Genomic DNA, 57,671 nt, shown 5'->3' on the forward strand with positions numbered 1-57,671 from the left:
GGGCTTTGTTCTTTCCAGAGATCCATTACTTTTTCGCCGTTTACCCATAGACGATAACCATCGTCGCCTTGTACGGTAAATTTATAATCGGTCGTTTTGGTTGGTTTAATAATCCCTGTATAACGAGCGGAGAAATTATCCTGTCCGATTCCTTCGATTCCGGGAGTCTGCACCCATTCGTTATCGATTATTTTTTCGATTCTTACGCCATTTGGTTTTCCTTCGAGATTTCTGTTATTGAAATATTCTGCAGTTAAACCAACTGTGTTTAGATCTGAATTGGTGTAAAAAACAGATTTTGAAGCAAGAGAATTTAAACTTGGAATTCCCATTGTATAATTTACCTCAACACCTTTGGCTAGTTTTTTTAATCCTTCTAAAGTACTTACCGAATGAAAAGGTGTTGTTCTAGAACTTCCTCCACCTGTATTGTAGGTATCTCCATTTGGTCCTATTATGGCAATTTTCTTTGTTTTTGAAAGTTGCAAAGGCAATATATTACCCTGATTTTTTAATAATACGATACCGCCTCTTGCTAAATCTAATGCGACTGCAGCACTTGCAGGATCATCATTTGGGATTGATTCTATTAATTGCGGACGATCGAAAAAGCCATACGTAAAGCAAACTCTTAAAATTCTGGTTACTTTCTCGTTGATCATGGCTTCGGTAATTTCTCCTCTTTTAAAAGCCGGAAGAAGAACCTCTGGTTTCATAAAAGCGTTTCCTGGCATTTCTAAATCTGTTCCTCCTTTAAAAGCTGCTAAACCGTCATGAACGCCGCCCCAATCTGACATTAGAATTCCTTTGAAACCCCATTGTTCTTTTAAGATGACATTGTTCAAATAATTATTGTGTGATGCCTGAACTCCGTTTACTAAATTATAACTGTTCATTACGGCACCAACATTTGCTTTTTGTACGGCTGCCTTAAACGCTGGAAGATAGATTTCTCTTAAGGTACGTTCGTCAATATCAGAACTTATATTGTTTCTGTCGTATTCTTCATTATTGGCAGCAAAATGTTTTACTGTTGCTACTACGCCTTTGCTTTGTACACCGGTTATGTAACTTACTACGAGACTGGAAGAAAGATAAGGGTCTTCGCCCAAATATTCGAAGTTTCTTCCTGCCATTGGCGCACGTGCGATATTGACTCCGGGAGCTAATAAAAAGTTTACATTTCTGGATCTGCAATCGTTTCCTAGTGCAGCGCCTAAACGATAATTTAGTGCATTATCCCAAGTGGCGGCATTTAAAATACTTGCCGGATAAGCGGTACTTTTTCCGTGAGTGTTTGTTCCTGTTGGGCCATCGGTCATTTTAAAGGATGGAACTCCAAGCCTTGCAATGGGCTTGGTGTACATCCAGTCTTTACCGTTTATAAAATCAACTTTTTCTTCTAAAGTCATTTTGGATACTAAATCTGAAACCCTTGATTCAACAGGCGCTTTTGGATCTTTGTAAACTTGGGCTTTCGTATTTTGTGTGCTTGCAGCTACCAGAAGGAAGGCTATGCAAATTTTTTGTATTCTTTTCATCAATTTTAATTTAAATCAATTTCATAATTAAATGACGTTGCTTTTGCATATACTCTATATTGTTCTAATGGTCTAGGGCCACAGCCGTTAGAACCTACGCCTAATGTTTGATGGCTGACACATAAAACAGTTCCTTTACTTTTTGGCAGGTCTATTTTGTATTCAACCGGATCCATTTCTTCATCGCTGTACGGAAGTGCAGAAACCTGCAGTAAAGAATCTACTTGTTTGATGCCTAATTTTGTTCCTAGATTGGAGCTTAGATTTACCCAGCGAACATCTTCATGGTTACCACATTCCATTGGTTTTTCGTAGGGTGTCATTTGGTCTTTTACAGAACTGGAATAATATCCAACGTCAAAACCGCTTTTACGATCTGCATAGTTTTCTACTGGTCCGCGTCCTAAATAATCCATTTTGTCTAAATCATTATTTAAGAACATTCTAACGCCAATTCTTGCCAAAACGAAGTCCGGTTTAGCACCAGGAAAACTTACATCATTGCTCACTTTTATAATTCCGTTTCCGTTAATGGTATAAATTGCATGATGCACAACTGTAAAGTTTTCTTTTCCAGTTCCGGTTAAGTTTACCGTTATTTCGATTACATCAGGAGAAACTTGTTTGGTTTTTACTTCATTCGTTACCCATGAAATATTTCTTAAACCATATTTAACCCAGTCGCGGTATGCCCACATATCGTCTGTCTGGTGTGGCGCACGCCATAAATGAAGCATTGGACCACCATTTTCCTGCAACATATTTTCGCCGCCTTTTTCAAATTTTGTAAAAGTGCCTTTTGTTTTATCAAAATCAAGACTAAAATCTGCACCTTTTACACTAACAATACTTTTTGTATCGTTTAAAGTCAATTTACCTCCCGAAGTTGTATTTTTTGCAGCTGGCACTGGCACTTTTAATTCAAACTGCTGCCATGCAACTTCAAAACCTTTCTCTGCCCATTTCTCCTCTTTTGCAAGTTGAAATGAAACTCTTAAAAAGTATTCTGCACCCGGTTTAGGACTTATTGTAAATGGTATTTTGATATCTTTTTCTGCACCGGGATTGATTGTTCCTACTGCTAAATCGCCAGAAGATATAGGCAGTCCATTTTCTGTTAATTCCCATTTGGCAGTTAACCCTTCAAGGTTAAGAAACTGATAGCGGTTCTTTATAGTCACTACGCCATTTTTAACGTCTTTATTTAGAACGCTAATCCATTGATATGCGTGTTTTAATTCCGGGAAATGTGGTTTAGGAGTTCTGTTGGAAAACACAACGCCTTTATGAATAAAATATCTGTCATTTGGAAATTCGCCAAAACCACCGCCAAAAGCTGTAATTGGATGTTTAGGATCACGATTGTTGTAAATTCCCTGATCCTGCCATTCCCAAATAGCACCTCCAAGCAATTCCGGATATTTGTCAAACGCTTCATTGTATAAATCAACAGATCCCATTGAGTTGAACATGGCATGGGCATATTCGCACAAGTAAAAAGGCTTAGTAAGTGTATTGTCTTTTGCGTGTTCTATCATCGGCGCTATTTGCGTATACATCTGACTGTCTATATCAGCTGGATTTTTTGCACCAATACCAAAACCTTCGTAATGTGTAGGACGGTCTGGATCTATTTTTTTAATTTCTGCTAAAGCCGCTCTAAAATTGCTTCCGCCATTTCCATTTTCATTACCCAAAGACCAAATTAGGACTGAAGGATGGTTTTTAAAATTTTGCACGTTAGCCACATTACGGTCAATAATAGCTGCTTTTATAGTTGGCACTTCATTAAACTGATTCTGTTCTTCGTGACATTCAACGTTTGCTTCTGCAACAAGATAAATTCCGTATTCGTCACAAAGCTCGTACCATCTTGGATTATCAGAATAATGACTTGTACGTACGTGATTACTGTTGGTTTGTTTGATTAATATGATGTCCTGAATCATTTGTTCATCTGTTACAGCATGACCTTTATCAGGAAAATTTTCATGACGATTGACGCCTTTTAGTTTTATTGGTGTGCCGTTTACTAAAAATAAACGTCCTTTTATTTCTATTTCTCTAAAACCTGTGCGCGAAGACAGGGTTTCTACTGTTTTTTTGCCATCAGTTAAAGTAAGTACTGTCGTGTATAAGTTTGGAGTTTCTGCAGTCCACTTCTTTGGATTGCTTACATTAAAAGTAATATCAATTGCTACTTCTTCACCGGGTTTTAAAGCGGGAATCATTTTTTTACCAGTTGATGTGCTTACAGGTGTTTCGCCATCAAACAAAGAAGCTGTAAGTTCTTGCGGCTTCGTTTTTTTACTTCCATAATTTTTTACTTTAGCAGTAACCGTAACCTCAGCATTACGATATTGGGCATCCAGATTCGTTTTAATAAAATAATCTCGAATGTGCTCTTGCGGAGCGCTCCAAAGTGTTACACTTCTAAAAATGCCGCTTAGTCGCCACATGTCCTGATTTTCAAGATAACTTCCGCTTGTAAATCGATACACCTCAACTGCTACTGTATTTTTGCCAGGCTTAACATATTTAGTAAGGTCAAATTCTGCAGCATTTCTACTGTTCACACTGTATCCCACTTTCTTTCCGTTTACCCAAATAAAGAAACCAGCATCTACCCCGTCAAATGTTATAAATATTCGACGGTCTTTCCAGTTTTCAGGAAGATCAAAATCACGTCGGTAACTGCCCACAGGATTTCTTTCTGTAAAATTGGTGTATTTTTCAGATGGAGTTCCCATTACATGTGGAAAGTCTTTTTTGAAAATATAGGTGAAATTACTATAGTTTGGTGTTCCATAACCTTCAACCTGCCAGTTAGAAGGGACGTTTATTTCTTTCCAGCCCGATACATCGTAATCTGTTTTATAAAAATTAGACGGACGTTTTTGAGGCCAGTCCACCCAATTAAATTTCCACATACCATTCAAACTTTTGCTGTAAGTTGATGCGTGTCTGTCTGCCTTTAACGCTTCCTGAAGGGAACCGTATGGCATTAGTGTTGCGTGTGCAGGTTCTTTGTTAATTCCTATGTTTTCTGGATCTTCGATTTCTTTAGGAACTTTTGCAGTATCCTGAGCGGATAATTTTACTTCTGTCTTCTGAAAAGCAAAACCGGAATTTTGACTCAGTACCAGCATTAGAAGGAATAAAATTTTGGTGTTTTGACTTTTTAATATTTGCTGAAACATAAATATAGTTTTAATAATTTGTGAAAGTTAGCGACAGGGTTTTAGGCAAAAAAATATTTTCATTTAATGATAATTCATGCCTGTTGTTTCTTTTTTGGTTCTAAAAACAAATTTTCTCCATTCCTTAAAGCCCAGTCGGGAATACTTCGTACTATGTATAAATTGCCCGAGGTTCTTTTGCAGGAAGGATTGGAAAAGTTAAATAGTTTGCGCATGAATTTTATTATTTGAAAAATCATTTTTATGAAGATTTATAATGGATAAAAAACGAAACAGATTTATAGCCTGTTCCTAAAGTCAAACTTTCATCGATTCTTAAAAGTACTGTCCATAAAAACACAAAATACTTGATAGATCCTGCATTTTTATGAACGATACTTTTATTTGATACTAATCCGTTAAACTATTAGTTTGTTGGACCAGCATTTGCTTTTAATGGCCAATACGGATTTTGATAAATTGGAGATCCTGCTGCATCTTTATTTGGTGATGTAATCAGGAAATGCTGCATTGCTATTGGATTAAGGTAATGTGCCATTGTCCAACGATATCCATCATAAACTAATGACGTAGGCGTTTTTTCATACAAGCGTAAATAATTACTTCTCGCAGGATCAGAAACAGTGCTTCTGTCTCCAATACCATAGGTCAGTTTGCTTGCATCGTACCAGTCTTTCATTGGTCCCCATAATTTAAAACCTTCTACGTGATAAGGTGTATTAATCATTTGATCCAACGATCTCCATCGTTTCAAATCATTAAGTCGGAAACCTTCACCAAGCATTTCTATGCGTCTTTCTCTTCGAATGTTGTATAACACAGGATCAATCAAAGCATTAGCAGAGTAAGCGCCCCAGTCATTTTTAGCTTCTGTACTCATATTAGTTGCTGCAATGGTTTTTTGAAAATCTGAATCTACTCCGGCTCTTTCTCTGATTTTTTTCCAATAACCTGAAGCTGTTCCGTCAACATTTCCATTTTTTTCATAGCTCGCTTCAATATAATTAAGATAAGCTTCTACACCTCTAAAGGCAATACTTCCCATAGAACTTCCCGTAAACTGACCGTAATTTGCTCCGTCATAATTGTTTCCTTTGGTATGATGATATCCTGTAGGCTGATCATGGTTTCCTAACAAATTCATGATATCCGGAATAATTGCTACAGTTGTTCCGTGTGTGTTCAAAGCAGAAGGATAAAGAATATTAATCTGCCCTGGTTCTGCTAAAGAAAGATTTAAACGCATATCTCTCCCTTTTCTAACGTCTGTAAGAAAATCATCTCCGTGGTAGCCTGATCCCGCAGCATAAATTGGTAAACCATTAGCCATTAAACAATTGTCTATAAAGCCTCTGGTATATCCAGATCCGCCGCTTTGTACAGAGATACCAAAAGTATTAGCTACTCCGAGTCCTACATCAAAAGCACGCCACAACAATACTTCATTGTATTTGCTTAAGTCTACATCACTAAACATTTTTAAATAAGGATTGGCATCGCTTGCTTTGGCAAAATCCTGAAACGACTGTCCTGCAACTTCTGTTTTTTGTGAATTTGGAGTTAAAGTAACTTGATCTGCAACTGTTCTTGACGATTCCATTGCCTGAGTCAAAAAGTACTCGATCTCTCCGTCAATACTTCCTGAAGGAAATTGATACCCCTGATTGTATGTTTTTTCTACTCCCGGCCAGCCTGGACCATTTGGAACAAACGCAGTACCTTTAAAATATTTTTCCCAGGTTCCTTCATAAAGTGCTACTCTTGATTTCATCAATTGCGCAACTTGTTTAGACAATCTGTTTCCTTTACCGCTCGTTCCAAAATTTTGCATTAAAGTTGCGGCCGAGTCCAGATCTGAAATAATAAAACGGGCAACTTCATTTCTTGGAGCTCTTTTACTTAATTCTGTCAAGCCTGCAAGATCTACAGCTGGAACTTTTCTAACGATAGGAAAATCACCTAAAGCTACCAATTTTTGAAAATAAATGTAAGCTCTCATAAAGTACATTTCGCCAATGTAATGGCTAACATTTATAGGATTACCTGCAATTTCATTCTTTTTCCATTTTGGAAGTACCTGATTCATGAAATAATTACATTGATAAATATTACCAAAATCCCAATCTCCGCCATTTTCTCCTACAAGCCATCTTCCCGGCACATAACGGTTATCAAAATTACGGTCGGCCTCTGTATCGGTATCACTATCTCTTTGATACGATTCCATTAAAGGAAAAACACCGTAAAGGTTAATCGCGTACGACGCTAATTGTGCTTCATTCTGTAAATAATTTTCTGGTGTAACCTGAGATTGGGGAGGTCGCTCTAAAAAGTCATCTTCGCAGGAACCGAAGACAGTAATTAAGCTAAGTATTAATATTATTCGTATTGATCTCATTATATATATTTTTAAAGTGTATATCGTTTTTTAAAGTGTAATGTTTACGCCAAAAGAATAGGTAACCGACAATGGATAGACAGCACCGCGGACTCCGCCGTCTAATGTCTCTGGATCATACATTTTTGGTACGCTTGTGATCGTCCAAATATTTTCTGCTGAGAAATAAAATCGAATTTTATCGATCCCTACTTTCTCCACAACATCAGAAGATAAAGTGTAGCCTAGCTGTAAGTTTTTCAGTCTCGCATAAGCACCATTTAAAAGATATCTGGTCTGCACTTTGTGGTTTTTATCACCTCCACCTCCAACAATAGGACGAGGATAATAAGAATCAAGATTTAATCCCATAGGATGATTTGGATCGTTTCTGAAATAATCCATATGCTGCTCTAGAGCCGTAGCGTCCCAAACACTTGATGTCATACCCCAAAAACTATACGTATCATTGAAATAATCTCTTTTTCCTACTCCTTGAAAAAAGGCTCTGAAATCAAGTCCTTTCCAATTTGCACCCAAATCTAGTCCGAACGTGTAACGTGGTTTGTTGTTTCCAATTATTTTTAAATCGCCATGATCTGCCAATGTATTAGCACCGTTATTTACAGCTCCATCGCCATTTGTATCTTTATACATGATATCTCCAGCATCCCAATTGGCTCCAAAAGCGTTTTGTGCACCATTTGGTAATGAGGCTAAATGAGCATCCATTTCCTGTTTTGTTTTTGCAATTCCAATGGTTTCATAACCCCAGATATTTCCATCTAATTGTCCTGCATTGTAATTACTCAAACTACCTGTTTCATTAGGATATTTTGTAATTCTTGTACGGTTATCAGAAAGCAATGCGGTAATATTATAAGACAAGTTGTTTTTTAATTTCTGTTTCCAGGTGATTGTCATATCAAATCCGTACGTTTCTAAATCGGTATTGTTTGATTTTGGAACCGCAGTACCCAATATAGCAGGCATTGACTGAGCAGGCCCGATCATATTTTTTGTCTCGCGGTTAAAGTAATCGAATGATCCTGATAGTTTATTGTTGAATAAAGCGAAATCAACTCCAGCATCCCAGCTTGTTACTGTTTCCCATGTAAGTGCCTGGTCTTTTAAAGTTGGCGCGCTTGATGTATTTGGTCGCGTACCATCAATAAGCCATGATCCGCTAGCAATTCCAATTGGCATTGACACATAAGTTGGATACCAGTCTTTTGTTTCCTGATTACCTAAAGATCCGTATGAAGCTCTAAACTTCAGCATTCCTACTATATTTTGTATTGGTTTCCAGAACTCTTCTTTAGCAATATTCCAACCTACAGATACAGAAGGGGATAAAACCCATCTATTATCAGAACGGAAACGTGAAGAAGCATCATAACGTAGATTTCCTTCAAATAAATAACGCCCGTCGTAATCATAATTAAGACGCCCAAAATATCCATTTGTAGCCCAGTCTTTATAATTTCCTCCTACACTCGGAGGAACGATTTTTCCGTAGTAATCTGTTCCTGAAGTTGCATCAATTACTGCAATGTCCGGAACTATAATTCCTTGTCTGGATGCTGATAAACTTCTTTCGTTGGTTTCTTCAACCTGCATCCCTAACAATGCTTTAAAATTATGTTTACCAATACTTTTTGTGTAATCTGTATAAACATTAGAGTTAAAATAATCTTGTTTATTGCCGCTTTCGTAAACCTGAGACTGGTTTCCATAAATTATTGGATTTCCTGCAACATCATGATTGTAGGTATATTGTAAATCCCAGTGTTGAAATCTGTTGAATGTTTTGTAGGTAAAGTCCCATTTGACATTCCAATCTGAAGTTAACTTAAATATTAAGTTTAATTGTTGTGTAAAAGTATCTTCTACTTTAATATCTCTTCCGCCGTCTCTTAAACCTAGAGCTGCTGAAGGACTACTATATAAATACCCGTTTGGATCGTACAATGGTATCATTGGCCAGCCCTGACGTACCAGATTCTGAAAAGTATTATCGGTCATATTACTTGGTCTCTCGTAATTTTCGCGAACAAATCTGTTGGTATACGTTAAGCTTAACCATTTAAATATATCGGCATTTATTCTTAACGTTGTATTATGTCTTTTGAATTTATCGCCTCCAAAGTTCATAAAACCCGGCTGATCAAGTAATGCAGCTGAAGCATAATAGGTTAAACCTTCTTTACCCCCGCTTAAACTTACGTTCTGTTCGGTAGAAACTACTGAAGGCTTAAATAAAGCTTTATACCAATCTACATTATCATTTCCCTGATCGTATCCATCTGCCCAAATAGTTGGATTACCAGCTTTGGGCGGAATTGTTGTAGTTATTTTACCATCCATAAAATCCTTAATACGCTGCATGCGGTCGGCAGTAAAAAACGGAGTAAATCCTGCATTTGTAAAACTATCATTAAAATAAGTTCCAAATCGGTACGAATCAACAATGTCTGGAATTAAAATTGGCTTGCTAATTCTGGTACTTGAGCTGATATTTACGATAGTTTTTCCTGATTTCCCTTTTTTTGTAGTGACCAAAATCACTCCAAAAGCGGCACGGGAACCATAAATAGATGCCGAAGATGCATCTTTTAAAACAGAGATATTATCAATATCATTTGGGTTAATAGTATTAAGATCTCCTTCGGCTCCGTCAATAAGGATTAAAGGATTAGCATTCGATCCATCCCCAATAGTACCGGTACCGCGTATATTGATGCTTGGCCGGTTTTCTAAACTTCCTCCCTGTGAGCCAGATTGCGTGATGTTTAAACCAGCTACCAATCCCTGTAGTGCTTGTGTAGAGTTTACTACCGGACGGTTCTCCAGTACATCGCCTTTTACTTCTGCTACTGCGCCGGTTGTTTTGGCTTTCTTTTGAACTCCGTAACCAACCACAATAACCTCATCTAAAGTGCTGGTGTCCTCTTTTAAAGAAATGTTTAATTTAGATTTTTCTCCAACAGGTACTTCCTGGGTTTTAAATCCAATATAAGAAAATACTAATATGGATTCTTTACCGGCGACTTCTATAACGTATTTACCATCAAAATCTGTGGCAATACTGTTTTTTGTTCCTTTTTCTAAAATAGTAACTCCGGGAATAGGAATACCTTTATCATCGGTAATAATTCCCGAAACCGTAATTTTTTCTATTTTATAATTGGATACTTCTTCTCTATTTACTTTTGTTTTTAACTTAACGAGATTCAGTTTTTTAGTTGCTGCGTAAGTATTACTGTAAATAGAAAGGTTGGAGACCATGAACAATGCGAGGATTAATTTCATGGTCCGACGTAACTTTAGGGCATAGGGCAAACTGCCTACTATCCTAGTGGTTTTTTTCATAAGTGGTTTTGTGTTAATTAGTGATTGTAAGTCAAATCGAAAATTTTTCGAGTTTTTCGATTTTTACTGTTGCGGTTTTTTAATCTATAGGCGACAATTTTTGGTTAATAAATGATAATTTTTTTATTTAAAATTCTATAATTAAATAAAGTATTTTAATGAATTAAAATAAAGATTTTTCAGCCCTCTTTTTCAGTAGTAGAGTAATGCTAATGAAATCGTATCTTTTTTGTATTCAATTCTTTATACTATTTTATCAGTCAAGCATTTTAGTCAAATTCTTACTTTTACCTTTAACAAACATACTAAAACGTTTTAGCAATACCAACTAAATTAATCTGTTTTTTTCATATATATAATATAAACACGGTAAAAAAACGAATAGTACATTAAAATCATTAATTCAGTAAAAAGTCAACAAAAAAACTGTAATTATTCTTGCAAATTTTATTATAATTTAATGAATTTAAACACCTTAAAACATTAAAAACAAGCGTTTAAGAGCTAATTTTTGTTTTTTATAATTTTAAATCTCTTTTTTGTTACATTTTATGTTACACAAATTCCAGACAGCATCGTAATATGGATTATTCATGTATTTTTTAGGAAAAGTATTTTAGTTTTTCGGCATATCTATTTTAGCTAATTTTTATCTTTTGCATTATATAACTTATTCAACATCAGAAAAAAAACTTCTATTTCTACTGAACTTTACTGGTCATTTTATTTTAAAAATCTGCCAATGTTCCTTTTATTTTTTCCCAAAATGAATCGTTAAACATATAGCTGGCTCCAATTATACTTGACTTGTCTGTATTCTCTAAAATTACAATTTCTATTTTGCTGTTTTTATCTTTCCAGACCTCCAATACTTTTGGTAAAAACTGATCGCTGCATTTTGCAATATTTCCGCCTATAACCAATGTATTTGTTTCAAAAACATCTAAAAAAGGAAATAAAAAATCACTAAAATTAGAAGCAAAATCTTCAAAAACTTTTTTAGAGAACTCGTCATTTTTATTGGCGATTTCCTTTACTCCGTCTGTAATCTGAATCTTGCTGTATTCTTCATATTTTTTTATAAACCATCTGGTCGAAAAATATTCATCTGCAATTCCGTTTTCAAATATTTTATCCCAAAGACAGCCATTGTCTGGTATGTTTTCACCGCTTGTTAATGGTAAAACATTGTCTAAAAAAGAAGCTCCAAAACCTGTTCCCAGCGTTATTGCTACAACTTTCTGTTCGTATTTATCCAATCCGTTCATAAGTATGCTTCCAATACCAAAAGAAGAGGCATCATTTAGAAAACGAAATTTTACATTTTGAGAAGTTATGTATTTTGAAAATTCCTCTGGAATTGAAACATTGTATAATGCTTCAAACTTATCATTTCCTTCAAACATTGCCCGCCCGGTTTCATACTCAAACGGCCCGGGCATAGAAAACGCTATTTCGATATTTTCATTATAATCACATTTTTCAATTGTTTTATTAATGACTTCTGCCCATTTTGAAAAAATAATTTCTTTAGGGGATTTATTGTCAACTAACCCGCTAAAATAAGTTCCTTTAACGATCTTAAAACTCTCATTGTTGACTGCGGCGCTGCTTACATGACTGCCTCCAACATCTACACCTATTGTTAATGCCATTCTCTCCTTTTTTATTTTTTTGTTTTAAGTTCTATTTTTCCACCATTTTTTAAAAGGTCATGCGAAATAAAATAACCTTTGCTCACATTACCATTTACTTTAATTTCTTTCAGGTTTCTTCCTCCGTCGGGATTCGTGATCGTTAGTTTTTTTCCTGAAGGCATTGTCCAGTTTACTTCGCTAAAAATGGGAACCGTAACTATATATTCAGGATCAGCCGGAGATAAGGGATAAAGTCCTAAGGCTCCAAATACATACCAGGAAGACATTTCTCCTGCATCATCCATTCCTGACATGGCTAATTTTTCTGGACCAATACCGTACATGGTTGCAAGAATTTCATCAATTCTTTGTTGTGATTTTTCTGGTTTGTTTACAAAATAATACGAAAATGGTGCTTCGTGATCGGGCTGGTTTCCGTGGCAGTATTGTCCGATAAAACCAGAAATATTCCAGGCAATGTAATCTGGATTCCACGGTTTTGTAAAAAACTCATCCAGCTTTGCTTCAAATGGTTTTGCTCCCCCGTATAATGCTACAAGTCCTTTCATATCATGAGGAACAAAAAAAGAAACCTGCCACGCGTTGGCTTCTCTGTACATATATTCATAATACGGAAACTCAGGGTTAAATGGCGTTACCCACGAACCGTCTGCTAATTTTCCTCTCATAAAAGTGGTTTGTTTGTCAAATACGTTCGCGTAGTTTTTAGAGCGTTTTGTCAAATCATTATAATGTTCGGTGTCGTTCATTTCTTTAGCTAATAATGAAAGCGCATGATCATCATAAGCATATTCTAGTGTTTTGGTAACACCTGCATTTGCTTTTGTTTCTATTACAGGATTCTTAACGTCTTGTTCCGGAACATATCCTTTAGCAATGTATTCTGCAATATGAGGTCTGGTTCCGCCCTCTTTGTAAGCATTATTTAATAATAACTGATAGGCTTTTTTTACATCATAATTTCTAATTCCTCTCCTATAAGAACCCGCAATAAAAGACGCTGCGTGATCCCCATGAAAAAATGTTGGAATAAATCCTTTTATTTCTCCTTGGTTAATAATGGAACTAATTACGTCACTGGTAACATCTGGCGAAAATATACTTAGAAGTACCAGTTTATTTCTATAATCGTCCCATAAAGATGGTAAGGTATAATATTGGTAATTTTCTTTTCTTACTTTACCGGCTTCGTCTATAAACTGACCGTTTACGTCACTTCTTAATGCAGGCCAAAGAAACGATCTGTACAACATGCTGTAAAACATTACCTCTTGCTGCTTGTCTCCGCCTTTAACCTGAATCTTCGATAATAGATTTTCCCAGGTTGTGCTTCCTTCTTCAAAAACTTTTGTAAAGGTTTTATCATTTACTTCAGTCTTTAGATTTTCTTTTGCATTTTCAATGCTTACAAAAGATAAAGCGATTTTTACAGTTACCGGATTGGTATCTCCATCTTTTATATTTATTAATGCATACCCGTCACTTTTTGCCATATCCTTAACATCAATCTTATCTATCGCACTGCTGCATGTGGCATAGAAATAGATTTTTTCTCCACCAGTTCTTTGAAAACCTGTTACGGCATTTGTTCCTTCTTGTTTAATGTTCCAATCGTTTACACGGTTGTTGGCGTGTCCTAAATCAAAAAGCACGCTTCTTTTATTGTTGTTTTTAAAAGTATATTCATGTACACCGCAATGTAAGGTTGAAGTTAGCTTTACCTGAACATTATAATCTTTTAAATATACTTCATAATAAGCAGGGCTTGCTTTTTCCTGATCATGGCTAAAAGATGATTTGTACGGAAATGAGGCACCCTCAGAAACTGGCAATAACGGAATATGACACAAATTCCAATGTCCTTTGTTAGTGTGAGTAAATCCTAAGATCTCTTTGTCTTCATATTCGTATCCTGCTCCGGATCTGTATTTTGTCATCGGACTTAATTGTACCATTGCATTCGGCACAGATGAACCCGGAAATACTAATCCTGCCCAGACACGCATATCTGGCGGTGGCGTATAGCCAATTATTTTGATATCTAATAATGGCGCTGTGCCAATAAAAGGATTTACTAAAGCGGTATATTTTCCTTTTGAAAGTCCTCCGCCTGATTCCTGCGCATTAATAGTAAAGCCAAAAATTGTTATAGAAAGGACTGCAAGAACGATATTCTTGTTAACTTTTGTCATTTTAAAAAATATTAAATTTTATTAAACAGTTACAATTCCAGTAATTTTGGATTTTTTTGATAGGTATCCCACAATAATTCTCCAAACAAAGTATTGGTCCAGGCAAACCAAGATCTGGTAAAGTTTTTCGGATCGTCTTTATGAAAAGATTCGTGCATAAAACCAGTGTCGCCATGAGAAGCTTTAAGCATTTTTATGCAATTTTTTATTTCATTTTGGTCTGATGTTGTGTACGCCCGCATCACCAAAGACATCGGCCAGATCATATCCATTCCAACATGCGGTCCTCCAACTCCTTCTGCTGCTTTTCCTTTGAAGAAAAACGGATTATCTTCTGAAAGCACAAATTTTCGAGTGTTTTGATACGTTGGATCATTTACATCAATGGCATCTAAGTATGGAAGGCTTAATAGACTTGGCACATTAGAATCGTCCATTAATAAATGACCGCCAAAACCATCAACTTCAAAAGCAAAAATATTTCCGTATTTAGGATGCTTTACAACTCCATGATCTTTAATCGCCTGGTTTACTTCTCCTGCCAGAGCATTTAGTTCTTTAGCTGTTGCCGTATCTTTTTTGATCGTTTCCAGCATTTCTGCCGCTTGTTTCATACTTGCTGCGAGAAAAAAGTTTGAAGGAATGAGAAAAGAAAAAACGGTTGCATCGTCACTTGGTCTAAATGCAGAACAAACTAAACCAACAGGTTTTACAGGATATCCATAGCCTTTTAAAGGTCTTGTATCAGTTGCAAATTGTGTGGTTCTCTGAAAAGTATATGGATTTTTGCCGTCTTTCTGTTGCTGGTCTTTAAAAACTTTTAAGGTTGTTTTGATTGCTTTTACCCAATTTTCATCAAATGGCGAAGTATCTCCGGTATTTTTCCAGTAATTGTATGCTAATCTAATTGGGTAACAAAGTGAATCTATCTCGTATTTCCTTTCGTGAACACCGGGTTTCATATCTGTATGATCGGTTGTCCATTCGCCTTTTTTGTTAGGATCATTGTAGAAAGCATTTGCATACGGATCTTTCAAAATATATTCTGTCTGTCTGTTTATAACTCCGGCAATCAGGTTTTTTAGTTTTACATCTTTTCCGGCAAAAGCCATATACGGCCATACCTGCGCAGAACTATCTCTAAGCCACATGGCATCAATATCTCCCGTAATTACGTAAGTATCTGGTCTTCCGTTTTTTTGTGAATAGGTTACAGTCGTATCCAATGTGTTTGGAAAACAGTTATTGAATAGCCAGCCTAGTTCTTTGTCTTTTACGTTTTTTTGGAATTCGGCGATTGTTTTTTCAATAAATTCACTTTGAAAATTTCTTTTGTCTTTTGAAACTCTTACAATAGGGAAATCTTTGCCCAACTTTGTTCCGGCAATTATTTCCATAGGATTGATTAGGGCTAAACTGCCAAATAAAGCAGTATTCTGAATAAATTTTCTTCTTTGCATCTTGTATATTTTAATTTAAAGCCAAAAGCCTCATTATTTATTTCTTATTTGATTTAAAGCATAACGATTTAATGAAATTTTAAAATCGTATGCGGAACATTCTCCTAAATGTGGAGTTTAGTATACAATGCGGCGTAGAAGATTTAAAAATCTTTTAAGTGCAGTTGTATAGCTGCTGCAATAGTTTATGGATAAATTGAAATTGCGTAGTTTTCTAACTTTTATAGACCTGCTATAAAGGTTGAATACATACGTTTAGATGCCGCGTTATTACTTCTCGAAAAGCAATATGCACGGTGATACAAGATTTATGTTAGATCGATGATGGTAAACATCTCAATCTTTCTTGTTTGAATGTAAATAAAATGGTCTAGTACGAAACCTTTTAAATACTGTGTAAAAGTCACTAATTCACAACAAACATACTAAAACGTTTTACTATAAAAAAATATTTTTTTTGTTAAATGTAATTTTATTGTTAATTTACAGATAGATACATACTTTATATAGTCAATTAGAAAACTATTATCTGAAGTAATTGCAAAAAAAAAGAGAATCAATAACGGCTTATTGATTCTCTTTTTTTTATAAGTTTTGCTAAATAATTATGATTTTAAAAGTATTATTTAGCCATCGAAGATTCGCGTATTAAAAGTTCTGTTTTTAAAACTGCTTGCTGGTGAATTATACTGCCCTCTTTTCTTTTTAAAAGTGGCAGCATCAATTCCATTAGTTTGATACTGATTTCTACAAGAGGCTGAGAAACAGATGTAATAGTTGGGTCGTATATTTTGAACATGTCATTGTCATCAAAAGCAATGATCCCTAAATCTCTAATTAATCTTGCATCTTTTTCTTTTAGAACTTCCAGCCCGCTTTGCGCAAGGTAATTTGTGGCAAAAAATACAGCATCTAAATCTGGATGTGTGTCTAGAAAATTATGAATATAAGCCTTCCCTCTTCCTTTTATAATTTCATTAAAAGGTATTTGCAGTGTATTAGATTTTAATCCATTTGTTTTTACAGCATTCTCATAACCAGACAATCTCCCTCCCATCTGACTTTGATCTGTAGCGGTGGAAATAAAGCCGATATTTTTAAACTTATTGTCTATTAAATGCTGCGTGGCATCAAATGCAGCTTGGGCATTATCAATAACTACACTGCAACAATCCAGTTCTTCAAAAAATCTGTCTAGCAGCACTACAGGTATATTATCCTTTACTAAATTTTCTATTGTATCTTTTATTCCGGGCGACGGTACAATAATAAAACCATCAACTTGCCTAAAATTAAACAAAGTGATAAGTTCGTTTGATTTTTCATCGTTATTCTCGTTACTGCAGAAAATAACTTTATACCCTTTTTCGTATGCAATATCTTCAAAAATCCGCGCTAGTTTAGAAAAGAAACTATTTGAAATATCTTCTACCATAAAAACCAAAATTTTTGATTTTCCGGTACGAAGACTTTGTGCGATCTGGTTAGGTCTGTAGTTTACTAATTTGGCATAGTCTAAAACCTTTTTTGTAAGTTCTTTAGAAATATGTTTTTCTTTTGCCTTACCATTTAATACAAATGATACTGTAGTTACAGATACTTTAAGCTCGTTTGCAATATGGGTTATGGAAATAGGTTTTTTTTTCATTTCAAATTATTTAATATCCAAAACCGTTATTTATGTTTCAAATATAGTAAAGTTATAATTGTGTTAATCTGCGCTTTAATATAATTACAAAGCTATTTTCAATGTATTGATTTGTCAATACATTTAGATAATATTCAAACCTAAAAAGAAACAATAAGAGGATTTGATGCTTTATTATCAAAAAGCAATACTATTTACTACTAATAACAAACCTAAGATTAAGACAAATTTACTAATACGTTTTAGTACACAAAATATTTTCTTGATTATTATTTGAAATATTTATAAGTAACTATTTCTTGCAATGTTCTCCAATAGCATCTGTCATAGAAAGGAATAATTCAGCTGGTATTTCATGCCCCATGCCTTCTATGAGCATATATTTGGCATCAGCAACTGAATCTGCAGTATCTTTACCGCATTCTGGCAGGAAAACAGGGTCTTCTGATCCATGTATTACTAAGGTTGGTACTTTAATTTTTTCTAAGCGTTCCTTTTTATATCCCGTTGTAATTATGGCAATCAACTGTCTTAATAATCCATTTTGACCTTTTGATCGTACTATTTCTTCTTCAATAATTGCAATTTGATCATCTTCGTTAAAACTAAATCTGCTTCCAGAAATTCGCTTTAAGAACGTAATTGCCTGCTCTATAAACACTGTCTTATTAAAGTTAGGATCAGGCTTGGGCGAAAGCATCATTTGCATTACATCTTCATGAGCTGCAGGCAGATTTGGATTTAAAGAAGTAGACATGATAGAAGTTAATGTCATTACTCTTTCAGGGTATTTTCCTGCAGCTAATTGTGCAATAATTCCTCCCATTGACCTGCCAATAAAATGTGCTTTATCTATTGATAAAAAATCCATAAGTCCGATCAAATCATCGACCATATCAAAAAGCGTATAAGGTGCATTTATGGATTTTCCGGATTGAAGTAAATCTTGCAATTCTTTTAAATCGGGCACTTTTTGGTTTGAGAAAAAAGTAGAACAGCCGGAATCTCTATTATCGAATCTAATAACTCTGAAACCTTTTTGCGCCAATAATTCACAAAAAGGTATGCTCCATCTAATCATTTGCGTTCCCAGTCCCGAAATTAAAACTATAGTATTATTATTTTCTTCACCGATAATATCATAGCATAATTCTATCTTATTAATATGAGCAATTTCCATTATAATTTGTTTTATTGAATATCTCCTCCAAGTTCAAATAGTATGTCTGATAAGACTTTTAAATTCTTAGCTTTTCCAGCAGGCAAAAGTTCAGACGCTATAAGCTCTGCTGTATGTTTGGCTTCTTCGTAAATCCTTTTTCCGGCTTCTGTAACCACCACATAACTTACACGACCATCTCTCTCGTTAGATTCCCGTTTTATCAACCCTGTTTTTTCCATAGGTAAAAGAAGACGCGTAACTCCAGATGCAGTTAGTCCGATTTTTTCGGCCAAATCAATCCGTCTCATTTTTTCATCTGGATTTTTTTCTAAGAGATTAAGAATTACAAAATCGCTGAATCCAAGTCCATGTACACTTAGTTTATCAAAACGTCGGGCAATTATTGACTGGACTTTAGCGATATTCATTAGTAGGAGTAAAGAACTGTTTATTGTTGACATATACTTGAGTAATCAATTATATTGCAAATATATTTAATAATTATTATAACTAATGCCAATTGGATTTTTTTTTTTACAATCTTATTATTCTACGTGTAGAAATAAAAAAAACAATAAAGGTTCCAGTGCATTATATCTTCACAAAAAAAAGCCCTAATCATTAGATTAAGGCTTTAAATTTTAATGGAGAAAATTAATCCTGACTTGGAACTGCAAACAGTAAAAACATCATCATATTATAATTGTCTTTTAGCTTTTCTTTCAATATTTTAAAAGCTTTACTTATTTGTGCTTCTACAGTTTTTATCGAAACATCCAGATGTTCTGCAATTTCAATATTAGTAAGTCCTTCTTTTTTACTCATAATAAAAACCTGCTGGCATTTTGGTGGCAGGTTTTGTATTTCTCTGTTGATGATCGCCAGCATTCTTTCAATAGAAGCTTCATCTGTAGTTTCTACAATATGATGCATAGATTCCACATACTTCTGCTGTAAAAGCATCATCGCTTTGTTTTGCTGATAGCTGTTTATAAATTCATTATAAACAGATTTATATAAAAAACTCTGGATTGAAAATTCTGGATTAAGTTTATTTCTGCTCTTCCATGTCTTTAAAAATACATTTTGAACTATATCCTGCGCCATTGAATGATCATTAACTAAAGTAAGTGCATAGGCATTTAATTTTCTGTGAAATTTATTCAATAGAAACTTATAAGCCTTCTCTTCCCCATTTATCAGGCTTTCCATTAAAACTACATTATCATCAAAATCCATAAAAAGTATTTATTCAGCAAAATAAAGAAAAAAAATATATGGATATGAAAAAAATTTTAATAAAAAATTAGGGTATTGTAATTCTGTCTTGTATTATATAAAAACACACCCCAAAAAAAGAGTACAAATGGATTTCAAAGATGTTGAAATTATTATCGTAAAATATTTTTCTCAGTCCGCCAATATGGAGGAACTGGATATATTAAATACATGGATAGAAGTTCCGGAAAATCAATTGATTTTTCACGAATATGTTAAAACGCATTTTGCAATTACTTTAGCGATGAATGAACCGGATATTAAAACGGTTAAAAAAGCGCTTTTAAAAGAAATTAAAAAAGAAAAGCAAAGAATTAAAATCAAGAAACGAAGAGCTTTAATGAAATATGCAGCCGTTGCTATTTTATTTTTAGGAATTGGTTTCGTATTACAACGAGATATTTTTAACGATCAAAATAATAAAGAAATAATTGTTCCGAGAAAAGACGAGATTACGCTTAAATTAGGAAATGGAAACGTTAAAATAATTTCAGCAGATGGTACTTCTAAAGTTTACGATACAAACGGAAAAGTAATTGGGGAACAAAATGGTAAAGACCTGGTTTATTCAGGAAACGGAACAGCAGCAAAATTGGTTTATAATACTTTAAGTATTCCAAATGGTAAACGATTTAACATTACACTTTCAGACGGTACATTGGTACATTTGAATGCCGGAAGTTCTATTACTTTTCCTGTTGAATTTCTTAAAAACAAAATTCGTAAAGTTTTCCTATCCGGTGAAGCTTATTTTGAAGTCGCTCATGATAAAAAGAATGCTTTTATTGTAAATGCAAACAGACTTGATGTTCAGGTTTATGGAACAAAATTTAATGTTACCAATTATCAGGAAGATGAAGCCACAGATGTGGTTTTGGTTGAAGGTTCTGTTGGTTTGGCAGAAACGGGACAGTCTGCAAAAACTAAGAATGAAACTTTCTTAACTCCCGGTTATAAAGGGACTTTTAATAAAGAAGATAAGAAAATTTCTAATGAAAAAGTAAATACCTCTTTATATACCTCATGGATGACAGGGAACTTGGTTTTTAGACAGGAATCTTTCCAGAATATTATTCAAAAATTACAACGTCACTATAATGTGATTATCATTAATAACAATCAAAAATTAGCTCAGGAAACTTTTAATGCTACGATAGAAACCGATCACGAAAGTATTGAACAAGTATTCAATTACTTTAAAAAAGTGTATCAAATTGATTACAGCATTGTCGAAAATAAAATAATAATCCACTAAAATTAAATATTGCCTATGACTTGAAGTTCCACTTAAACTTAGTACTAACTATCACTTTTTATCCTCTCCAAATCATCTGGAAAAGAAAAATCGGAAAATGCTCGAACATTTCCCGATTAGGTAAAGTGATCAAACCAAAAGATCAATCACTAATTAACATTCCAAAATTATGAAAAAACCACCAAAGTCCAATGGATTATTTCCTGCGTGCTTAAAATTTGATTTAAAAATGAAGTTATCACTGTTATTTTTTGTCACCGCAAGTTTTGTTATGCATGCCAGCGTAACATATTCTCAAAAAACAAAAATCTCTTTAAACAGGGAAAGTGTTACTGTTAAAGAGGTTATCGATGAGATCGAAACTACTACGGAATTCAAATTTCTTTTTAATACTAAGGCCGTTGATTTAAATCGTAAAGTTTCTGTAAAAGTAAGAAAAGTGCCCGTGAATATAATTTTGGATTTACTTTTTAAAGACTCCGAAACCACGTATGAAATTGATGACCGCAAAATTTTACTAACCAAAACTGCTCCAAATAAAACCGTTGCAATAACCAGTCAGCCAACTGCCGCTGATCTGCCGGTTGTACAGATAAAAGGAACAATAACAGACTCTAATGGACAGCCGCTTCCGAGCGCCAACATTGTTGAAAAAGGGACTAAAACTGGCGTAACTACTGATTTTGACGGAAAATTTTCTCTTTCTGTTTCAAATGAAAATGCGATACTGGTAATCTCTTACATAGGATTTGACACTCAGGAAGTAGCGCTAAAAGGACAAACTACTATTAAAGTAGCTTTGAAAGAAAGCGCTGCAGGTCTTAATGAGGTTGTAGTTGTAGGATACGGAACTCAGAAAAAACATGACATTACCGGTTCTATATCTTCTATTAATAAAAATGCTATCAAAGATTTAGTGTTAACTTCTACAGAGCAGGCTTTAAAAGGTCAGGCTGCAGGGGTTCAAATGACACAATCTTCATCAGCTCCTGGTGGAAATGCATCAGTTAGAATTCGTGGAGGTAACTCTATCAGTGCAGGAAATGAGCCTCTTTATGTAATCGATGGCTTTCCGATATACAATGATACTGCGTCAAACTCTACAGGAGTTTTAGGCAACGGACAACCTGCAAATGTATTGGCATCTATTAACCCAAGCGATATCGAATCGATGGAGATTTTAAAAGATGCTTCTGCTACTGCTATTTATGGTTCAAGAGGTGCGAATGGTGTAATTATTATTACTACTAAACGTGGTAAAACAGGACAATCAAGCGTTACTTTTGAAACGTATTATGGTTTCCAACAGCTTAGTAAAAAAATTGATTTATTAGATGCTTATGATTATGCTAGATCTGTAAATGCAGATAATATTAGAAGAGGCCGTCAGCCTTATGTTGCTAATCCTGAACTTTACAATCCGGCAGTACCTGGGGCATTACAAGGAACAGACTGGCAGGATGAAGCTTTTAGAGTTGCAGCAACGCAAAACTATCAATTAGGTTTTTCTGGAGGAGATGATAAAACGAAATATTCTATTTCAGGAAATTATTTCACTCAGGATGGTATTTTACTTGGTTCAGACTTTACACGTGGTTCTATTCGCGTAAACCTTGACCGTAATTTAAGTTCTAAATTCAAATTAGGATTAAGCTTTAGTTCTTCATTAACAGAAAACAATCAGGCTAAAACAGATTCAGATTTAGATGCTAACAATCAAGGTGCTGTATCAGCTATTCTTTATGCACCGCCAACTCAGGCTGTTTACGCAGCTGACGGAAGTTACAATAGATTTAGAGGTCCAGATGGTAATTTCTACGTAAATCCGATCGCTTCTTTATTAGAGATTAAAAATTTAAGTAAAACGAACCGTACATTCGGAAATATCTTTCTTGATTATAAAATTACAAAAGACTTATTGTTAAAAGTAAGTTTTGGAGGAGACCAAATCAATGTTAAGGAAGATTATTACAACCCAGCGTCTATACAAGATACAGGTATAACTGCAAAAGCAAGAATTGGTGTAAACCAAAGTTTCAGCTGGTTAAATGAGAATACATTAACCTATACTAAAACTTTTGCAACAAAACATAACTTGACAGCTTTGGCAGGTTTTTCTCGTCAAAAATTAACTAGAGAAACCGTTACTGCAGGATCTGAAAGATACGTTAACGATATTTTAGAAGACAACAATTTAGGAGGCGGAGCTACGGCAAATCTTCCTGGATCTAGTGTTACAGATTGGGAACTTGAGTCTTATATTGGAAGAATTAATTACGGTTATAATGACAGATATTTAGTAACCCTTACCGGTCGTGCAGATGGATCGTCTCGTTTTGGTGCTAGTAATAAATTTGCATTCTTCCCTTCTGGATCTGTTGCGTGGAGAGTATCTGAAGAAGAATTCATGAAATCAACAGCTAATGTTATCTCAAATCTTAAATTAAGAACGAGTTACGGACAAACTGGTAATCAGGAGATTCCTCAGTACCGTAGTTTGGCTGCTTTAGGATCAAACAATTATCCAATTGGCGGGATCATCGGAAGCGGGATAGGCCCAAATCGTTTTGCTAATCCAGATTTACGTTGGGAAACTACAGCACAATTTGATGCAGGTATCGATTTAAGTTTATTTAACAACCGCATTAACATTGTAGCAGATTATTACGACAAACGTACAAAAGACTTATTATTAGATGTACAAATTCCTGGTAGTTCTGGGTTTGTATCTTCTCTTCAAAACGTTGGAAGTGTAAAAAATACCGGACTTGAATTTGCTTTAAATACAGTAAATTTTGATGGTGAATTTAAATGGAAAACATCTTTCAATATTACTTTTAACAAAAATGAAGTTCTTGATTTAGGCGGCGAATATGAAAGAGTTGTTGGAGGCGGAAGTGCCAGTAAACAAATTACCAATACAGGAATTTTAAGAGTTGGTGAGGCCGTTGGAGCATTCTACGGTTATGTTACGGATGGTTTGTTTCAAACTCAGGCAGAAGTTGATGCTGGAAAAGCAATGGGACAGCCAACTACTTCAGTAATTGGAGACAGACGTTATAAAGATGTGAACGGTGATGGAAAATTTAATGAAAATGACCGTACTATTTTAGGATATGCACAACCAGACTTTTTCTATGGTATAACAAATACATTTTCGTATAAAAACTACGATTTGAGTGTATTAATTAATGGTGTTCAAGGTAATGATATTGTGAACTTAAACGTAAATGCACAAACAGATGTTAATGCTCCGGAATCGTTAAACAGATGGACTCCAACTAATACGAACACTGATATTCAAAGACATACTGTAGATACACGTCTTACGAACAAACAAGTAGAAGACGGATCTTATTTACGTATCCAAAATATATCTTTTGGATATAATATGCCAGAGAGTGTTTTCAAAAACACTTTTGTACAGTCAGTGAGATTATATGTTAGTTTACAAAACTGGTGGACTTTTACAGACTACAAAGGATACAATCCTGATGTGAGTTCATTTGGACAAGACAACCTTAGTATGGGTGTTGACCGTGGAGGTTATCCATCGGCTAAAACATTCTTAATGGGACTTAATGTTAAACTTTAATCAAAAAAAAATGAAATCTAATAATTTTCTTATTGTTACAGCTTTATCTATTTTGATTACAGGCTTTAGCAGTTGTCAGGGTGATTTTCTAGATGAAAATCCAAAATCTTTTATTGCACCAACAAATTTTTATAAAACAGAGGCAGATGCCAATGCTGCATTAGTAGCTGTTTACAACGGATTAAGAGCCATCTATAGCCAGGATATTACGTTTGTAGGCGATATGGCAGGAGAGCAGACTTTTCCTGGAGTATCAAATTCAAATGTTGACAGGTCAAATATTGATGCTTTTCAATTTGAGCCGTCAAATACTATTTTACTGGGTAACTGGAATAATAATTACGTTGTCATCAACAGAGCCAATGCAGTTTTAGACCGTGTTCCGGCTATTGATATGCCTGCTGCCTCAAAAGATGTTATTTTGGCCGAAGCACGTTTTCTGCGCGCATTCAGCTATTTTAATTTAGTGAGAACATTTGGCGGTGTGCCTTTACGTTTAGCAGAGGCAACACCACTACATTTAAAGCGTTCTACAGCAGATGAAGTTTACGCTGTAATCTTAGATGATTTAAAACAAGCCGAAGCAAAACTTCCTGCAGTGCAGCCCGCTGCTAATTTGGGAAGAGCTACAAAAGGTGCAGCTTCTTCTTTACTTGCCTATGTTTATCTAACAAAAAAGGATTGGACAAATGCTGCTGCAAAAGCTCAGGAAGTAATTGACAATAAAGGCGCTTACGGATACGGTTTATATCCAACACCTGCAGACGTTTGGAAAATAGCAAATGAAAATAAATTAGAACATATATTTTCAATTCAATTCCAATCTGGACCAGAAGGTTTTGGTAGTGCTTATGCTCAATTTTATCTTTCAAGAACAGCCAATGTTATTCAGGCTTCTGGTATTTCAGGATTCGGACAAAACCTGGTTGAAGATAAATTCTGGAAATCTTTTGATGTTAATGATACACGTCGTGATGCTTCTATTTTATCACGTTTTGTTGATCCAAAAACGAACAAAGTTTACCAGTATCCATCAACAGACTTAACAGAATTAAGTATTTTTAAATACTTTGATCCTGCACCGTATGCACGAAGCAACAATAACAACAACTACCCTATTTTACGATATGCAGATGTTTTATTAATAAAAGCAGAGGCTTTGAATGAATTAAACGGTCCAACTGCAGATGCTTACGACGCTATTAATCAGATTCGTAAAAGAGCCGGAGTTAATATGACTTTACTTTCAGGATTAACACAAGTACAATTTAGAGCTGCTGTTTTACAGGAAAGAAGTTTTGAATTTTGTTTTGAAAGCAAAAGATACTTTGATTTGATTCGTACCGAACAATTGGTTCCAATTATGACAGCTGCGGGTAAAAATCCTCAGCCTAAAAACCTATTGTTTCCTATTCCTCAAAAAGAAATTGACACGAATCAGGAAATAAATCAGGAAGATCAAAATCCTGGTTATTAAACAAATAACATTCTCCCGTGTTCATCGCGGGAGAATTATTTAAACTTAAAAAGAACATTTTTTAGATCGCGATTAAACCTTTTGTTCCTCTGAACCTCAGTTCCTTTGGACCTTTGTTTAACTCGTTTTATTGCTGTCCACATTTATGTGGAAGCATTCTCTATGCCTATAAAAATTTAACTACAGCAGCTCCAATTGGCGCAGGCTAAAGGCTGTCTGTATATAACAGAAAATGTTTGAGTTTGGTTAACTTTAGTTTTTTGAGAGAAGCGGAATGGGAATCCTCCTTCCTATTCCGCATTCTTAAAAACTTCGTTTGCAAACATTTCTCTTCTATTCAATTAAACTATTAAATAAAGATGAATCAATTTTTATCCTCAATATTATTATTGATGTTTGCGACAAACAGTTTTTCACAAAATGCTGTTTCTCTGGTTCCAAAAACACCATCAAAAGCACCAGATTATTTCTGTACATGGAACATACAAGGTTATGTCTGCAATTTTAAATCTACTGCAGGAAATCGTCAGGAAATGACAGAAAATAATATGTTTGGTAATGGTGAATATCAAAACTGGGTTACTTTTTTTCCAAAAATACGTGAAGATCTCATTTTTGTAATGGATGATTCATGGGATATTCCGATAGCAGAAATCAGCAAAGACGGCCCCACTTTTGGTCTTACAGAATTAAATCAGGAACGTTTTCCTTCGTACACCGGAAATCCGGCAGAAAGGCTGACAAAATTGGTTGATGCTGTAAAAGCAAAAGGATGGAAAGGCCTTGGCGGATGGATCTGCGCACAGGAAGCTCCAGTTGTTGGAAATGTAAACTCAGAAGAATATTGGACAAAACGTTTAAAAGATGCCAATGAAGCAGGATTTGCGTATTGGAAAGTAGATTGGGGTAAACAATCCAGAAATTTAGAATGGAGAAAAACCATGACAAAATTGGGCAGAACTTACGCTCCAAATTTAGTTATAGAACACGCTTTTAACGGAACACCTTTAGAGTTTAGTGATACTTATAGAACTTATGATGTCGAAAATGTTATTGCACAACCAGTAACTATTCAAAGAATAAGCGAATTATTAAAATACAAACCTCAGGGTCAGGCAAAAGGAATTATTAACTGCGAAGACGAACCTTACATTGCTGCAGGTTTAGGCTGCGCAATTGGTATTATGAGATATCCGTTTGCAGATAATATTCCAAACGGCGCAACCGATTATGTTTTTCCTGCCGCGGGACGTAATATCAAACACAGATTAGACGAAGTAACAAGAGCCGTAAGATGGCACCGTATTGCCGAACCTTTTGGAGTTGGGTCGGACATTTACAGTGTTGATACAGCAATACTAAAAGATTACTGGGTTTTAGGAGAGAGAGAAACCTGGAATAAAGCCCATAAACCGGGGGATACATTAAGAGAAAATGCTCCTGCAAGAGTCAGCCGTGGGCTGCCGCTTGCAAAAGTTTTAAATCCAAGTCCGAATCAACCCTTTGTTTTATCATCTCTATACCCCAATGGAGCTGTTGCAATTGCGACGATCGGACGAGGAATAAACCGAGAATATATTACGCAGCGAATTAAAGTAGAACAAGAAATCCAAAACATTGATAATCCTATCGGAATCTTTGGCGATTATGATACGCTGACATTAATTCTTCCGAAAAAAATAAAAGCATCAGAATACGAAGTTTTAGGTCAGGATTTAGCTTCAGACAAAGCTTCGGTGATTACAAAAGGTATTCTATTCAAAGAAAATAAAATCATTATTTCTGGTGAAATCATTAGAAAAATTGGACTTGCTGAAGCATCAAAAAACGATATTTCAGATCCGGGATTAGTGTTGAAATTTAATAGAAAAAACAAATGAAGACTAAATCCATAAAATCATTATTCATTATAGCTATCCTGTTGTTTTCGGTAAATTTATTTTCAAAAAACAATTTCGTTCCTAATAATACCTTCAACGTTCGCGAATACGGCGCCATTGGAGACGGTAAAAATCTGGACAGTCCGGCAATCAATAAAGCGATCGAAGCTGCCGTAAAAGCCGGTGGCGGAACCGTATTTGTTCCTGCCGGAGTTTATCTAAGCGGTTCGATTCGCATGCAGAGCAATATCAATTTATTTATTGATGCGGGTGCAACCATTTTGGGAGCGCCGCAGAATTTAAATGCTTACGACGAAACCGAACCTTATTCGTTTGGACCTTACCAAGACGGGCCTCACAGTTATTTTCATAACAGCCTTATTTGGGGCGAAAATCTAACCAACGTTTTTATTACCGGAAACGGAATGATAAACGGCGGCGGATTGGAGCGCGATGATGAAGGTGTTTTAAATAAAATGAACGGTCACGACGATTGGCAAAATCCAAAACCGGCTTTAAATACACCCGTTCGTTTAGGAAACAAAGCCATTGCCTTAAAGAATTGCAGAAATGTTTTAATTCGAGATATTACCATTTTTCACGGAGGTCATTTCGCTATTTTAGTTACAGGCTGCGATAATATGACATTGGATAATATTACAATAGACACCAATCGCGACGGGATTGATATTGACTGCTGTCGTTTTGTAATGGTTTCAAACTGTCGCGTTAATTCTCCTGGAGATGACGGAATCTGCCTTAAAAGCACTTATGCTCTTGGCGAATTTAGAGTTACGGAAAATGTTACCATTACCAATTGTCAGGTTTCAGGATTTCAGGAAGGTACATTATTGGATGGTACAAGATTACCAAGACCGAAAGCATCTGGCCGTATTAAATTAGGGACAGAATCAAGCGGCGGTTTTAGAAACATTACAATCTCAAATTGTACACTTCGCAGCTGTAGAGGATTAGCTTTAGAACAAGTTGATGGCGGCATTCTGGAAAATGTTACCATTACTAATCTCGTAATGACCGATTTGTATCATTACGGAATTTACATTGCAACAGGCAAACGCAATCGCTCGCCAAAAATTACCACCCCAAGCACGATGAAAAATGTTTTAATATCAAACATTATTGCCGATGGTGTAGAAATGATGAGCGGTATTCAGATTCTGGGATTACCGGAAAAACCCATCGAAGGACTTCGACTTGAAAATATCAGATTAATAAGCAAAGGCGGCGGCACTCTTGAAGATGCCAAAATAGAACCGAGAGAACTGGGAGACGGCTATCCTGAACCTTATAAAATAGGCACTTTACCAACTTACGGAATTTTTGCGCGCCATGTAAAAAACTTGGAAATCGCCAACATTACCACTCAATTTTTAACCGAAGACAAACGTCCGGCTGCTATTTTTTCTGATATAGATGGACTTGATATTGATAATTTCAAACCACAATTTGCAAAAGAAACCAAAGCCGTAATTTTTAAAAGTGATGTCAAGAATGTAAGCGTTCGTAATTCACCTTCAATTAAGAAACAATAACCAAACTCAATTTAGAATAAAAAATAACCACCAGAATACCAATGAAAAAAATAGTAATCACATTCCTTTTATCAATCTTCACCATTGGGGCAATTGCAAAAACATCCGTTGCTGCAGACCGCTGGCTCGAAATAGATTTGTATTGGTTTGAACATAAAGACATGCAAAAATCTGCCGATATTTTCTGGCAGCGTTACGAACCATTAATGAAAGGAATTGACGGCTGGAAAGGCGTGATAATTAATGTTGGATGGATTACTGATTATTTATACGAATGGCAGGGCGACATTAATCAGGAAATAAAATTACCTAAAAACATGAGAACCTGGGGTTCTATTAAAGATGGAGGTCAACTGGCAGGAACAACTCCAGAACGCATGGATTTATGGAAAGAACGTTTTGAAAAAGCAGACAAACCGCAATCTATCGAATATGAAAAATGGACGTATGCTGACCTTAAAAAATTAGTATCCATTCTAAAGAAAACAGCTCAAAATAAATACAATTTAAAAGATATAAAAGTCGGAACCTTTATTACCGGAGGCGATAGTTCGTACGACGGAGATAAAGCACAATTTTCTATAAAACATCCTAATTCATACCGAAACGGAAAGCCAAATATGGTGGCTAAGTTAGAAGCCGAAAACCATAAATATGGTGCTTATCCAACAGGAATTCCGGCAGGAACGCCATTAACAGAATTCTTTGGAAAACAATGGGGAAGTTTGTCAAAAGCATTAAATCTTGATGTTATTATTTTGAGAGACGGCTTTTTAGGAACTGGACTTTATTCGAGAAGAAAAGGCCCTTATGGCGAAACCGCTCCAAAAGACCCAAAATTGGTAAAAGAATGGAGCGACGCCATTGGCGATTTGGTAAAACAAACCAAAATATCAAATCCAAAAGCTTTAGTTATTGGATATTCTAATGCGGCTAGTGCCGTTGGCGGCTGGCGTGCCAATTGTTTTGATCTGGAAACTATTGCAAAAGAAGGTTATCTTGACGGATGGATTGATCAATCCTGGGCGGGTTCCTGGAACGAAGTCGGACAGCGTCCGGTGATGAATTACGTGCCGGAAGTTCGTTTTTGGAGTTCACCATTATTGGGTTACAGCTATATGTTGAGTTATATGCTTTCGCATTCTGCAATGTTGGCCGACACTAAAGTACACCACTATTTTCTGACTGAAACTTTTGATGCCTGGGAAACCTGGGACATGATTCACAATGCTCGTGAAAGATCACGCTGGGGAATTTGGGCATATTCGCACGCGGCAGTAAAAATGCCAAGCGGTTTAAAAATGCCAAACGGAAGCTATATTTCGTGGTGCAACAGAGGAAAAAATCTCCTTTCGGAAGAAGATGTTGCGTTTATCGCCAATACTACAAATGAAGCTTTTACCGATGCTGCATCAACCAAAGAAGTTTTTGGACCAACAATGGTCTATTGCAGAAGTGCATTAGAATGGCAAAACAACAATAAACCAGACGAAAACATTAAAGAATGGATTGACGAACAAGCCGGAACTTTAATGAAATGGTCTGCTCCTATTATGTCTGTAACACGTTTAGAATATTTGCCAAAAGTAGAAAGTGAGTTGTTTATGTTTCAAACACCTTCGCACTTAACTTCATCAGAAAAAACAAATTTAATAACGGCATTACAATCCGGAAAACCGGCTATGGTTATCGGAAGTCCTGCGGGCGGATTAGATCCTGAAATTGCTTCTCTTTTAGGGGTTTCTTCTACTGATACTGCCATTAACGGAACGAAATACATCGGAAGTATTAATTACAAAACGGATGGAATTTATCAAGGATTACCCAATACATTTCCAATTTTTCAGCCTTTTACCCAAAATAAATTTACTAAAGAACTGGAATCGATTTACAGTGTAAGCTTCTCGCCTGCTCTTGGTTACAATCAAACGAATGGAAAGAATTTAATTTATTGGGATGCGCCGGAATTCTTCAATAATCTTCCTGCGGGAACAGATAATTACAAAGGTTCTTTAGATCAGATTATGGGAAGTCCAGTGCCTTATGTTTTGACTGCCAGATTAATGAATGAAACTTTAAAAAAATCGGGTTTTGCTTATGTTGACGAAATTAAATTAGAAAAACCAGTTCAATTATCAATGTGGCAGTTGAAAGATGGAAGCTTCAAAATTATGGCAGGAAATCTCGAAGAAGGTATCAATCATACCGCAGATCATAAGATAGAAACGGTATTAAATCTGCCTTCGCAATTTGTAAAAAACAAATCGGTAGAAATTTCTGAAGTATGGAACAGAACAAGCAGCATTATCGGAAATAAAAAGCTGAACATCAATCTGGAACAGGCCCAAACCAAACTTTATATAATACAAAAACCACAATAATGAAAAACTATCTAATTCTATTTTTTAGTTTGATTGCGTTGCATTGTACTGCAAAAAACATCAATATAGTTGAGTACGGCGCAATTGCAGACGGAAAAACATTAAATACAAAAATCGTTCAAAAAGCAATTGATGATTGTTCTGCTTCTGGCGGCGGAATTGTAACGGTTCCTACAGGTCAATTTCTTATTGGAACTATTTACTTAAAAAATGATGTAAACCTTCATTTAGAAAGTGGCGCGGTTTTGCTGGGAAGTACAAAAATGGAAGATTATAATCCGTCGAATTTGATTCGCGGCGTTGAAGTAAATAATATTTCTATTACCGGAAAGGGAACTATTGACGGTCAGGGTCACACTTTTTGGATTCCAGCAGACAGAAGCAAAATTCCGTACGATCGTGCACCAGAATGGATTCATCAAACCACAAGTCCGAGAAACATGTTAAAGTTAGAAGGCTGTAAAGGTGTTACCATTCAAAATGTTCACTTAAAAGGATCAGAAAGCTGGACTTTGCATTTATTGGGCTGCGATCAGGTTGTTGTGGATGGAATTAGTATTAGAAACCCACTTCAGGGACCAAATACAGACGGAATTGACATGCAAGCCTGTAGTAATGTACGAATTTCAAATTCTGATATTTATACGCGTGACGATGCTATTTGTTTTAAAAACAGAGATCCAAGATATACCAGTAAAGTCTGCGAAAACATCACCGTAACCAATTGTATTTTAACCTCAGCTTGTAATTCTTTTAAAATAGGAACAGAATCTTTGGGCGATTTCAAGAATATTGTTTTCAGCAATTCAGTTATAAAAACAGCAAGACCAGACGAAGAATTAGCAAAAGATGCTGCCGAATATATTGACATAAAAGCCCGCAGATACGGATTGGCAGCGTCAAGCGGCATTGCTTTAGAAAGCGTTGACGGAGCAAACATTCAAGGCGTAACCATTTCCAATATTGTAATAGATGGCGCTTGGTGTCCGATTTTTATCCGATTAGGAAATCGCGGCGCAGGAGAACAAAAAGTTTCTCCATCTGTTGCAGGAACTTTAAAAGACGTTATTATTTCAAACATTGTGGCTTATAATGCCAGTATTGCTTCTTCAATTACTTCAATTCCGGGTTCTTATGTAGAAAATGTCATTTTAAGCAATATCATTATCAAAACATTGGGTGGCGAAAATAAAGAAACAGCTTCAATTGTTTTGGACGAATTAGAAAAATCATATCCCGATCCTAAAATGTGGGGACGCGTTTTATCAAAATCAGACTACACTCACCCTATTCCAATTTCTGGATTATTTGTTAGACATGCCAAAAATATTCAGTTAGATAATGTTCAGATTTATGTAGATAAAGAAGACATGCGTCCGCTGGTAAAACTAGAAGATGTAGAAGGATTTTATGTGAATAATTTCAAAACAGATAAAAACAGCAAAGGCGAAAGTGTTCTTGATTTTAAAGACGTTAGAGAAGCCAATCTTCTTAATTTGAATATTCCGGCAACCATTCCGTGGTTTTCATTCAAAGGAAATAAAACAAATGATATTACGATTCAGACTTTCAAAAAAATCAAAAATGAAGATTTGATCCGAAAAGAAAAGGACGTTTCAAAAGAGGCTGTCAGACTGATAAATTTATAACAATCTGATTTCCGGTTCCTGTAAGGTTTCCAAAACCTTGTAGGTATTAAAGTCCGCAGAAATACACCAACAAGGTTTTGGAAACCTTGCAGGAAAACTAAGAATATGCATTTTAGAATACTGAATTATGTTTAAAAAATTGATCTTTTTACCTTTACTTCTTCTTTTGTTTTGTCCGGTTTTTGGGCAAAATTCCGGCATTAGTAAACAAGCTATTGAAAAAGCAATCCGATCAACCGATGTTGAGAGAAAAGTATTTTCAGACAGCGCCGTAATTAATTTATATCAGGGAAATGGGGTTTTCGGAACTTCATACGGCGCACTTGGACTGCAGATTGATCCCGCAAAAAATGCAAAGCTGACGAAATACGGAAAAACGGAATATTTGAACATGAATCATTTCGTAAGAGCCAAATTTGGTGCTGATTATGTTATTCCGCTCGCGAAATTTTACTGGGAAAAAGACCCGGAAAAAATAACCAAATACAGTCAGGTTCAGTCTTTTTATGACGGAACGCTTTCGACTCAATTTGAATATGAAAAAAACAAAGTTCTTGTAAAAACATGGTTTGATCCGGTTGATAAAAATCTGGCAGGATTAAAGATAAATGTGACTGGAAAAGCTTCGAATATTATTTTTAAACCTTCGGATATTTTAGATGTTCATTACGATCAAAAATTAACACAGATTGCCAAAATAACAAACGAAAATAACCAATGGAAAATTGAATTATCATGTCTGAATAAAAAGACAATTGTTTATCTAAAAACAAATGCTGCTGTAAAACTTCAGGATAATAATCTGGTTCTTTCTTTACATTCTGGCGAAAATAATATTCTCCTTTCTGTTGGAAAATCTGTTGCGATTTCTGCCGAAAAATCATTAAAACAAAACATCGAATGGTGGAATAATAAATGGCAAAATATGGGAATTGTAATTTTCCCCGAAATCCACGCACAACAAATGTGGGTACGCTCTATGGCGCAATTTTTATATTCTTTTAATGATGAAAAATTAGGATTGCCGCCACCAATGGGTTTTACAGGAAATCACTGGTCATTTGGCTATCCGCAAGACGATTCTTTTGTTCATACGATGTTACTTTCAACAGGAAATATCAAAATGGCAAAATCATGGATCGAGTATTTTGCAGAAAGAGTTTCGGGAATGAAAGCTTACACTAAACGTTTGATGAATGTGGACGGAATTATGGCGCCTTGGGTTTTTCCTTTAGGCGATTTTGAAGGTTACCACACCCCTTCTGTTCCCAATAAATTTTACTATGAAATTCACAATTCGGGATATTTTGCCCGCATGGCGTATGAAACAGCTGTTTTTGTAAATGATCAAAACTGGACTCAAAAAAATGCAAAACCCATTATCAGCGAGACGGCTAAATTCTACAAAAACATTGCAAAAAAAGAAAGCGATAATCTCTGGCATTTATCGATTCAGCCTTCTACAGGACAGGATGAAAAAGGCGGTGTAGATCAGGATGATTATTTGTGTGCGTTGTACAGCGCGCAATATTGTATGCAAAAAGCGATTGAATATAATTTGGATGAAGACGGAACTTACGCGAAAATTTTAAGTGAAGGTTTGGCTTTTCCGGCTTTAAAATCACAAAGAGGTATTTATTTCAGTAATAAAGGAAGAGGCGAATCTGATTTCGGAAAGCAGAAACATCCGGTACAATTGAATGCTTTGGCTTTTTTACCTGTGGATAATACGGTTTCTGATGCTTCAAAAACTGCTTACGATTTGCGATATGATATTACAATGGAAGCTAAAAAGCCTTATTTCTTCGGATGGACTTTAGGCGAATTTCTGCTTGCCGGATCAAGAATGGGAAATGTTTCTGAATGGCAAAAAGACTGGGACAATCTGACCAAAGCCGATTATGTCGACAAAGACTGGATTCAGGTTTACGAAACTAGCGGTGTTTACAAAGATGCTTATTACAACATTACCAACGGATTAATTACCCAATCGCTACTAAACAATGTAGTTTCTGACTGGTACGGAAAACTGGAAATCGCAAAATGCAATCCGTGGAAAGGAAAAGTATTCGTTAAGGATATTTATTCAAAATTAGGAATAACGGTTAACGGAGAAATTGAACAAACTTCGGCTTCATTGGTTTTGAAAGCCTGGAAAGACTGCGAATTTGATCTTCAAGGAGAAAAAATTTCGCTAAAGAAAAATCAAACTATTAAAAAAAATATTACCCTGAAATAAAATTTTAAAATGATGAAAACAAAAGCAACAATCAAAATCTTATGTTTAGCAATTTTGATTTTTACCAATACTGCCATTGCACAAAAAAACAAATTTGACAACCTAAAATTGGCTTCAGATTTGGAAGCTATGGCAAAAAAACTAGAAAAATCTCTGGCTTCAGATCATAGTAATTTACCCGTTTATAATGTAGTAAAAGATTATAATGCTATTAATAATGGAGTTGAATTAACGACGAAACAATTGCAAAACGCAATTGATAATTGCGCTAAAAATGGCCCTGCCCGATTATTTTTTCCTGCGGGAATGTATCTTACGGGAACTTTGATTTTAAAATCTGGAGTTCATATAGAATTGGATAAAGGCGCGAAAATCCTTGGAAGTACAGATGCTAAAGATTATTTGGTGATTCAGCCAGAATATAAAAACAACACTGATTTACAGGTTGATAAATCTCTTTTTTATGCAGAGAAAGTAGACGGAATTTCTATTACTGGAAAAGGAATTATAGATTTTCAGGGAACAAGCGCTGTTTATTTAGGAACAGGAAATAACGATAAAAGAAGACCATACGGGATTAGAATCGTGAGTTCTAAAAATATCTACGTAAGCGGCATTATGCTTTTGAATTCGCCACAATGGTTACAACATTATTTGGATTGCGAAAATCTTATGGTTGAAAATATCAATGTATTCAATCATGCGCATCAAAACAATGACGGAATTGATATTGACGGCTGCCGAAATGTCTATTTGCGTAATTCTAGAATCGACAGCGATGACGATGCGATCTGTCTAAAAAGCAACGGCCCTGCTGCCTGTGAAAATATCTTAATTGAAAATTGTACGGCTGCAAGTCACTGTAATTCTTTGAAACTGGGAACAGAAACTACGGGAGGTTTCAAAAATATCATTTACAGAAATTGCAAAGTTGTTCAATCAGTTACGGGACTTCACAAAGTAAACGGAACAGAAACTACCCGTTCTGCGATTACGCTTATTATTACCGACGGAGGAAAAATGGAAAACGTTTGGTTTGATAATATTGAAGCAACAGATTGTGTTACGCCAATATTTGTGACGCTTGGAAACCGCAGTCGTAAACATACGGAGTCGGCACCGGTTCCGGCAATTGGAAGTATTCAGAATATTATGTTTTCTAATATAAAAGCTTACGGAGCTGGCCCTATGGCGTCTTCTGTTACGGGTTTAGACAATGCTAATAAAGTGCATAATGTAATCTTTAAAAACATCAAAATTCAATTGACAGAACCAGGAAATGCTGAAGACAGAAATATTGATATGACAAAATTGCTGAAGGAGAAAAAACGCGGTTATCCGTCGCCTGATACTTTTGGGAATTTGTCTAGTTATGGTTTCAATTTTAAATATGTAAACGGTTTAAATATCGAGAATTTAAAATTTGATTTAAAATGTAAAGATCCTCGCGAAGCTATCATTTTTGAGGATTGTGAGAATGTGGTTAAGACTAAGCTTTAATTTTTTTGCCGCAAAGTCGCTAAGGCACAAAGTTTTAATTGAATGCCACAGATTAAAGGATTAAAAAGATTTTAAAAATAAATCCGCTTAATCTGCAAGATCTGCGAGAGAAGTATTGAAAATTTATTTAAACACATAGAGACATAGTTTTTTACTTAATAAAGAATAATAGAAAGAAACATGTTTCTCACACATAGCAATAGTAGTAGCTATGTTTTTTTGAATAAATGAAATGCCTTTTATACGACCCTAAAAACTATGTCTCTATGTGTTTAAATAAACTTAATAGATAAATAAATTTAAATAAAAACAACAATGACTTATCAACCTTCGTCAGACAGATATACAAAAATGGAATACAGACGCTGTGGAAATTCAGGAATTCAGCTTCCTGCATTTTCGCTGGGTTTATGGCATAATTTCGGAAACGTTAATGATTTTGAAAACAGCCGCAATCTAATTCAAACCGCTTTTGATAACGGCATTACTCATTTTGATTTAGCCAATAATTACGGTCCGCCTCCGGGTTCTGCCGAAGAGAATTTTGGAAAAATATTAAAACAAGATTTCGTCGATCACCGAGACGAAATGATTATTTCTACAAAAGCCGGATATACCATGTGGGACGGACCTTATGGCGATTGGGGTTCCAAAAAATATATGATTTCGAGTCTGGATCAAAGTCTAAAAAGAATGAAACTGGATTATGTGGATATTTTTTATCACCATCGTCCAGATCCGGAAACACCTGTAGAAGAAACAATGGAAGCTTTGGATCTTATGGTACGTCAGGGAAAAGCATTATATGTTGGGCTTTCAAATTATAATGCGGGACAAACTTTAAAAGCAGTAACGATTTTAAAACAATTAGGAACGCCTTGTTTAATTCATCAGCCCAAATATTCAATGTTTGTTCGCGATGCCGAAAATGGATTGCTAAAAGTGTTAGAAAAACAAGGAGTTGGCTGTATTCCTTTTTCTCCTTTGGCACAGGGCTTACTTACAGATAAATACCTCAACGGAATTCCTTCTGATTCAAGGGTTGCAACAAGCGGGCAATTTTTAAACCAAAGTCATATTACTCCGGAAAAACTGGAAAAAATTACGCTTCTTAATAATCTTGCTAAACAACGCGGACAAAAACTAGCGCACATGGCTTTGGCATGGTTACTACGCGATCCGCGTGTGACTTCTGTTTTAATTGGATCAAGCAAACCGGCGCAAATAACAGATTCTATTGAAGCCTTAAAGAATACCTCTTTTACAGAAGAAGAATTAACAGTGATCAATAATATTCTTCACTGGTAAAAACACATTAAAAAAATTTGATAAAAACCGTGTGCGCACACGAAAAAAAACTTAAAATAAGTCCTACAGCGTATGAGAAAAAGTGATAGAATTCCTTTATTTATAGTAGTTTTTGCAGTGATTGTAAGTTTCATCGGAATTATAAAATCTGATTATTCAATTCACAATTATAATTATGAATTAACATTACCACAAGGATTTAGAGCCGAACAATTAATTGATAGTTTGGGAAAAGTACGCCATATAACGGTTACACAAGACGGAAAAATATATGCCCGACTGGCTAAACCAATTGACGGTCACGGAACTTTATTACTGGAACAGAAAAATGGAAAAGCGACCGTTGTGCTTGCTTTTGGAAATTACGGAGGCACGGGAGTTCGGCTTTACAAAGGTTACCTCTATACCTCTTCCAACTCGGAGATATTTCGTTATAAACTCGATAAAAATGAAAAAGTAATCGATACAAATGCACGCGAAACTATTGTTACCGGGCTTTTGGATAATGGAACGCACGAAACCAAATCTATTATGATGGATAATGCAGGCAATATGTATATTCCTATTGGCTGTCCGTTAAACTCCTGTCAGCAGGAAGACCGCAAAAAAGGTTCAATGGGAATACCTGATTGTCCTTTATTAAAAATAAGTGGCGGTGTTTGGAAATTTAAACCCAATGTAAAAAATCAAACTATTGAAGATGGTGAACGTTTTGCTACAGGACTTAGAAATGTTGTAGCCGTAGATTGGAATACAGAGACGAATCAGCTTTATGTAATGCAGCACGGACGCGATCAGCTGGATTATTTATTCCCTGATTTATATACCATCAAACAAAATGCAGAAATTCCTGCGGAGTGTATGTATGCTTTGAAAAAAGGAGATAATGCCGGCTGGCCTTTTATTTACTACGACTACATCAAAAAGAAGAAAATTGTAATGCCAGAATACGGAGGCGACGGCAAAATGGAAGGAAGTTCTAAATATCTTAATCCAGTTGCTGCTTATCCCGCTCACATGGCGCCAAATGATATTTTATTTTATACCGGAAATCAGTTTCCAAAAAGATATAAAAATGGTGCTTTTATAGCTTTTCACGGCTCATGGAATCGCAGACCAGAACCTCAGGCGGGATATTTTGTCGTTTTTCAATCTTTTAAAAACGGAAAACCTTTTGGTGACTGGGAAGTTTTTGCGGATGGATTTTCGGGATCTCCAGAAAATACAGAATCTGGTCATGCAGAACGTCGTCCGTGTGGTCTTGCCCAGGGTCCAGACGGCTCGCTTTATATTTCTGATGATAAAAAAGGTGCTATCTATAAAATTAGTTATAACGAGAATATGGTTGGCGAAGAAATTCCACAGCCAAAAAAAATTATAGCGGTTAAAACTGTCGTAAAAGAGACCAACATTGTTTCGGATAAAATTAAAAAATCATACACCAACGGTGCAACGATTTATGCTAATAATTGTGCTGTATGCCATATGGATGATGGTGCTGGTGTATCAAACCTCAACGCGCCACTTAAAAAAAGCAGTCATGTAATTGGGGAAAAATCCAGATTAATTAAGACGCTTCTGGATGGTTTAAAAGGCGGCAAATTAGATGGAGAAACCTACAGTAATGTTATGCCGTCACACAGTTTTTTGACTGATAAAGAAATTGCAGATGTTTTGACTTATGTACGTAACAGTTTTGGTAATAAAGCCAGTGCAGTAGATCAGTCCGAAATTGGATTAATTAGAAAAAAGTAAAAAATAGAATTTTTAATAATATAAAAAACCGTGTGCGCACATGCGCAGTGTTACTATCTATTAACCACATTTTTAACAAACTAATTTATTATGAAAACAACTTTAAAATTGCATCGATTCTCGATGAAGAAGATTTTTTTTATGACATGTATTGCGTTTTTATCTAACGCTTCAGTCCTTTGGAGTGCCACCCGAAATGTAGTTACGGGCTATGGAGCGGATAATACAGGAGCCACGTACGCTACTGTCAAAATCCAAAATGCGATTAATGCCTGCCAGCCGGGCGATATTCTATTTATTCCCGACGGAACTTATTTAATGGACAGCGGTCTGGTACTAAAATCAAATGATTTAACTGTTATCATTTCTCCGGGCGCACTTATTAAAGCAAATACTAATTATGTATGGCGCGAAAACGGAAGTGATTTATTCTTTGGTGAAAACCTTAAAAACATTGAAATAACCGGAGGCGGTATCATCGACGGCGGTGGTTTGGTTTACGAACGCAGTACAAGACCTTATGATAAACCGGGTCGCGGTATTGAGCTAATTGGCTGTACAAATGTGAATGTTCATCACTTAACCGTTAGAAATATTCCAAATTTTGCTGTCAATATTGAGAGATGTAATCTTGTAGTAGTAGATAATATGTTGATTCGCGGAAGGCCTTTTGATAATTTCCATGGATCTGCTGATGGTTTGGATATTCAGAGTTGTTATGACGTAACTATTACCAATTGTGATATTGAAGTTGGTGATGATGGATTATGTCTGAAAGTTAAACCAGAAGCTCCTTTACATAAAGTAAGAATCAAGAACTGTATTATTGCTTCTTCGTGTAACGCTCTTAAATTGGGTACCGATACAAAAAATGAAGCTTATGATATCATTGCTGAAAATATTATCATAAACAAACATTCTGCACCAGCTGCTTCAGGACAAGATCCAATTTCTACAGGCGACTGTATATCTGCAATTACGATACAAAGTAATGATAATACCAATGTTCATGATATTACAGTAAGAAATGTAACGATTAACAGTTGTTACAATCCTATTTATCTTGAATTACAAAACAGAGGAAATAACAATCCATTTAATGGTAAACTGAGTAACATTTTAATTGAAAATGTGAATTGTAAAAAATCAACTATTCAGCCTGTTGTATTTAATTATGATTGCGATTATCCAACAAAAATCGAAGATGTAACGCTTAATAATATCACAGTTTATAATTACAGTTCAAACGCCGGAGTTAATCAAACTTGTATGAGCGGAAACTATCCTGAAGTTAAAAACAACGGAATAGCAGCTGCATACGGTATTTGGGCTCGTGGTATTGATGGTTTGGATATTAACAGCTGTGATTTTATCAATACAGGAAACAGCAGCCGTCCGAGAACTTACTTCGAAAACACAACAGCCGATGTTCATGAAACTAACGGATGTACCAGAATTCCGATCGATCCTTTCTCTAAAGTAAATAACGGAGCTTATAGAAATGTTCCTATTACTGTTGCTGCAACTGGTGCAGCTGTAACTTTTGGACCACAGCCTACTAACGGAACTTGGAGCTGGACTGGACCAAACGGATACAGTTCAAATTCTCGTGAAATTACTATTTCTAACATCCAGGATTCAAAATACGGAATCTATACTGCAACTTACACGAATACTTGTGGAGCAGTGAGCACGATGGATTTTGAAATTACAAACAAAAATATTTATGAAGCTGAAAATGCTTTAATCAACGAGGGAACTATAAACAATGGAGCAACTGGACGTTACGTTGACCTTAATGCCGGAGGATTTCTTAAATGGGGAAATGTTAATATGACTTCGGCAGGAACTTATAGTCTTGCTTTTAATGTAGCCGTTTATTCTGCAGGAACCAGAAAAATGGGCGTTTATGTAAATGGTACAAAAGCAGGTGTGGTAACTTCTTCTTCTCTTTCTTTTGCAGAAGTTGCAGTAAATGCATCTCTTAATCAGGGAAATAATGTTGTTGAATTACGCGATTCTGAAGGAACAACAGAACTGAATGTTGATTATGTAACTATAAAAACGACGTCTGGTAATATAGCTGCAAAAGGCGCTTTAAGCACTGCATCAATTGAAGCTGATTCTTTAACAGAAGAGGGCTATTATATCTATCCAAATCCGAGCAACGGAATTTTAAATATTGATTTTAATGGAGAAAAATATACTTATATACAAATTTATAACAGTACGGGAGATGTAGTTTATTCTAAAAATATTGATGCTGAAAATGCATTAAAAATTGATTTAAGTTCAATTTTAAAAACTGGAATATACATAGTTTCTTTAAAATCAGACACAAAAGTTTCAACCAAAAAGCTAATGGTTAAATAAGCATTAGTGTGGATTCTTGCAAGGTTTTCGAAACCTTGCAGGTTTTCATTCTCCAATGTTTAAATACTCACAAGGTTTAGAAAACCTTGCAGGAAACTCCGAAAATAACATAATAAAACAACCAAGTAAACATTTAGAAATGAATTCAGTATTAAATTTAGAAGGGAAAATTGCACTTATAACCGGAGGTGCCGGAGTTTTGGGAAGCAATATGGCCGAAGTATTAGGCAAAGAAGGTGTTATTACAGGAATTGTTGGTCTGACTCTTGATGAAGCGCAGACAGCAGTTGACAGATTAACAACAAAAGGAATTAAGGCTTTTGCTGTAAAAGGCAATGTTTTAAACCAAGAAGAATTAGAAGAAATCCGCAATTTTATTGTTGAAAAATACGGTCGTCTTGATATCTTGATTAATGCAGCCGGAGGTAATATGCCGGGAGCAACTATTGGCCCAGATCAGGCTTTTTATGATTTAAAACTAGGTGATCTGCAAAAAGTTATGGACTTGAATGTTATCGGAACCATGTTACCATCAAAAGTATTTTCTGAACTTTTTGCTAAACAAAAAAGCGGGATTATTATCAACATTTCTTCAGCATCAGCAGAGCGTCCGTTAACCAGAGTTGTTGGTTATTCTGCTTCAAAAGCTGCAATAGATAATTTCACAAAATGGATGTCTGTAGAATTGGCTACAAAATATGGAGAAGGAATTCGTGTAAACGCTATTGCTCCGGGATTCTTTATCGGAGAACAAAACCGAGCATTATTACTAACTCCAGAAGGAGAACTTACACCAAGAGGAAATAAAATTATCGAGCAAACTCCAATGAAACGTTTTGGTGTACCAGAAGATTTAGACGGTGTTCTATTATTTCTGTGCAGCGACATGTCAAAATTCGTAACTGGAACAGTTATTAAAGTAGACGGCGGTTTTGGAGCGACAAGTATTTAATTCTAAATAAAAAAATAAATCAAAATGAAACAAACATTAAGATGGTTCGGGCCTAACGATCCCGTTTCTTTATCAGATATAGCACAAACTGGCGCAACAGGTATTGTGACAGCTTTACATCATATTCCAAATGGACAAGTTTGGGAAATTGATGAAATCATGAAACGCAAAAAAGAAATTGAAGCTGCTGGTCTTACTTTTTCGGTTGTAGAAAGTATTCCCGTACATGAAGACATTAAAAAACAAACAGGAAATTATCTTCAATACATCGAAAATTACAAGCAAAGCATAAAAAATTTAGCACAATGCGGTATTCACTGTGTTTGCTACAATTTCATGCCCGTTTTAGACTGGTCACGTACCGATTTGTCTTATGAAATGCCAGACGGATCAAAAGCATTGCGTTTTGATATTATCGAGTTTGCTGCATTTGAATTGTTTATTTTAAAACGCCCAAACGCCGAACAATCGTATTCAGAATCTCAAATTAAAGAGGCCAAAGCTTATTTTGATAATGCATCACCAGAAGCCAAAATCAAATTACAGCACAATATTCTGGCTGGACTTCCCGGTGCAGAAGAAGCCTATTCTGTAGAAGATTTCTTGATTACATTATCTGCTTATGATGGTATTGACAGCAATAAACTGAAAGAAAATTTATTCTTTTTCCTGAAAGAAATCATTCCTGTTGCAGAAACCAATCACGTATTAATGGCTATTCATCCTGATGATCCGCCTTATCCAATTTTAGGACTGCCGAGAGTGGTAAGTACGGAGCAGGATCTTATAGAATTGATGAGAGCTTATGATTCTAAATCTAACGGATTTACAATGTGTACAGGTTCATACGGCGTAAGATCAGACAATGATTTGGCTGGAATTATCAGACGTCACGGTGATAAGATGAATTTTATTCATTTAAGAAGTACGCAACGTGATGCGCAGGGTAATTTTTATGAAGCAAACCACCTTGAAGGCGATGTTGATATGTACGAAGTCGTAAAGGAAATTCTTGTAGTTGAAAAAAGAAATGGTACTAAACTGCCAATGCGCCCAGATCACGGACACCAGATGCTGGATGATCTAAATAAAAAAACCAATCCTGGATATTCTGCAATTGGTCGTTTAAGAGGTTTAGCTGAATTACGCGGTTTAGAAATGGGAATTAAAAGAAGTTTATAATGCTGCATAAAAACGATGTCATCGGAAAATACCGATGGACAATCTGCGGTTTGCTTTTTTTTGCAACCACAGTCAACTATTTAGACAGACAGGTGCTAAGTTTATTAGCACCGAGTCTTTCAAAAGAATTTCATTGGAGTAATAGTGATTATGCTAACATTACAGCAATTTTTCAGTTTATTTACGCTATTTCGATGTTGTTTGCAGGAAGACTGATAGATAAAGTCGGAACCAAAATTGGTTATATTTTAGCTATTGCGATATGGTCAATTGGCGCTATAATGCATGCTTATGCAATTCCTATTGGCACAACGTATAATACTGTAATGGCTTGGGCAGGAATTGCAGCTGTTCCCGTTTCTATTGCCGGATTTATGATTTCCAGATCCTTTTTAGCTTTTGGAGAGGCAGGAAATTTTCCGGCTGCGATAAAGGCAATTGCCGATTATTTTCCAAAAAAAGAACGTGCATTAGCAACCGGTATTTTTAATTCAGGTTCAAATGTCGGCGCTATTTTGGCACCATTAACCGTGCCTTGGATTGCCGTAAATTGGGGCTGGGGAACTGCCTTTATTATTATTGGTGCAATTGGTTTTATCTGGATGTTTTTCTGGTATTTTTTATATGAAAAACCAGAAAAACAAAAAAGATTATCACGCACCGAATTAAACTATATATTGGACGGTGAAATTATTTTGAAGCCAGTTGAAACTTCAGTTTCAGAAGAAAAAATTTCATGGATAAAGCTCTTAAAATACAAACAAACCTGGGCATTTGTTATTGGAAAATTTCTTACCGATGGTATTTGGTGGTTCTTTTTGTTCTGGCTTCCAAAATACCTGGAAGTACAGTTCGGACTTACTAATACAGATATCGCTTTTCCATTGTCAGTTTTATATAGTATGACAATGGTTGGTAGTATTTACGGAGGATATTTCCCGATGTATTTTATCAAAAGAGGTTATAACGCTTATGAAGGCAGAATGAAAGCGATGTTAATTATTGCCTTATTTCCTCTGGCAGTGCTCCTCGCCCAGCCTTTAGGGCACATCAGTTATTGGATTCCCGTATTGCTTATAGGAGTCGGCGCGTCGGCGCACCAAGCTTGGTCTGCCAATATATTTACAACGGTATCAGATATGTTTCCCAAAAAAGCAATCGGATCTGTTATCGGAATTGGTGGAATGGCTGGAGGAATCGGCGGTGTTTTGGTTTCAAAACTTGGTGGCAGACTTTTTGATTATTACGAAGCTTTAGGACATGTTCAAACTGGTTATACCATTATGTTTGTACTTTGCGCCCTGGCCTATTTGCTGGCATGGTTCATAATGAAGTTATTGGTTCCTAAATATTCTTGTATTTCAGATTTATAAATTAAAATTAAGAATTGTTAATGCTAAAGATTGAACAAAAAATCCATTCTATCTAAAATTATATATTTACAAAAAATTATGGCGTCCATAAACTAAAAAAGTTTTATGGCAAAATCGTGGCACTTTCACTTTTAAAATTTACACCACAGTATAAACTGGCATTCAGGTATTTAGATTCAAATCCTGCTCTTCTCCATAAAAAAGTCCTAATCTTTTGATTAACGCTTTTTTATGGAGAAATTTTAAAACCAACCTGCAAATTCTAAAATTTGCAAGTTTATATTTATAGTGCTTTTCATTTTTTTAACTGCTCAAAAGTTTTGTGGCCAACTCCCCGTTATCGACCAAAATCAACAATAGTATTGCTGTTTATTATTTTTTGTTATTCTATTTTTAAATAAACTTTTTTTCTTTGCATTTTGTGACAATCATATTATCAGTAAGAAATCTAAAATCTCATATTATTAACTTTAGAACACTACCCAGAAATACCTGAATTAGAATTATACAAAATATTCCTATAATATTATCTTTATCAATAGTATATCGGGAAGAAATATAAAAAGCCAGATTGGGTTTTTCGTTAAGTTCCTGATACGTTAATTCCGTCTCTTCAAATACTACAGCAGTATTATTTGGTATCTTTCTAACCTGCTCTTCAAATAAATCTATTATCGCTTGGGTAATCTGTATCGTTGAATGCTATTAAAAGTTAGTGTTTCTCTTGTTCAGTTAAAAAATCTATCATTATATAATATTTTCAGGTTGTTTTAGCAATTGTGTTAGTAAATTCTCAAAATGAGTAAACATTCTTTCGATCAAATACTCGTCATAGATGTCGGTATTATAAGAAACCATCAAACTCAATCCTTCTGATTCGACGAAAGTAAAACTGATATCAAACTGGGCTGTTGCAGTAGAAAATTCATAAGGTCCCATCTCTAGATCTCTCAGTTCTTCTCCTTTTAGATTATTCAATTGACTCTGGTTTTGTAAAACAACCAAAACATCAAATAATACAGAACGGCTTGGGTCTCTCTGCAGATTTAACTTCCCTACCAAGGCATCAAATGGATAACCCTGATGTTCATAAGCTCCTAAAAGGGTATTTTTCTGGGCAGATACCAAATCTAAAAAACTGCCCCCTTGCTCAAATCTCGTGCGGATGGCAAGTGTATTTAAATACAACCCCAGCTGATTCTCTAAATCAGGATGCTCCCTGCCTGCTGTCGGTGTTCCAACTATAATGTCATTCTGACCTGAATACTTATGCAATAATGTATTGATTCCTGCCATAAGTGTCATAAACAAGGTAACATCCTGCGCTTTTGAAAATGCTTTTAGCTGATCTAAAAAAGTTTTCGGAAAATGATGGCTGATATTCGCCCCATTATAGGTCTGAACCAAAGGACGTGTTTTAAAACTCGGAAGATCCAAAACAGGTAATTCTCCCGCAAATTGATTTAACCAATAAGCTTCCGAGGCCTGATCTTTGGCTTGCTGTAATGCTCCATTGAGCCAGACAGCATAATCTTTATACTGAATGCCTAATTCCGGAAAATCAACTTTTTTACCTTGTATTAATCTGTTATAGGCCTCTACAACTTCAGATACCAGCAGTTCCATAGACCAGCCGTCTCCAATGATATGATGCATGGATAAAAAGAAAACATACTGCTGTTCTTTTAACTTCAACAGCGAAGCTCTTATAAGCGGTGCCTGTTCTAAATCAAATATATCCTGGTTTCTTTTCTGTATATACTTCGCAATGGCTTCTTGCTGGTTTTCTGCAAAGCTGAAGTCTTCACTGGATATCTTAAAGTCTAATTGTTCTGTTGGAACAATATATTGTCTGATATCACCCTTATTATCTGCTTTAAAATACGTTCGCATTATTTCATGACGATGCAATAAAAGTTTAAACGATTCTTCGAATTTATTGGTGTCTATATTTCCTTTTAGCGTAACTGCTCCTGGCATATTATACGCCAGCGAACCGCCTTCTAACTGGCTCATTATCCACAATCGTCTTTGAGAAGCCGTTAAGGGATAAGATTCACTTTCAGGAGCCTTCGGGATTGCTATATATTCACTCTCCTGCAGCTCTTTACTTACTTCTTCAATGGTTGGATTTGCAAAAAACAATTTAATAGTGATCGTTTTTCCAAACTGTTTATGGATTCTGTTCACTACCTGAGCTGCAGATAAACTGTGTCCTCCTAATTCAAAAAAACTATCTGTTACTCCTACTTTTTCAATTCCAAGTACTTCCTCCCATATGGCAGCCAGTTTTTCCTCTGTTTCATTTCTTGGAGCTACGTATTGATTTCTGATAAGGTCTTCTCCATCTTCTCCAGGCAAGGCTTTGCGGTCTATCTTTCCATTTGGGGTAAGAGGCAGCTCTTCCAGTTCTACATAAAACTTAGGGACCATATAATCGGGTAGTTTGCCTTGAAGAAAGCTTTTTAATGCTGATTTGTCAACGCTTTCTGAAGCTGTAAAATAAGCGATCAGAACTTTTCCTTCACTAGATTCTTTTGCCTCTACGACTGCTTGTTTTAAATCAGGTCCATATTGCAAAATGGCGTGCTCGATCTCGCCAAGTTCGATGCGGAATCCGCGAATCTTAACCTGATGGTCCTTTCTGCCCATAAACTCTATGTTCCCGTCAGAAAGCCAGCGGCCCAAATCGCCCGTATCGTACATTTTTTCTCCCCCTACAAAAGGATTAGCAATGAATTTCTCCTGGGTTAGTTCTGGCTTGTTCAAATACCCGCGGGCTACTCCCGCACCTGATATAAACAGCTTTCCCGGGGTTCCTATCGGGACAAGATGTAAAGAATCATCCAAGATATAAATCCGGGTGTTCGAAATGGGTTTACCGACAGGAATAACTCGTTTCTCTACAGCCTGCCCTGTTGATTGATAAATAGATACACAGACCGCACATTCTGTAGGACCATAATCATTATGATAGTCTATTCCTAATTTTGCAATTTCTAAAGCTTTACTTACATTAGGCAATTCGCCTCCAGTAGTAATGCATCTTAGTCCCGAAATATCCTCTTTAGATAATAATGCTAAATAACTTGGAGAAAGAGCTAGTACTGATGATTTTGTTACTTTCAAAAAATTTACAAACTCATCCTTATCTTTTATTGTTTCTTCACCAGGAATACACAAAGCAGCTCCACTGTACAAACTCATCATAATTTCATAAACAGATACATCAAAAGCAGCAGAAGCAAACCACACCACTCTATCTTTATCTGTAATATTTAAAGACTGAATCTGATGTAAAATCATATTCACATTACTCGTATGTTCAATCATAGCCCCTTTGGGCTGTCCTGTAGAACCTGAAGTATAAATAATATAGGCTAGATTTTTTGAAGAAAAATCTATATTGATGTTTTCAGTACTATAATCCTCTAACCTTACTGATCTAATATTTATTATATCACAATTAGTAATTTGTAACTCAGAATTATCTGCAATCAATAATTTTAAACTGCTGTCCTGAATTAAAAAATCAATTCTTTCCTGCGGATAATGGGTATCTATTGGCAAATAAACTGCCCCTAACTTTAAAATCGCCAATAGAGCAATAATACTTGAATCGGATTTAGGCAAAAATACACCTATAATATCTTCTTTATTAATAGCGTATGCAGAAGAAATATAATAAGCCAATTGATTGGACTTCTCATTAAGTTCCTGATACGTTAGTTTTGTTTCTTCAAAAATAACAGCAATATTATTTGGTGTCTTTCTAACCTGTTCTTCAAATAAATCTACGATTGTCTTCTCTCTTGGGTACTCTGAATCTGTGTCGTTGAATACTGTCAATAACTGATTCTGCTCTTCAAATGTTAGGTAGCCAATCTCCTGGATCAGCTTTTCGGGCTGTTCTAACGATTCCCTGAGCAGGTTTTCAAAATGGGTAAACATTCTCTCTATCAGATACTCTTCATAGATGTCTGTGTTATAGGAAACCATCAGACTCAATCCTTCTGATTCGACAAAAGTAAAACTGATATCAAACTGGGCTGTTGCATTAGAAAACTCATAAGGCCCCATCTCTAGATCTCTGAGTTCTTCGCTTTTCAGATTATTCAATTGGCCCTGGTTTTGCAAAACAACCAAAACATCAAATAATGCAGAACGGCTTGGGTCTCTCTGCAGATTTAACTTCCCTACTAAGGCATCAAATGGATAACTCTGATGTTCATAAGCTCCCAAAAGGGTCTCTTTCTGCGCTGAGAGCAGATCTAAAAAGCTGCCTCCCTGCTCAAATCTCGTGCGGATGGCAAGTGTATTTAAATACAACCCCAGCTGATTCTCTAAATCAGGATGCTCCCTGCCCGCTGTCGGTGTTCCAACTATAATGTCATTCTGACCCGAATACTTATGCAATAAAGTATTGATTCCCGCCATAAGTGTCATAAACAGCGTAACATCCTGAGCTTTTGAGAATGCTTTTAATTCCTCTAAAAATGTTTTTGGAAAATGATGGCTGATATTCGCCCCATTATAGGTCTGAACCAAAGGACGTGTTTTAAAACTCGGAAGATCCAAAACAGGTAATTCTCCCGCAAATTGATTTAACCAATAAGCTTCCGAGGCCAGATGTTTGGCCTGCTGTAATGCTCCATTGAGCCAGACAGCATAATCTTTATACTGAATGCCCAATTCCGAAAAACCAGCTTTTTTTCCCTGGATCAGTCTGTTATAGGCCTCCACAACTTCAGAAACCAGCAGTTCCATAGACCAGCCGTCTCCAATGATATGATGCATCGATAAAAAGAACACATACTCCTGCTCTTTCAGCTTCAACAGCGAGGCTCTTATAAGGGGTGCCTGTTCTAAATCAAATATATCCTGGTTTCTTTCTTCGATATATTTTGCAATAGCCTCTTGCTGGTTTTCTGCAAAACTGAAGTCTTCACTGGAAATCTTAAAATCTAATTGTTCGCCTGGGATGATATACTGCCTGATATCACCTTCATTATCTGTTTTGAAATACGTTCGCAGTATTCCATGACGATTTATTAAAAGCCTAAACGATTCTTCAAATTTATTGGTGTCTATATTTCCTTTTAGCGTAACTGCTCCGGGCATATTATACGCCAGCGAACCGCCTTCCAGCTGGCTCATGATCCATAATCGCCTTTGAGCGGCCGTTAAGGGATAAGACTCGCTTTCAGGAGCCTTCGGGATTGCGATATATTCACTCTCCTGCAGCTCTTTACTCAATTCTTGAATGGTTGGGCTTTCAAAAAACAATTTAATAGTGATCGTTTTTCCAAATTGTTTATGGGTTCGGTTAATTACCTGAACTGCAGATAAACTGTGTCCTCCCAATTCAAAAAAGTTATCTATTATTCCGATTCTTTCAATTCCAAGCACTTCCTGCCATATTCTTACCAGTTTCTCTTCTGTCTCATTTCGGGGAGCTGCATATTCTCCACGAATAAGGTCTTCTCCATCTACACCCGGCAGGGCTTTACGGTCTATTTTTCCATTTGGGGTAAGGGGTAACCCATCCAGTTCTACGTAAAACGCCGGAACCATATAATCCGGAAGTCGCTCCTGAAGAAAATCCCTTAATGCTGATTTATCAATACTGCTATCAGCAGTAAAATAAGCAATCAAAAATTTTCCTTCATTGGATTCTGTTGCCTCTACCACCACTTGTTTTAAATCAGATCCATATTGCAAAATGGCATGCTCAATCTCGCCAAGCTCGATGCGGAATCCGCGAATCTTAACTTGTTGATCCTTTCTGCCAATATATTCTATATTTCCATCCAATAACCATCGGCCCAAATCACCCGTGTCATACATTCTTTCTCCCTTTATAAAAGGATTGGGAATGAATTTTTCGGCCGTAAGTTCTGACTTGTTCAAATACCCTTTGGCTACTCCTGCTCCTGACACATACAATTTCCCTGTAGCTCCTATTGAAACAGGATGTAAAAAATCATCTAATATGTAAATCTGGGTATTCGAAATAGGCTTTCCAATTGGAATAATTGACCTTTCAAAATCATTTTTAGTTATCTTATAAATCGACACACAAACCGCACATTCAGTGGGACCATATGCATTATAATAATCAATTCCTGATGCTGCAATAGCTATTGCTTTACCCGCATTAGCAGATTCTCCTGCAGTAATAACACATCTTAGTCCTGAAATATCATTCTCTGACAATAATCCTAAATAACTTGGAGGAAAAGTTACTACTGATGCTTTTGTTTCTTTTAAAAAATCTACAAATTGGTCTTTATTTTTTATTGTTTCCTCTGTCGGAATGCATAGTGTAGCACCACTATACAAACTCATCATAATTTCAGATATAGAAGCATCAAAAGCAACAGAAGAAAACCATACCACTTTATCAGTGTCGGTAATTTCAAAAGTCCTAATCTGGTCTAAAGACATGTTTATGGTACTGGTATGCCCAACCATTACTCCTTTAGGTTGTCCAGTAGAACCAGATGTATAAATCACATACGCTATGTCTTTGGATAAAATAGCTGCATTGATATTCTCGCAACCATAGAAATTTAAATCTACTGATTTTACATCTATTGTATCGCAATTATCAATATCTAAGTTGACATTATCAACTATGAGTAATTTTAAAGCACTGTCCTTTATCAAATAACTAATCCTATCTTGGGGATAATTAGGATCTATTGGCAGATAAACTGTACCTAATTTTAATATTGCCAGTAATGAAATAATTCCAATATCCGATTTAGGTAAAAGCACACCAATTATGTCTCCACTATTCATGATATATTTAGAAGAAATATAATTGGCCAACTGATTAGCCTTTTGGTTTAATGTAGAATAGGTTAATTCCGATTCTTCAAATACAACAGCAATTTTATTTGGGGTTTTAGCGACTTGCTCTTGAAATAAATCAACTATTGATTTATCATTCGGATAAATTACAGCAGTATTATTAAAATCTACTAATAATTGATACTTTCCTTTTTCAGACAGTAAACTATAATCCAATAAGTTACCAACAATATTATTTTCTAAATTAACTACAAACTGCTCAAAATGTTTGACTAGATACTCAACAATTGTATTCTTTACAAAATCCTCCAGATAAGAAACGTTAATCTCTATATTTTCATTCTTATTTATTCTTATATTAAGTGAAATACCATTACAATCTAAATTAGTTTCATTGTTAATCCCAATACCGTAATTAGATAAAATACTTAAATCGTTAAAACCTATCTTTTCGGATAAATCATCCTTATTGTAGCCTGAATACTTTAATGTCTCTAAAATTTCATATTTTACTTTTTGAAGATATTCTTTAAATGATGTATTTAAATCCGTAGGAAAAGACAGGAACAAAGACTTACCTTCATCATACTTTGACACAACGTAACCATCAAATTCACTAATTAATCTACTTAGCAAAAAAGAATAAATTGCGCTTATTAAAGTATATTGAGCTATTGAGTTTTTATTGGTAAGGGTATTGAAATAATTTAGTTCCCTTGCATTAATAATGATACACGGCAGATTATTTTGTTTCTGTTGGACCCCAAGAACTTCCTCTCTATTTAATGTTTTTTTCTTCCAGTATTTTAAAGCCAAATTAACGTTACTTAACTCCCTATTCTTATCCATAAATTAAACATTTATATTTTCCGGCAACTACCTGCGATCATTTTTCAAACAGTATTTCATACTAATTAAGGTGGCTTTTCAATTTCAATATTCCAGCCTGTTGGCTAAGATGTGAGATAACTTTCTGGCTAATTAAAACCATAAGTATTCCATAGGCCGTAGAAAATTTCTCCGGCCTTTTGTTGCATGTCCATAAATTGATTGATGTTTTAAATTATTGCAAACACATCAAGTTTGCCAGGGAAATATTGTGTTTTATTACTTAAACACATTAACCATTTTTCTAAATCCAAATGATATTCCAGAACAAACTCCCAATACTGGCATGACAAAAGATATTCCTTTAATAGGCCATAAACCACCAAAGTAAAATCGACGAACGAAATAATTTGAAAAATCTCCAAATTTGTGTAAAGGGCTTTTCCAACAATGTGCATAGGTAAATCCTACTTCTCCGTCAACTGGAATAACTGCATGATGCCAATATGGAGGAATATATAAAGCGTCACCCTCCTCAACACAAGCAATGATTGGTTTTAAATCAACATTATCCAGGGTTTTTCCGGATAAATTAAGTTCTTCAATAAAGAATTCCGTTACCTTTTTTACATTTGGCATATCAGGAGGCAATAAAACTACTTTTTTTGTGCCATTAATCTGACACATTAAAGTTTCATCAATTATATGGTGATGCCAGGCAGTGGATGCTCTTCGATACATAAAAAATCTTCTATGAGAAAACCCTCTTGGTTTTATTTTATCAGAAAGAAAAGAAAAACCCGGTATTTCTTTTATTAACTTTGAGAACTTATTGTCTTCTGTGATTGTTTCTGCTGGTATGCTAAAAATATAATCCTCATTTCTATGAAGTCGCTTTATCGCATCATGAAACGAAATATCCTCACTGTCTTTAAGAAGTCTTTCTCTGTCAATATGATTCATATGAGGAAATATTTTAATTTCAAAATCGTCACACACTGACAGCCAATAATCGGGGTCTTTGAATTTTTGTACTGCCGGCCAATTTTTTACAGCTCCTTTTACAAGGCATGGCTTGTTATATGATACCCAATTCTTATAAAAAATTTCTTCGGTTAACTCACTTGCATTAACAACCGGTACTTCGCCGGCATTTTCAATTCCTGGGATAATTGAGAATAAATCATCACCAAAACCATCAAATTCTGTCTTTACTTTCGTATCTTCTAGAGTATTTTCCATATCTATCATTTTTATTGTTATTATTGTTGTTATTAATATTTTAACTCTTATGGGTAAATTATTTATTTTTTCACTGACAAAATCTCTTCGACATCCTTCTATAACTTAGTGTAGGCTTTACTTTAAAATATATTGTTTGTAGAAATAGCTCAATAATAATACTGACTATAGTACTAATTTAAAAGCAAATCAAATCTTACTCTTAAATGCGGCAGAATCAAAATTTACTTTAAAACAAAAAACCCAAATACTGGAAATAAATCCCAATAAGAACTAATGAAAATAAAATTGTCGCGAGAATGCTTCTATTTGAAATAACCTTAATTTTAAGTAAAAAATAGAATAATGAAATTATCGTAAATACTAGAAATATCCACTGAATAACAAAGAGATACGCAAACTTATTTGGTATTCCAAAAGCAAGTATGAAAAAATTGTCACGAGCTGTACTGTCAAAAGCTAAAGCAAGACCAATAATAGCCAGCAAGCCCAAAGCAGAACTAATGATAAGTAAAATTTTCATTAATTTATTTTGAATAATATCTTTTCTGTTTCTAATAAGTGTGTAACAAAAATTTAAAATTGATAGCAATAAAATAATGATAGCAATAAGAAACGGAACAAAAAATAGTGGGTTAACTTCCTTTACACTATTAGCAAAGTTCGAAACCCCATCACTAACTTTTACATCTGTAGCAAAATGAACTTTATTATGTAATTCAAATTCTTTTGTATCCGGTTTTTGCGCAGAATTTTTTATAAACCCATCTACAATATTAAATCCAATATCTGAAAAACTAGGTGCATGTCCGGAAATTGGAGCATTTACAAGAAAACCATTTTTGAACTTTTTTACTGTATTTTTTCCATTTGAAGCAGGAGTAATTGGATCAAATGCTCCGGAAAATACCAATACCGGAGCTGTTAATGTTGATAGATTAGATAAATCATTTAAAGTTGGCTTATCTTTTCCTAAATTCCACTTATCACATACTAAAAAGTCCGATTTATAAAAAGATAATCCACCTTTTAGTTTTTTATAATTAGCAGCATCTTTATCAAATGCTGAAATTGAATTATTAGGTATTGCCTCGTTACAACTCACACAATAATATTGCCCATAATCTAAAACTAAAGCACCTGAAAAAGCAGCTACTAAAGAACTTAAAGTACTTTTATTACCTTTATTAAATTCGGTAATTAATAAGGGTAATACTTCTATTAATTTCTCATTATATAAGGCTTGTTGAATTGAAATTTTAAAATCTTCTACATTATATGTGAATTTTCCTGTAGGGATTATTTTTTCACTTACATTAACGGTAATAGGGTTTTTACTCAGCTTTTCCAGTGTTTTATAATAAGTCTTTTCTAAATTAGGATAATTTTTATTGCAATTAGGATCATTTTTACATGCATCAAAAACTTTTTCAAGACTATTCATGTAATTTGAGGTATTATGATTGTAATACTCTCTGATGTCTGAAACTGAAGAATCTAAAATCAATGATTTTATATCTGCAGGAAAATCATTTGCATAAACCTGGGCTGTATAGGTGCCATAAGACACTCCATAAACATTCCAGTTTTTATATTTCAAAGCCGTTTTTAGAGCATTTAAGTCTTTACCGATTGATTTACTATTGTAGGCCTGTAAATCAATATCCCTACTTAACAGATCTTGCTGACATGACATCGCAGCGATAATTTTTTGCTGCTCATCTTGTGAAGCATTTTGGTTTTTTGCCAGTATTTCCAAAAATTTCTTTCCTAAATCAGGACAAAATTTAGGCAAAGAATAACCGGTACCTCTTATGTCCATTAAAACAATATCACCTCTTTTTCGTAAAGGATGTTGCAGCCACATCCAAATTGCACTAATACCACTAGCTCCTGGTCCTCCGGCAACAAATACAACAGGATTTGCATCTATATTTTTTGAGGTACATTTTAAAATTGCAACTGCAATTTTTATTTTTTTTCCGTCTGGTTTATCCCAATTTTCAGGAACATTTAAATACTTCCATTCTATAGTTTCTTGTGTCAGAATTTTATCCTCAGCAAAGAAAGATTTTGTTTTTTCAATTTTATAAGCATTGCTTTGAGAAAACAAACATGTTGGGAAAAAACAAAGCAACAAAATTAGTCTTAGTAAATTTTTCATTATTAATTAAATTATTGGATTTATATTATATTTTTCTATTGATATTTCACTGATATTTTCTTTTAGCGAGATATAACATTTATATTTTTTGTCTATTTCTATTTTCTTTAAATAAAATTTTTCGCCATTGATTATAGTTGTATTATCTAAAATCTCAAATGATTCGAGAGGAATTGCCAACCCAGAACCATGCGCTTTTATGACAGCTTCTTTTTGAGTCCAGTAATCAAAAAAAGCTCTTTCCTTATTCTTTGAAAAAGT

At 35.2% G+C, this 57,671-nt stretch carries 30 protein-coding genes (2 of these 30 cut by a window edge); 15 read left to right on the forward strand and 15 right to left on the reverse strand.

The window, feature by feature from the left end:
* The 11 genes from EV144_RS16980 to EV144_RS17030 all read right to left on the reverse strand — a co-directional run.
* Positions 1 to 1,541, reverse strand: the 5' portion of a protein-coding gene (locus EV144_RS16980; protein WP_134150356.1) for a glycoside hydrolase family 3 C-terminal domain-containing protein. The gene continues 961 nt to the left of window position 1, outside the view; 1,541 of the gene's 2,502 nt are visible here — the first part of the coding sequence; its start codon is at positions 1,539 to 1,541; the stop codon falls past the left edge of the window.
* A 5-nt stretch (positions 1,542 to 1,546) separates the two neighbouring features.
* Complete coding sequence (locus tag EV144_RS16985) at positions 1,547 to 4,741, reverse strand: glycoside hydrolase family 2 TIM barrel-domain containing protein (RefSeq protein WP_208326861.1); 3,195 nt, start codon at positions 4,739 to 4,741, stop codon at positions 1,547 to 1,549.
* A gap of 406 nt (positions 4,742 to 5,147) precedes the next feature.
* On the reverse strand, positions 5,148 to 7,139 hold the full coding sequence (locus EV144_RS16990) for a RagB/SusD family nutrient uptake outer membrane protein (RefSeq protein WP_134150357.1): 1,992 nt from the start codon (positions 7,137 to 7,139) through the stop codon (positions 5,148 to 5,150).
* 30 nt (positions 7,140 to 7,169) lie between these two features.
* Entirely contained in the window at positions 7,170 to 10,430 is a 3,261-nt protein-coding gene (locus EV144_RS16995) for a SusC/RagA family TonB-linked outer membrane protein (protein ID WP_243854696.1), read from the reverse strand.
* A gap of 788 nt (positions 10,431 to 11,218) precedes the next feature.
* A complete protein-coding gene (locus tag EV144_RS17000) occupies positions 11,219 to 12,145 on the reverse strand; it encodes an ROK family protein (RefSeq protein ID WP_134150358.1) in 927 nt (308 codons plus the stop codon).
* A gap of 11 nt (positions 12,146 to 12,156) precedes the next feature.
* Positions 12,157 to 14,340, reverse strand: a complete 2,184-nt coding sequence (locus EV144_RS17005; RefSeq protein WP_134150359.1) for a GH92 family glycosyl hydrolase — start codon at positions 14,338 to 14,340, stop codon at positions 12,157 to 12,159.
* 29 nt (positions 14,341 to 14,369) lie between these two features.
* Positions 14,370 to 15,800, reverse strand: a complete 1,431-nt coding sequence (locus EV144_RS17010) for a glycoside hydrolase family 125 protein (RefSeq protein ID WP_134150360.1) — start codon at positions 15,798 to 15,800, stop codon at positions 14,370 to 14,372.
* 622 nt (positions 15,801 to 16,422) lie between these two features.
* Positions 16,423 to 17,448: a LacI family DNA-binding transcriptional regulator gene (locus EV144_RS17015; protein ID WP_134150361.1), complete on the reverse strand. Its 1,026-nt coding sequence runs from the start codon at positions 17,446 to 17,448 to the stop codon at positions 16,423 to 16,425.
* Positions 17,449 to 17,740: 292 nt separating this feature from the next.
* Complete coding sequence (locus EV144_RS17020; protein WP_134150362.1) at positions 17,741 to 18,628, reverse strand: alpha/beta fold hydrolase; 888 nt, start codon at positions 18,626 to 18,628, stop codon at positions 17,741 to 17,743.
* A gap of 11 nt (positions 18,629 to 18,639) precedes the next feature.
* Entirely contained in the window at positions 18,640 to 19,071 is a 432-nt protein-coding gene (locus tag EV144_RS17025) for a MarR family winged helix-turn-helix transcriptional regulator (protein ID WP_208326862.1), read from the reverse strand.
* A 193-nt stretch (positions 19,072 to 19,264) separates the two neighbouring features.
* Positions 19,265 to 19,849, reverse strand: coding sequence for an RNA polymerase sigma factor (locus EV144_RS17030; protein ID WP_134150363.1), 585 nt, complete (start codon positions 19,847 to 19,849; stop codon positions 19,265 to 19,267).
* Between the two features lie 127 nt (positions 19,850 to 19,976).
* Between EV144_RS17030 and EV144_RS17035 the strand changes: the two genes are divergently transcribed.
* The 15 genes from EV144_RS17035 to EV144_RS17105 all read left to right on the forward strand — a co-directional run bounded on the left by EV144_RS17035 (position 19,977) and on the right by EV144_RS17105 (position 46,360).
* Entirely contained in the window at positions 19,977 to 21,143 is a 1,167-nt protein-coding gene (locus tag EV144_RS17035) for a FecR family protein (RefSeq protein ID WP_134150364.1), read from the forward strand.
* A 229-nt stretch (positions 21,144 to 21,372) separates the two neighbouring features.
* Positions 21,373 to 24,738 carry a TonB-dependent receptor gene (locus tag EV144_RS17040; RefSeq protein WP_166670595.1) on the forward strand — a complete coding sequence of 1,122 codons (3,366 nt, stop codon included), beginning with the start codon at positions 21,373 to 21,375 and terminating at the stop codon, positions 24,736 to 24,738.
* 10 nt (positions 24,739 to 24,748) lie between these two features.
* Complete coding sequence (locus tag EV144_RS17045; RefSeq protein ID WP_166670596.1) at positions 24,749 to 26,215, forward strand: RagB/SusD family nutrient uptake outer membrane protein; 1,467 nt, start codon at positions 24,749 to 24,751, stop codon at positions 26,213 to 26,215.
* Between the two features lie 359 nt (positions 26,216 to 26,574).
* Complete coding sequence (locus EV144_RS17050; RefSeq protein WP_134150367.1) at positions 26,575 to 28,095, forward strand: hypothetical protein; 1,521 nt, start codon at positions 26,575 to 26,577, stop codon at positions 28,093 to 28,095.
* Positions 28,092 to 29,648, forward strand: coding sequence for a glycoside hydrolase family 28 protein (locus EV144_RS17055; protein ID WP_134150368.1), 1,557 nt, complete (start codon positions 28,092 to 28,094; stop codon positions 29,646 to 29,648). Before EV144_RS17050 ends, EV144_RS17055 begins: the two co-directional genes overlap by 4 nt.
* 41 nt (positions 29,649 to 29,689) lie before the next feature.
* Positions 29,690 to 32,029, forward strand: coding sequence for a hypothetical protein (locus tag EV144_RS17060; RefSeq protein ID WP_134150369.1), 2,340 nt, complete (start codon positions 29,690 to 29,692; stop codon positions 32,027 to 32,029).
* The gene (locus EV144_RS17065) at positions 32,029 to 33,678 is read left to right on the forward strand and encodes a glycoside hydrolase family 28 protein (RefSeq protein WP_134150370.1); all 1,650 of its coding nucleotides are present in this window, start codon (positions 32,029 to 32,031) and stop codon (positions 33,676 to 33,678) included. The genes EV144_RS17060 and EV144_RS17065 overlap by 1 nt, the downstream gene beginning before the upstream one ends.
* Before the next feature lie 127 nt (positions 33,679 to 33,805).
* Positions 33,806 to 35,917 carry a hypothetical protein gene (locus EV144_RS17070; RefSeq protein ID WP_134150371.1) on the forward strand — a complete coding sequence of 704 codons (2,112 nt, stop codon included), beginning with the start codon at positions 33,806 to 33,808 and terminating at the stop codon, positions 35,915 to 35,917.
* Positions 35,918 to 35,926: 9 nt separating this feature from the next.
* Positions 35,927 to 37,417: a glycoside hydrolase family 28 protein gene (locus EV144_RS17075; protein WP_134150372.1), complete on the forward strand. Its 1,491-nt coding sequence runs from the start codon at positions 35,927 to 35,929 to the stop codon at positions 37,415 to 37,417.
* A gap of 315 nt (positions 37,418 to 37,732) precedes the next feature.
* The gene (gene mgrA / locus EV144_RS17080) at positions 37,733 to 38,725 is read left to right on the forward strand and encodes an L-glyceraldehyde 3-phosphate reductase (protein ID WP_134150373.1); all 993 of its coding nucleotides are present in this window, start codon (positions 37,733 to 37,735) and stop codon (positions 38,723 to 38,725) included.
* Positions 38,726 to 38,797: 72 nt separating this feature from the next.
* Positions 38,798 to 40,480, forward strand: a complete 1,683-nt coding sequence (locus EV144_RS17085; protein ID WP_134150374.1) for a PQQ-dependent sugar dehydrogenase — start codon at positions 38,798 to 38,800, stop codon at positions 40,478 to 40,480.
* A gap of 90 nt (positions 40,481 to 40,570) precedes the next feature.
* Positions 40,571 to 42,853 (forward strand): glycosyl hydrolase family 28 protein, encoded by a 2,283-nt coding sequence (locus EV144_RS17090; RefSeq protein WP_134150375.1) that lies wholly within the window; start codon positions 40,571 to 40,573, stop codon positions 42,851 to 42,853.
* Between the two features lie 139 nt (positions 42,854 to 42,992).
* A complete protein-coding gene (locus EV144_RS17095; RefSeq protein ID WP_134150376.1) occupies positions 42,993 to 43,805 on the forward strand; it encodes an SDR family oxidoreductase in 813 nt (270 codons plus the stop codon).
* Between the two features lie 24 nt (positions 43,806 to 43,829).
* Positions 43,830 to 44,987: a mannonate dehydratase gene (uxuA, locus tag EV144_RS17100; RefSeq protein WP_134150377.1), complete on the forward strand. Its 1,158-nt coding sequence runs from the start codon at positions 43,830 to 43,832 to the stop codon at positions 44,985 to 44,987.
* Complete coding sequence (locus tag EV144_RS17105) at positions 44,987 to 46,360, forward strand: MFS transporter (protein ID WP_134150378.1); 1,374 nt, start codon at positions 44,987 to 44,989, stop codon at positions 46,358 to 46,360. Before uxuA ends, EV144_RS17105 begins: the two co-directional genes overlap by 1 nt.
* A gap of 747 nt (positions 46,361 to 47,107) precedes the next feature.
* Here the strand turns inward: EV144_RS17105 and EV144_RS17110 are convergent.
* The 4 genes from EV144_RS17110 to EV144_RS17125 form a co-directional block, all read right to left on the reverse strand.
* Complete coding sequence (locus tag EV144_RS17110; protein WP_134150379.1) at positions 47,108 to 54,025, reverse strand: amino acid adenylation domain-containing protein; 6,918 nt, start codon at positions 54,023 to 54,025, stop codon at positions 47,108 to 47,110.
* A gap of 258 nt (positions 54,026 to 54,283) precedes the next feature.
* Entirely contained in the window at positions 54,284 to 55,246 is a 963-nt protein-coding gene (locus EV144_RS17115) for a cupin-like domain-containing protein (protein WP_166670597.1), read from the reverse strand.
* A 229-nt stretch (positions 55,247 to 55,475) separates the two neighbouring features.
* Positions 55,476 to 57,410: an alpha/beta fold hydrolase gene (locus EV144_RS17120; protein WP_134150381.1), complete on the reverse strand. Its 1,935-nt coding sequence runs from the start codon at positions 57,408 to 57,410 to the stop codon at positions 55,476 to 55,478.
* Positions 57,411 to 57,416: 6 nt separating this feature from the next.
* Positions 57,417 to 57,671, reverse strand: the 3' portion of a protein-coding gene (locus EV144_RS17125; RefSeq protein WP_134150382.1) for a 4'-phosphopantetheinyl transferase family protein. It continues 396 nt past the right edge of the window; 255 of the gene's 651 nt are visible here — the last part of the coding sequence; the start codon falls outside the window, past its right edge; the stop codon is at positions 57,417 to 57,419.

Origin of the sequence: Flavobacterium sp. 270 (assembly GCF_004368785.1) — a bacterium.
Taxonomy (GTDB): domain Bacteria; phylum Bacteroidota; class Bacteroidia; order Flavobacteriales; family Flavobacteriaceae; genus Flavobacterium.

Bases quoted from the DNA above. Each gene is read 5' to 3' on its own strand.
- EV144_RS17020 (WP_134150362.1), bottom strand. From the start codon at position 18,628: ATGGAAATTGCTCATATTAATAAGATAGAATTATGCTATGATATTATC.
- EV144_RS17005 (WP_134150359.1), bottom strand. From the start codon at position 14,340: ATGACAAAAGTTAACAAGAATATCGTTCTTGCAGTCCTTTCTATAACA.
- EV144_RS17045 (WP_166670596.1), top strand. From the start codon at position 24,749: ATGAAATCTAATAATTTTCTTATTGTTACAGCTTTATCTATTTTGATT.
- EV144_RS17030 (WP_134150363.1), bottom strand. From the start codon at position 19,849: ATGGATTTTGATGATAATGTAGTTTTAATGGAAAGCCTGATAAATGGG.
- EV144_RS17060 (WP_134150369.1), top strand. From the start codon at position 29,690: ATGAAAAAAATAGTAATCACATTCCTTTTATCAATCTTCACCATTGGG.
- EV144_RS17050 (WP_134150367.1), top strand. From the start codon at position 26,575: ATGAATCAATTTTTATCCTCAATATTATTATTGATGTTTGCGACAAAC.
- EV144_RS17110 (WP_134150379.1), bottom strand. From the start codon at position 54,025: ATGGATAAGAATAGGGAGTTAAGTAACGTTAATTTGGCTTTAAAATAC.
- EV144_RS17075 (WP_134150372.1), top strand. From the start codon at position 35,927: ATGATGAAAACAAAAGCAACAATCAAAATCTTATGTTTAGCAATTTTG.
- mgrA (WP_134150373.1), top strand. From the start codon at position 37,733: ATGACTTATCAACCTTCGTCAGACAGATATACAAAAATGGAATACAGA.
- uxuA (WP_134150377.1), top strand. From the start codon at position 43,830: ATGAAACAAACATTAAGATGGTTCGGGCCTAACGATCCCGTTTCTTTA.
- EV144_RS17035 (WP_134150364.1), top strand. From the start codon at position 19,977: ATGGATTTCAAAGATGTTGAAATTATTATCGTAAAATATTTTTCTCAG.
- EV144_RS17085 (WP_134150374.1), top strand. From the start codon at position 38,798: ATGAGAAAAAGTGATAGAATTCCTTTATTTATAGTAGTTTTTGCAGTG.
- EV144_RS17040 (WP_166670595.1), top strand. From the start codon at position 21,373: ATGAAGTTATCACTGTTATTTTTTGTCACCGCAAGTTTTGTTATGCAT.
- EV144_RS16985 (WP_208326861.1), bottom strand. From the start codon at position 4,741: ATGTTTCAGCAAATATTAAAAAGTCAAAACACCAAAATTTTATTCCTT.
- EV144_RS16995 (WP_243854696.1), bottom strand. From the start codon at position 10,430: ATGAAATTAATCCTCGCATTGTTCATGGTCTCCAACCTTTCTATTTAC.
- EV144_RS17065 (WP_134150370.1), top strand. From the start codon at position 32,029: ATGAAAAACTATCTAATTCTATTTTTTAGTTTGATTGCGTTGCATTGT.
- EV144_RS17025 (WP_208326862.1), bottom strand. From the start codon at position 19,071: ATGTCAACAATAAACAGTTCTTTACTCCTACTAATGAATATCGCTAAA.
- EV144_RS17000 (WP_134150358.1), bottom strand. From the start codon at position 12,145: ATGGCATTAACAATAGGTGTAGATGTTGGAGGCAGTCATGTAAGCAGC.
- EV144_RS17120 (WP_134150381.1), bottom strand. From the start codon at position 57,410: ATGAAAAATTTACTAAGACTAATTTTGTTGCTTTGTTTTTTCCCAACA.
- EV144_RS16990 (WP_134150357.1), bottom strand. From the start codon at position 7,139: ATGAGATCAATACGAATAATATTAATACTTAGCTTAATTACTGTCTTC.
- EV144_RS17105 (WP_134150378.1), top strand. From the start codon at position 44,987: ATGCTGCATAAAAACGATGTCATCGGAAAATACCGATGGACAATCTGC.
- EV144_RS17090 (WP_134150375.1), top strand. From the start codon at position 40,571: ATGAAAACAACTTTAAAATTGCATCGATTCTCGATGAAGAAGATTTTT.
- EV144_RS17010 (WP_134150360.1), bottom strand. From the start codon at position 15,800: ATGCAAAGAAGAAAATTTATTCAGAATACTGCTTTATTTGGCAGTTTA.
- EV144_RS17055 (WP_134150368.1), top strand. From the start codon at position 28,092: ATGAAGACTAAATCCATAAAATCATTATTCATTATAGCTATCCTGTTG.
- EV144_RS17015 (WP_134150361.1), bottom strand. From the start codon at position 17,448: ATGAAAAAAAAACCTATTTCCATAACCCATATTGCAAACGAGCTTAAA.
- EV144_RS17115 (WP_166670597.1), bottom strand. From the start codon at position 55,246: ATGGAAAATACTCTAGAAGATACGAAAGTAAAGACAGAATTTGATGGT.
- EV144_RS17070 (WP_134150371.1), top strand. From the start codon at position 33,806: ATGTTTAAAAAATTGATCTTTTTACCTTTACTTCTTCTTTTGTTTTGT.
- EV144_RS17095 (WP_134150376.1), top strand. From the start codon at position 42,993: ATGAATTCAGTATTAAATTTAGAAGGGAAAATTGCACTTATAACCGGA.